The 57,671-nt window shown below is 39.2% G+C and carries 46 protein-coding genes, 1 pseudogene and 1 other annotated feature (2 of these 48 cut by a window edge); of the genes and pseudogenes, 20 read left to right on the forward strand and 27 right to left on the reverse strand.

Annotated elements, in window-relative coordinates; all coding sequences use genetic code 11:
• The 3 genes from lapB to PSF09_RS07475 all read right to left on the reverse strand — a co-directional run.
• Window positions 1-1,083 carry the 5' portion of a lipopolysaccharide assembly protein LapB gene (gene lapB / locus PSF09_RS07465; protein ID WP_272664844.1) on the reverse strand. It extends 90 nt beyond the left edge of the window, so the window shows 1,083 of its 1,173 coding nt (coding positions 1-1,083); the start codon lies at window positions 1,081-1,083; its stop codon lies beyond the left edge, outside the window.
• A 6-nt stretch (window positions 1,084-1,089) separates the two neighbouring features.
• On the reverse strand, window positions 1,090-1,407 hold the full coding sequence (locus PSF09_RS07470) for a LapA family protein (RefSeq protein ID WP_004911022.1): 318 nt from the start codon (window positions 1,405-1,407) through the stop codon (window positions 1,090-1,092).
• A gap of 145 nt (window positions 1,408-1,552) precedes the next feature.
• Window positions 1,553-2,275, reverse strand: coding sequence for a phosphatase PAP2 family protein (locus tag PSF09_RS07475; RefSeq protein ID WP_272683693.1), 723 nt, complete (start codon window positions 2,273-2,275; stop codon window positions 1,553-1,555).
• Window positions 2,276-2,488: 213 nt separating this feature from the next.
• Between PSF09_RS07475 and ribA the strand changes: the two genes are divergently transcribed.
• Together ribA and hemB are read left to right on the forward strand one after the other, a co-directional pair.
• Window positions 2,489-3,085: a GTP cyclohydrolase II gene (gene ribA, locus PSF09_RS07480; protein ID WP_272664842.1), complete on the forward strand. Its 597-nt coding sequence runs from the start codon at window positions 2,489-2,491 to the stop codon at window positions 3,083-3,085.
• Between the two features lie 190 nt (window positions 3,086-3,275).
• Window positions 3,276-4,253, forward strand: coding sequence for a porphobilinogen synthase (hemB, locus tag PSF09_RS07485; RefSeq protein WP_110731948.1), 978 nt, complete (start codon window positions 3,276-3,278; stop codon window positions 4,251-4,253).
• Window positions 4,254-4,363: 110 nt separating this feature from the next.
• On the opposite strand, the gene PSF09_RS07490 is transcribed toward hemB, so the two are convergent.
• The 3 genes from PSF09_RS07490 to cysB all read right to left on the reverse strand — a co-directional run bounded on the left by PSF09_RS07490 (window position 4,364) and on the right by cysB (window position 9,021).
• A complete protein-coding gene (locus PSF09_RS07490; protein WP_272683694.1) occupies window positions 4,364-4,807 on the reverse strand; it encodes a hypothetical protein in 444 nt (147 codons plus the stop codon).
• 297 nt (window positions 4,808-5,104) lie between these two features.
• Window positions 5,105-7,777 carry an aconitate hydratase AcnA gene (gene acnA / locus PSF09_RS07495; RefSeq protein ID WP_272683695.1) on the reverse strand — a complete coding sequence of 891 codons (2,673 nt, stop codon included), beginning with the start codon at window positions 7,775-7,777 and terminating at the stop codon, window positions 5,105-5,107.
• 269 nt (window positions 7,778-8,046) lie between these two features.
• Window positions 8,047-9,021, reverse strand: a complete 975-nt coding sequence (gene cysB / locus PSF09_RS07500) for an HTH-type transcriptional regulator CysB (protein ID WP_004911040.1) — start codon at window positions 9,019-9,021, stop codon at window positions 8,047-8,049.
• A 310-nt stretch (window positions 9,022-9,331) separates the two neighbouring features.
• Between cysB and PSF09_RS07505 the strand changes: the two genes are divergently transcribed.
• Window positions 9,332-11,365, forward strand: a complete 2,034-nt coding sequence (locus PSF09_RS07505; protein ID WP_272683696.1) for a M13 family metallopeptidase — start codon at window positions 9,332-9,334, stop codon at window positions 11,363-11,365.
• Window positions 11,366-11,741: 376 nt separating this feature from the next.
• Here the strand turns inward: PSF09_RS07505 and sodC are convergent, their stop codons facing one another.
• From sodC to topA, 4 genes are all read right to left on the reverse strand, one after another.
• Window positions 11,742-12,266: a superoxide dismutase [Cu-Zn] SodC gene (sodC, locus tag PSF09_RS07510; RefSeq protein ID WP_272664838.1), complete on the reverse strand. Its 525-nt coding sequence runs from the start codon at window positions 12,264-12,266 to the stop codon at window positions 11,742-11,744.
• 220 nt (window positions 12,267-12,486) lie between these two features.
• Window positions 12,487-12,969, reverse strand: a complete 483-nt coding sequence (locus tag PSF09_RS07515) for a type II toxin-antitoxin system death-on-curing family toxin (protein ID WP_371031558.1) — start codon at window positions 12,967-12,969, stop codon at window positions 12,487-12,489.
• Between the two features lie 5 nt (window positions 12,970-12,974).
• Complete coding sequence (locus tag PSF09_RS07520) at window positions 12,975-13,154, reverse strand: hypothetical protein (RefSeq protein WP_198641116.1); 180 nt, start codon at window positions 13,152-13,154, stop codon at window positions 12,975-12,977.
• A 176-nt stretch (window positions 13,155-13,330) separates the two neighbouring features.
• A complete protein-coding gene (topA, locus tag PSF09_RS07525; RefSeq protein ID WP_004911045.1) occupies window positions 13,331-15,937 on the reverse strand; it encodes a type I DNA topoisomerase in 2,607 nt (868 codons plus the stop codon).
• A 290-nt stretch (window positions 15,938-16,227) separates the two neighbouring features.
• Between topA and PSF09_RS07530 the strand changes: the two genes are divergently transcribed.
• A complete protein-coding gene (locus PSF09_RS07530; protein ID WP_272683697.1) occupies window positions 16,228-16,482 on the forward strand; it encodes a DUF2498 family protein in 255 nt (84 codons plus the stop codon).
• 106 nt (window positions 16,483-16,588) lie between these two features.
• On the opposite strand, the gene sohB is transcribed toward PSF09_RS07530, so the two are convergent.
• Window positions 16,589-17,635: a protease SohB gene (gene sohB, locus PSF09_RS07535; RefSeq protein WP_272683698.1), complete on the reverse strand. Its 1,047-nt coding sequence runs from the start codon at window positions 17,633-17,635 to the stop codon at window positions 16,589-16,591.
• Between the two features lie 177 nt (window positions 17,636-17,812).
• Here sohB and PSF09_RS07540 point away from each other — a divergent pair, with 177 nt between their 5' ends.
• The 3 genes from PSF09_RS07540 (at window position 17,813) to PSF09_RS07550 (ending at window position 21,864) form a co-directional block, all read left to right on the forward strand.
• Window positions 17,813-18,577: a YciK family oxidoreductase gene (locus tag PSF09_RS07540; RefSeq protein ID WP_272683699.1), complete on the forward strand. Its 765-nt coding sequence runs from the start codon at window positions 17,813-17,815 to the stop codon at window positions 18,575-18,577.
• A 5-nt stretch (window positions 18,578-18,582) separates the two neighbouring features.
• The gene (cobO, locus tag PSF09_RS07545) at window positions 18,583-19,173 is read left to right on the forward strand and encodes a cob(I)yrinic acid a,c-diamide adenosyltransferase (protein ID WP_210838672.1); all 591 of its coding nucleotides are present in this window, start codon (window positions 18,583-18,585) and stop codon (window positions 19,171-19,173) included.
• Between the two features lie 543 nt (window positions 19,174-19,716).
• The gene (locus PSF09_RS07550) at window positions 19,717-21,864 is read left to right on the forward strand and encodes a two-partner secretion domain-containing protein (protein ID WP_272664835.1); all 2,148 of its coding nucleotides are present in this window, start codon (window positions 19,717-19,719) and stop codon (window positions 21,862-21,864) included.
• Window positions 21,865-21,932: 68 nt separating this feature from the next.
• Here PSF09_RS07550 and aphA read toward each other — a convergent pair whose 3' ends face one another.
• The 4 genes from aphA to rnm all read right to left on the reverse strand — a co-directional run bounded on the left by aphA (window position 21,933) and on the right by rnm (window position 25,802).
• Complete coding sequence (gene aphA, locus PSF09_RS07555; protein ID WP_004911059.1) at window positions 21,933-22,646, reverse strand: acid phosphatase AphA; 714 nt, start codon at window positions 22,644-22,646, stop codon at window positions 21,933-21,935.
• Between the two features lie 368 nt (window positions 22,647-23,014).
• Entirely contained in the window at window positions 23,015-23,932 is a 918-nt protein-coding gene (rluB, locus tag PSF09_RS07560; protein WP_210839740.1) for a 23S rRNA pseudouridine(2605) synthase RluB, read from the reverse strand.
• Between the two features lie 202 nt (window positions 23,933-24,134).
• Window positions 24,135-24,755 carry an L-threonylcarbamoyladenylate synthase gene (locus PSF09_RS07565; protein WP_004911068.1) on the reverse strand — a complete coding sequence of 207 codons (621 nt, stop codon included), beginning with the start codon at window positions 24,753-24,755 and terminating at the stop codon, window positions 24,135-24,137.
• A 150-nt stretch (window positions 24,756-24,905) separates the two neighbouring features.
• Window positions 24,906-25,802, reverse strand: coding sequence for an RNase RNM (rnm, locus tag PSF09_RS07570; RefSeq protein ID WP_272683700.1), 897 nt, complete (start codon window positions 25,800-25,802; stop codon window positions 24,906-24,908).
• A gap of 139 nt (window positions 25,803-25,941) precedes the next feature.
• Window positions 25,942-26,043: a sequence feature (Trp leader region), on the forward strand.
• 26 nt (window positions 26,044-26,069) lie between these two features.
• On the opposite strand from rnm, the gene PSF09_RS07575 reads away from it, so the two are divergent.
• The 7 genes and pseudogenes from PSF09_RS07575 (at window position 26,070) to PSF09_RS07610 (ending at window position 37,567) form a co-directional block, all read left to right on the forward strand.
• A complete protein-coding gene (locus PSF09_RS07575; protein WP_210839744.1) occupies window positions 26,070-27,644 on the forward strand; it encodes an anthranilate synthase component 1 in 1,575 nt (524 codons plus the stop codon).
• Window positions 27,644-29,278 (forward strand): annotated as a pseudogene (gene trpD, locus PSF09_RS20435) (bifunctional anthranilate synthase glutamate amidotransferase component TrpG/anthranilate phosphoribosyltransferase TrpD). The gene PSF09_RS07575 and the pseudogene trpD overlap by 1 nt, the downstream one beginning before the upstream one ends.
• 1 nt (window position 29,279) lies before the next feature.
• Window positions 29,280-30,656 (forward strand): bifunctional indole-3-glycerol-phosphate synthase TrpC/phosphoribosylanthranilate isomerase TrpF, encoded by a 1,377-nt coding sequence (gene trpCF / locus PSF09_RS07590; RefSeq protein ID WP_272683701.1) that lies wholly within the window; start codon window positions 29,280-29,282, stop codon window positions 30,654-30,656.
• Between the two features lie 63 nt (window positions 30,657-30,719).
• The gene (gene trpB / locus PSF09_RS07595) at window positions 30,720-31,910 is read left to right on the forward strand and encodes a tryptophan synthase subunit beta (RefSeq protein WP_272664829.1); all 1,191 of its coding nucleotides are present in this window, start codon (window positions 30,720-30,722) and stop codon (window positions 31,908-31,910) included.
• A complete protein-coding gene (trpA, locus tag PSF09_RS07600) occupies window positions 31,910-32,716 on the forward strand; it encodes a tryptophan synthase subunit alpha (protein WP_272683702.1) in 807 nt (268 codons plus the stop codon). The genes trpB and trpA overlap by 1 nt, the downstream gene beginning before the upstream one ends.
• A 489-nt stretch (window positions 32,717-33,205) precedes the next feature.
• Window positions 33,206-35,359, forward strand: coding sequence for a two-partner secretion domain-containing protein (locus PSF09_RS07605; protein WP_272683703.1), 2,154 nt, complete (start codon window positions 33,206-33,208; stop codon window positions 35,357-35,359).
• 531 nt (window positions 35,360-35,890) lie between these two features.
• Window positions 35,891-37,567 (forward strand): ShlB/FhaC/HecB family hemolysin secretion/activation protein, encoded by a 1,677-nt coding sequence (locus PSF09_RS07610; RefSeq protein WP_272664826.1) that lies wholly within the window; start codon window positions 35,891-35,893, stop codon window positions 37,565-37,567.
• Window positions 37,568-37,911: 344 nt separating this feature from the next.
• Here the strand turns inward: PSF09_RS07610 and ompW are convergent, their stop codons facing one another.
• The gene (gene ompW, locus PSF09_RS07615; protein ID WP_272664825.1) at window positions 37,912-38,547 is read right to left on the reverse strand and encodes an outer membrane protein OmpW; all 636 of its coding nucleotides are present in this window, start codon (window positions 38,545-38,547) and stop codon (window positions 37,912-37,914) included.
• A gap of 404 nt (window positions 38,548-38,951) precedes the next feature.
• Here ompW and PSF09_RS07620 point away from each other — a divergent pair, with 404 nt between their 5' ends.
• Window positions 38,952-39,704 (forward strand): YciC family protein, encoded by a 753-nt coding sequence (locus tag PSF09_RS07620; RefSeq protein ID WP_272683704.1) that lies wholly within the window; start codon window positions 38,952-38,954, stop codon window positions 39,702-39,704.
• Between the two features lie 105 nt (window positions 39,705-39,809).
• On the opposite strand, the gene PSF09_RS07625 is transcribed toward PSF09_RS07620, so the two are convergent.
• The gene (locus PSF09_RS07625; protein WP_272683705.1) at window positions 39,810-41,612 is read right to left on the reverse strand and encodes a SulP family inorganic anion transporter; all 1,803 of its coding nucleotides are present in this window, start codon (window positions 41,610-41,612) and stop codon (window positions 39,810-39,812) included.
• 225 nt (window positions 41,613-41,837) lie between these two features.
• Between PSF09_RS07625 and PSF09_RS07630 the strand changes: the two genes are divergently transcribed.
• Window positions 41,838-42,395, forward strand: coding sequence for a septation protein A (locus PSF09_RS07630; protein WP_210838709.1), 558 nt, complete (start codon window positions 41,838-41,840; stop codon window positions 42,393-42,395).
• 59 nt (window positions 42,396-42,454) lie between these two features.
• On the opposite strand, the gene PSF09_RS07635 is transcribed toward PSF09_RS07630, so the two are convergent.
• Entirely contained in the window at window positions 42,455-42,652 is a 198-nt protein-coding gene (locus PSF09_RS07635; RefSeq protein ID WP_004911118.1) for a YqaE/Pmp3 family membrane protein, read from the reverse strand.
• Between the two features lie 289 nt (window positions 42,653-42,941).
• Here PSF09_RS07635 and yciA point away from each other — a divergent pair, with 289 nt between their 5' ends.
• Window positions 42,942-43,370, forward strand: a complete 429-nt coding sequence (gene yciA, locus PSF09_RS07640; protein WP_004911119.1) for an acyl-CoA thioester hydrolase YciA — start codon at window positions 42,942-42,944, stop codon at window positions 43,368-43,370.
• 86 nt (window positions 43,371-43,456) lie between these two features.
• On the opposite strand, the gene PSF09_RS07645 is transcribed toward yciA, so the two are convergent.
• Both PSF09_RS07645 and PSF09_RS07650 read right to left on the reverse strand, forming a co-directional pair.
• On the reverse strand, window positions 43,457-44,176 hold the full coding sequence (locus PSF09_RS07645; protein WP_198634851.1) for a TonB family protein: 720 nt from the start codon (window positions 44,174-44,176) through the stop codon (window positions 43,457-43,459).
• Window positions 44,177-44,302: 126 nt separating this feature from the next.
• Window positions 44,303-44,476, reverse strand: coding sequence for a YciY family protein (locus PSF09_RS07650; protein WP_004254127.1), 174 nt, complete (start codon window positions 44,474-44,476; stop codon window positions 44,303-44,305).
• Window positions 44,477-44,765: 289 nt separating this feature from the next.
• Here PSF09_RS07650 and cls point away from each other — a divergent pair, with 289 nt between their 5' ends.
• Window positions 44,766-46,226 carry a cardiolipin synthase gene (cls, locus tag PSF09_RS07655; RefSeq protein ID WP_117162234.1) on the forward strand — a complete coding sequence of 487 codons (1,461 nt, stop codon included), beginning with the start codon at window positions 44,766-44,768 and terminating at the stop codon, window positions 46,224-46,226.
• A 22-nt stretch (window positions 46,227-46,248) separates the two neighbouring features.
• Complete coding sequence (locus PSF09_RS07660; RefSeq protein ID WP_272664821.1) at window positions 46,249-46,581, forward strand: HI1450 family dsDNA-mimic protein; 333 nt, start codon at window positions 46,249-46,251, stop codon at window positions 46,579-46,581.
• A 79-nt stretch (window positions 46,582-46,660) separates the two neighbouring features.
• Here PSF09_RS07660 and oppF read toward each other — a convergent pair whose 3' ends face one another.
• The 7 genes from oppF to PSF09_RS07695 form a co-directional block, all read right to left on the reverse strand.
• The gene (oppF, locus tag PSF09_RS07665) at window positions 46,661-47,662 is read right to left on the reverse strand and encodes a murein tripeptide/oligopeptide ABC transporter ATP binding protein OppF (protein ID WP_004254119.1); all 1,002 of its coding nucleotides are present in this window, start codon (window positions 47,660-47,662) and stop codon (window positions 46,661-46,663) included.
• Window positions 47,659-48,648, reverse strand: a complete 990-nt coding sequence (locus tag PSF09_RS07670) for an ABC transporter ATP-binding protein (protein ID WP_272664820.1) — start codon at window positions 48,646-48,648, stop codon at window positions 47,659-47,661. The genes oppF and PSF09_RS07670 overlap by 4 nt, the downstream gene beginning before the upstream one ends.
• 10 nt (window positions 48,649-48,658) lie before the next feature.
• Window positions 48,659-49,567, reverse strand: a complete 909-nt coding sequence (gene oppC / locus PSF09_RS07675) for an oligopeptide ABC transporter permease OppC (protein ID WP_004911132.1) — start codon at window positions 49,565-49,567, stop codon at window positions 48,659-48,661.
• 14 nt (window positions 49,568-49,581) lie between these two features.
• Window positions 49,582-50,502 (reverse strand): oligopeptide ABC transporter permease OppB, encoded by a 921-nt coding sequence (gene oppB / locus PSF09_RS07680; protein WP_004254116.1) that lies wholly within the window; start codon window positions 50,500-50,502, stop codon window positions 49,582-49,584.
• 71 nt (window positions 50,503-50,573) lie between these two features.
• Window positions 50,574-52,214, reverse strand: coding sequence for an oligopeptide ABC transporter substrate-binding protein OppA (gene oppA, locus PSF09_RS07685; RefSeq protein WP_272664819.1), 1,641 nt, complete (start codon window positions 52,212-52,214; stop codon window positions 50,574-50,576).
• 93 nt (window positions 52,215-52,307) lie between these two features.
• A complete protein-coding gene (locus tag PSF09_RS07690; RefSeq protein ID WP_420704860.1) occupies window positions 52,308-53,921 on the reverse strand; it encodes an ABC transporter substrate-binding protein in 1,614 nt (537 codons plus the stop codon).
• Between the two features lie 528 nt (window positions 53,922-54,449).
• The gene (locus tag PSF09_RS07695; protein ID WP_004254112.1) at window positions 54,450-55,094 is read right to left on the reverse strand and encodes a YchE family NAAT transporter; all 645 of its coding nucleotides are present in this window, start codon (window positions 55,092-55,094) and stop codon (window positions 54,450-54,452) included.
• A gap of 482 nt (window positions 55,095-55,576) precedes the next feature.
• Here PSF09_RS07695 and adhE point away from each other — a divergent pair, with 482 nt between their 5' ends.
• Window positions 55,577-57,671 carry the 5' portion of a bifunctional acetaldehyde-CoA/alcohol dehydrogenase gene (gene adhE, locus PSF09_RS07700; RefSeq protein WP_198641108.1) on the forward strand. The gene runs 611 nt beyond the window's last position, so 2,095 of the gene's 2,706 nt are visible here — the first part of the coding sequence; the start codon lies at window positions 55,577-55,579; its stop codon lies off the right edge, out of view.

The following is a 57,671-nucleotide window of genomic DNA, read 5'->3' on the forward strand; positions in this document are numbered from 1 at the left end:
ACATTTATGACAGCGGTAATCGGGTTTTGTACGAATTTGTTCCCCTACCATTTTACGCAGCAAAATCAAACTTTCTTTTGCCCTTCCATCTTCCGCTTCTTCAAGATGGTAATCCATTAAACGATAAAATAAACGCATGGTAGGATGACGTTGAATTTGGTCGTTAATGTAATTCGCAGCCGCTTCATGATTTTGTTTTTCAACAATAATATCGGCTAAATAAAGTTCTGCGATAGCCCCTGAATTACCTGCAACACACTGACGAAGGTAATCTTCCCACTCATCTGCTTGGCCAGTATGTTGATAGCAATCAAACAGTAAAGGTAATGTTTCAGCGACGAGTTCTCTATCTTGTTGATAGACTTGTTTTAAGACATGAATCGCTTTGTCGTAATTACCTTGTTCGATAAACAACCGACCTTTCATAATTGAAACTCGAGCGCAGTGGTTGTCGGCTTGCTCTGCTTTATTTAATAATGTCAGTGCATCTTCAAGATCATCGCTAGCGAGTTGTTGGGTCGCTAATTCACAATAAAAATGCGCAATTTGCTCACGTAACTCGGGATGCCCTAATTTAACCAGTTTCCCTGCTATTTCAATGGCTTTTGTCCAGTCACTGGTGAGTTGATAAATATTTAAGAGGGATTGTAAGGCACTTTGTTTGAAATCGACTTCATCCGTCAATTGTTGAAACATGTTTTCTGCGCGGTCATAAACCCCCGCAGCCATGTAATCTCGGCCAAGTTGTTGGGTCGCTAATAAGCGTTGTTCAAATGATAATGCGGCACTTTCCACCAGCGATTGGTGAATGCGAATAGCACGTTCAACTTCCCCGCGAGAGCGAAATAAATTTCCCAGCGTGAGATGAGCCTCAAAAGCGGAGCTGTCTTCATTTTTCAGCATGTCGAGGAATAGGTCGACAGCTTTATCTTGTTGATTAGATAATAGGAAGTTAACGCCTGTTACATAATCACGTGACAAGCGATTCGCATGTTGTTGCTTATCTTGTTGAGCACTTCTGCGCCCCATGTACCAACCGTAAGCAGCAGCAACCGGTAGCAGCAGAAACAGCAACTCGAACATACAGGATTATTCCTTGTTCTGAGTCGTCACTAATGAGGTTGAGTCGGAAATATTACTTTCTCCAGCACCTAATTGTGATTCTAAACGTCTAATTTTACGACGTGCATTTTTCAGGCTAACAATGACTCGTAAATAAAACACGGCACAGACTAGCCAACCTAGCACAAAACCGACACCAAAAAGTGATGCAAGAAGGGTCGATAATGAAAAATCCCCTTTTGCAATCAGGTAGTTAAATGTAATAACCTGATCATTGCTTGAACCTAGCGTAATCGAAACAATAAAAAAAGCGACCGCTAGTAATAAAATCAGAAAATATTTCACATTTATTCCCGTTATCAGTTCTATTCATCCAATAATATCTACCTGTTAAGGTAGCATTTCCAGCGCATTCAGACAAAGCAATTTATTTTATACAATGAGAGATTTAAGTTAGATCTCCCTTAATAATGGTTCACTTGATGAAAGATTAATCGGCTTTACTAAATAGTCCCCATACCCGTAAAATATAATAACCAAATAGGGTAAAACAAGCACTGATGATCACTGAGGTTATTATATCTATAGGCCAATGCATTCCCAACAACATCCGACTAAACGCAATACCTTCTGCCCAAATAGCAAGCCCTATTGATAAAGCATATAAACGCTGTTGCCAAAAAAGCACAATTAAAAACAATGCCCAGCCTGCCGCAAATAACATATGACCCGAAGGAAAAGAATACCCCGTTTCTGCTTGCCAATGTTTACTCTGCCATTTAGCTATATTTTCATCTTGTTTAACCGTATTTTTAATTAATTTCGCACGTTCACTACGTTTTAACTCATAAAACTCTGATGACGGAATTTGATATTGAGTTGCCAGCCATTCCACATAAGGACGTGGTTCTTTAAATGTGCTTTTTAATGCGCTCTTCAAACCTTGTTGCAGTAATACCACGCTGACCAGAACAAACAAAATTTTCAGTCGCTGTTTCTTTTCTGAACGGAAAACGAATATAACGGCTCCAAGAAATAACAAAGACGTTAAAATACTATAAGGCGCTCCCGCAGTGTCTGTCAGCCAAAGAAGCCATTTCATTGAGTTAAACTGGGTTTCTGGTGACCAATGCCACCCTGTAACTATCATCACTATGGGTGGTATGATTAATAACAATGCAAAAGCACAAACGACCAAAACAGTTTTTTTCATTCAATGTGTTCCAAATAAAGTTCTATTAAATATACAAATATTCCATTCACCTATTATTAACTCTGTTATAGTAATACAGCGTTGGTCGTGTGCAAAGAATACCAACCTCTATATGCTAAACGTCATATAGCGTCGATGTATTATAGTTAAGCTACTTTATATCGATAAAAGTTATTAATTAAGCAAGAGTTACTTTAACTAATGAAAGAAAATATGCAGCTAAAACGCGTTGCCGAAGCAAAACTCCCAACACCTTTCGGTGAGTTTTTAATGGTGGGTTTTGAAGAAATCGCAACCGGTCGTGATCATGTAGCGTTAATTTTTGGCGATATCTCAGGAAATGAACCGGTACTCAGCCGGATCCACTCCGAATGTTTAACAGGAGATGCGTTATTTAGTCTACGTTGCGATTGTGGTTTTCAATTAGAAGCCGCGCTCTCTCAGATTAGTAAAGAAGGCCGAGGGGTATTACTTTATCATCGCCAAGAAGGCCGAAACATAGGCTTGCTGAATAAAATCCGTGCTTATGCATTGCAAGATCAAGGCCTTGATACGGTTGAAGCCAACATCAAACTCGGATTCAAAGCCGATGAACGTGATTTTACCTTATGCTCTGATATGTATAAATTATTGGGGATTAATGAAGTCCGCTTATTGACAAATAACCCGAAAAAAATAGACATCATGCGTGAAGCTGGAATTAACGTGGTAGAGCGTGTTCCACTGATTGTCGGCCGTAACCCAAGTAACGAACATTACCTTGACGTTAAAGCAGAAAAAATGGGACACATGCTATTTAAGCATCAGTGATCTCACCAAAGGAAGAGCGTTCTGCTCTTCCCTTTCTTTTTCCCAGTCTGATTATCATCATTCAAAGTGTGCCATTTATCCGCGGCTATATTCACTTTCTTTCTATAAGGTTTATACTGTTAGCCATCTGATTACCCTGACGAATAAACTGAGTTTTTGAGGTTTATTCCGCATACTACCAGGAGATACTGTGAACAACCTGCATTCCATTCAACGCATGAGAAGATTGCGTAAGACCGAAAAACTCCGCACTTTATTCCAAGAAACCCATCTTTCCGTTAATGACCTTTGCTTGCCAATTTTTGTTGAAGAAGAACTCGACGACTATATGCCAATCAATAGCATGCCGGGTGTTATGCGTATTCCTGAAAAACGCCTTGCCTATGAAATTGAGCGTATCGCAAATGCAGGAATAAAATCAGTGATGACCTTTGGGGTTTCCCATCATCTTGATGATAATGGTAGTGATGCATGGCAAGAAAATGGTTTAGTGGCACGCATGTCACGTATCTGCAAAGAAACCGTTCCTGAAATGATAGTGATGTCTGACACCTGTTTCTGTGAATACACCTCGCATGGTCACTGTGGCGTTATGCACGGTCATGTCGTTGACAACGATGCAACTATCCATAACCTAGGTTTACAAGCAGTTGCCGCGGCACGTGCAGGCGCTGATTTCATTGCCCCTTCTGCCGCAATGGATGGCCAGGTTGCTGCAATCCGTCATGCTCTTGATGAAGCAGGCTTTACAGACACTGCAATTATGTCTTACTCCACAAAATTTGCATCCGCACTGTATGGCCCATTCCGAGATGCAGCGGGTTCATGCCTTAAAGGCGATAGAAAAACCTATCAGATGAACCCAATGAACCGTCGTGAAGCACTCCATGAATCACTAATTGATGAACGCGAAGGTGCTGACGCGCTAATGATAAAACCTGCCGGAGCGTATTTGGATATTATTCGTGATTTACGCGAACACACTCAATTACCTATCGGTGCTTATCAAGTCAGTGGAGAATACGCGCAAATTAAATTTGCAGCTCAAGCGGGTGCAATTGATGAAACGCGTGTAGCTCTTGAAACACTAGGGTCAATTAAACGCGCAGGCGCTGACCTTATTTTCACTTATTTTGCTTTACAGTTAGCCGAAGCCAACGCGTTATAATCTCATTCAGTTAAAAAAAACCGCATCACTGTACATAAATACAGTATTGCGGTTTTTTGCCATTTTTGTTGAATAACGGTACTCAAATCGCCTAATTTATAGCCAATTCGCTATTTTGCTCTTTGCAATTCAAGTTGTTGGGTTAATGTTTGCACATAATGCTGTGCTTGCTCTGCCGTTGCTAAACCTGCAATTAATAAATCTTGTTTACCCTCAGATGTTGTTGCAACCACTCCCCAATAATCAACTTCAACTGTAATACTCTCAGGGTTTTGATCGGGCATTGGCAAAATATCAAAGTAGTCTTGTAATGGTGCAATGGAAATGGCGGTGTAATCTGCATTTAAGCCGAGTGGAAATTCTTTGTCTGCATATAAACGCAAATCATGAACTTCCGTTTCAGGTGTTCTCATCACAATAGAATATAAGTTAGGTATGTGCTCCAAAATGTCACGAACCTCTTCGTTCGCACCATCAAAATGGGATGTGGTTAATAAGATATCTGCTGCCCACAATGCCCCTTTATAGAAATCGGTTTCATTGATATCTGCCATACTCATTTCCTTTATAGTGTTTTCGATAAGCTCAGTCACATGGTGACCTGTGCTAAAGCCATTACATTCAATTAATTTGCACAAAGAAACTTATTTATGGCGAACTTCACCCTATTTTCATTTAGCCTAGTAGCGACTATTTTCTCCTTTAATCTACCGTCTATTTAACACCATAACGTAGATTGCCATCAAAAATATTGAGAAAAAACAAAATTGATTAATAAGATTAAATATTAAAAAATAAAAACGCCCGTAGGATAACAATCTTACAGGCGTTTCAATATCACGATTGGATGATTAATGCAGCATCTGTCTTATGACATAATGCAAAATACCACCATGACGGTAATAATCCATCTCCGTTGCAGTATCAATACGGCAGCGGGTTATAATTTCCTTTATATCACCATTGCCATACGTGATTTTCACTGTAATATCCTGCCCAGGAGTAATTGACTGTAGCCCCGTGACATCAATGCGTTCATCACCTTTTAAACCGAGTGTTTTACGGGATACCCCATCTTTAAACTCTAAAGGTATAACCCCCATACCAATCAAATTGGAGCGGTGAATACGCTCATATGACTCAGTAATGACGACTCTCACACCTAATAAGTTTGTGCCTTTCGCGGCCCAATCTCGGCTAGAACCTGAACCATATTCTTTACCCGCGATGATGGCCAATGGGCGATTTTCTTGTTGATACAGCATCGCTGCATCATAAATCGCCATTTGTTTGCCTGTCGGTATATGTAAGGTATAACCGCCTTCCACTCCTGGCACCATTTCATTACGAATTCGAATATTTGCAAATGTCCCTCGCATCATCACTTCATGGTTACCACGACGTGAACCATAAGAGTTGAAATCTGCGACAGCAACACCGTGTTCTTGCAGATATCGCCCTGCAGGACTCTCTTTTTTGATATTTCCCGCTGGAGAAATATGGTCAGTGGTAACAGAGTCACCGAGGATCGCTAAAATATTTGCGCCATGAATATCTTTAACAGGTGCTGGTTGAGATTGCATTCCTTCAAAGAAAGGTGGATGGCGGATATAGGTCGAGTCTTCTTGCCAGTGATAAGTTGAAGAACTTTCAACTTTTAATGCTCTCCAAGCATCATCACCTTCAAAGACCGCGTTATATTCCTTACGGAACATGTCTGTTTTAACTTGCTGTACCGCTTGCGCAATTTCAGCACTTGATGGCCAAATATCTTTCAAATAAACATCATTGCCTGATTTATCAACCCCGATAGGATCGGTTTTCAAGTTGATATTCATATTACCCGCCAGTGCATAGGCAACAACAAGCGGCGGAGAGGCTAACCAGTTAGTTTTCACCAGTGGGTGAATTCGCCCTTCAAAGTTACGGTTACCTGACAGCACGGCACCAACGGTAAGATCCGTTTGCTTAATCGCTTCTTCTATTGGTTCTGGTAATGGCCCTGAGTTACCAATACAGGTTGTGCATCCATACCCGACAAGGTTAAATCCAAGCTTATCTAAATACGGTGTTAAACCCGCAACGGCAAGATAATCTGTCACCACTTTAGAACCCGGTGCTAATGATGATTTAACCCACGGTTGGCGAACTAACCCTTTTTCAACAGCTTTTTTCGCTAATAGCCCTGCCGCCATTAATACACTTGGGTTCGAGGTGTTTGTACAAGAGGTAATTGCCGCAATAACGACCGCGCCATCGGTTAACTCAAAGGTTTTATTTTGATATTTAACAGAAGGATAGCTCGATTGGATCTTTTTATTGACTTCTAACTCGACTGCGCCACGAAATGCTTTTGGTACTTGGCTAAGTTCAACTCTGTCTTGTGGACGTTTAGGCCCCGCTAAACTGGATTCGACTGTCGACATGTCTAACTCAAGTGTACTGGTAAAAATCGGTTCATCGCCCGCATAACGCCATAAACCCTGCTCTTTGCTATAAGCTTCCACCAGCGCAATTTCATCATCACTGCGCCCAGTTAAACGCATATAAGATAGCGTCACTTCATCAACAGGGAAAAAACCACAAGTTGCGCCATATTCTGGTGACATATTCGCAATCGTTGCTCGGTCTGCTAATGGTAAATCCGCTAGGCCATCACCATAAAATTCAACAAATTTACCCACAACACCATGTTGACGTAGCATTTGTGTTACCGTCAATACAAGGTCGGTTGCCGTTATCCCTTCGGATAATTTCCCTGTTAATTTAAAACCAACAACATCAGGGATCAGCATTGATACCGGTTGGCCTAACATCGCAGCTTCCGCTTCAATACCACCAACCCCCCAACCTAATACGCCTAACCCATTGATCATCGTCGTATGAGAGTCCGTACCCACTAAAGTATCGGGATAAGCATATAATTTACCGTCAATTTCTTCATACCATACTGCCTTGCCAAGGTATTCTAAATTAACTTGGTGACAGATACCGGTACCCGGCGGTACCACTTGAAAACGATTAAATGCTTTTTGGCCCCAACGTAAAAATAAATAACGTTCATGGTTACGCGCCATTTCAATTTCAACGTTATCGCCAAATGCTGATTCGGTTGCAAACTCATCCACCATCACTGAGTGGTCAATCACTAAATCAACAGGTGACAACGGGTTTACTTGCTCAACATTGCCGCCAAGGGATTTAACTGCTTCACGCATCGCGGCAAGGTCAACAACAGCAGGAACACCCGTGAAATCTTGCATGAGAACACGCGCTGGGCGATAAGCAATTTCTCTATCTGCATGCGCATTTTTTTGCCAGTCAATTATTGCTTGTAAATCTTGTTCGACAACTGAGGTGCCATCAATATGACGTAATAAATTTTCGAGTAAAACTTTTAATGACTTAGGTAATTTAGTCCCCTCACCGAGCTTTTTTTCAGCTAGCGCTAAACTGAAGTAATTATACTGCTTGTTTCCAACATTGAGTGTCGAGGCACTCGTTGTTTTTAGACTCAACGACATAACTCCTCCTTGGTTTTTATGGCTATGGCAATATGTGTATTTACCGCCATTATTTTTTGTTAACCAATTGTAATCATAGTTGCTCTAGAAATTTGATTTATAGATTTTGTGCCAAATATTGAATGTTTCTTTATTAATAATAGGAAATTTAAGATAAGAAGGGAAATAAGTCAGAAAATAGCTTGGTACACCGGCGAAGTATTGATAATAAAAACCCTAGAAATACAGTCACTAGGGTTTTTATTGGGTAGTACAGAAATATAAAGAAATTAAATGATAGGCAATTTCATATCTTTAAAAAATTCTTCAATTTCTTCATTATTACGAATAGCTACCGCTTTATCGACTACATCACGAGTTAGATGCGGTGCGAAGCGCCACATAAAATCGTACATATAGCTACGTAAGAAACTGGTGCGCTTAAAACCAATCTTAGTTGTGCTATAGCTGAACTTATCACGCATATCAATTACAACTAAATCGCTATCACTCACTGGGTCAACTGCCATACTCGCGATGATACCGATCCCTAACCCTAATCTGACGTAGGTTTTGATCACGTCTGCATCGGTTGCGGTAAAAATAATTTTGGGCTCAAGGCCAATCTTCTGAAATGCCACATCTAATTCTGAACGACCAGTAAACCCATGGGTATAAGTTACAATTTGATATTCCGCGATATCTTCAATAGTGACATTTTTTTTCGTCGCGAGCGGATGGTCTTTCTGCACAACGACACAGCGGTTCCAATGGTAGCATGGCAACATAATCAAATCGTTATACAGGTGTAGTGCTTCTGTTGCTATCGCAAAGTCACTATTACCTTTGCAAACTTCTTCAGCTATTTGTGTTGGTGACCCTTGCTGCATGTGCAATGAAACATGAGGGTAACGTTCAATAAAGCCTTTTATGGTCGGAGGTAAAGCATAACGAGCTTGTGTGTGTGTCGTCGCAATACTTAAGCTCCCTCGATCCGGATAAGTGTGCTCCCCAGCAACCGAACGGATCGCTTCAATTTTTGATAGCACTTCTCGGGAGATCCGCACAACTTCTTCCCCTGCAGGGGTAACATGCGTTAAGTGTTTACCACTACGTGCAAAAATTTGGATCCCAAGCTCATCTTCAAGCATCCGCACTTGTTTACTGATACCGGGCTGTGAAGTAAAAAGCCCCTCTGCGGTTGAGGAGACATTCAAGTCATGGTTAACCACTTCAACAATATAACGTAATTGCTGCAATTTCATATTTCAGTCTACCTCATACATGAATAATGTGCTTTTGGTATAGCTAAAAAATATTAAATATAACCAAAAGTTATAATGAACTTATTTGATATAACCAATATAGCATCATTCACAGAAGAATAAACAGTATGATGATAAAATTTCATCTAAATACCACTACACTGATGAAAGGCCGTAAGATAGTGCAAAGACGGATTAACTTTATTTCATTATGTGGTTCAATAAGTAAAATGAATTTTGCAGGATCCTCACTGTAAAATTTAACGTATCAGATTGGATATCAAAATTCTCAACGAAGAGAGGTGGTTACATGCGTTTAAATGTTTTGGCTTTAATTATTGGTATGTCGACGATTTCTTTTGCCCCTGCGCTCTTGGCGAAAGAAGTGGCTTATGGACAACAAAAAATTGTTTTGTCTGACACGATTGAACCCGGAAATGATTTTTACCGTTATGTTAATGAAGATTGGATAAATAAAGCGAAAATCCCCACCGGTATGCCACGCATTAACTCTTTTGTGGAATTATACTTAAACACAGAAAAACACATTCAATCGATTATTGACCAACTACAACAGAGCCCTGAAAACAAGCTCACGCATAACCAACGAAATATTCGAAATTTATATCTCAGCTACCTGAATGAAGAAGCTATCGAGCAAGCTGGTATTAGCCCAATAAAATCCGATTTAGATGCCATTGCAAAAGCTAAAAATCATCATGATATTAGCCAGTTAATGACACAGCCTGACTATAAATCGCTGATTTCTTATTGGGTAGATTTAGATGCCAAAGAACCTGATACCTATGTGCTTTATATCGGTCAAGGTGGTTTAGGGCTACCGAACCGTACTTATTACCTCGATGACACCCCTCAAATGGAAGATATTCGAAAAAGTTATATCGCTTATATCGCTACCATGCTAGAACTGGCGGGTGAAAAAGATGTACAACCAAAAGCACAGAAAATTTTTGATTTGGAAAAAGCGATTGCAACGGTGCATTGGAGCCCAGAAGCACGCCGTGACACTATCAAAAATTACCATGCAATGTCCCTAGCTGAAATGAAAAATTATACTCAATGTTTTGATTGGACTAGTTTTATTACCAGTCGTAAACTAACAGATAAACAACTTGAGAAAATCATCGTTGAAACAGATAGCGCAGTGGAACAAACCGCAAAAATTTTTGCTGATACCCCTGTTTCGACACTAAAAGATTACCTAACCTTCCAATATATTAGTGAACACGCACGTTATTTAAACCAAACTATCGCAGATGCTCAATTTGATTTTTATTCGAAAAAACTCAATGGAATTGAAAAGCAACGCACTCGCCAAGAACGTGCATTGCAGACAGTTAATTCACTCCAAGGTGAGCCATTAGGGCAAATTTATGTCGAACAATACTTCGACCCTCAAGCTAAAGAAAAAATTAAAGACTTGGTCAGTTATGTGAGAGGTACATTTAATTCACGCCTAAAAGTCAATGACTGGATGGATGAGCCGACTCGCCAAGAAGCCCTTAAAAAATTAGAACAATTCACTGTTAAAGTGGGGTATCCAGATCAATGGAATGACTTTAGTACGATTAACCTCAAACCTGACTCATTGTTAGATAATTATAAGCAAGTTTTAGCCTGGTCATATGATGATATGATTGGCAAAATTGGCCAACCTGTCCGTCAATGGGAATGGGGCATGACGCCACAAACAGTCAATGCTTATTTCAATCCTGTTCAAAACGAAATTGTGTTCCCAGCAGCAATTTTACAAGCACCTTTCTTTGATCCTAATGTTGACCCAGCCTATAACTATGGTGCAATTGGTGCTGTAATTGGCCACGAAATGGGACATGGCTTTGATGACCAAGGTAGTTTATACGATGGTACGGGGCAATTACGTAACTGGTGGAGTGAGAGTGCGAAAACTCACTTTAAAGAGAAAACAGCCAAGCTTGTCGAGCAGTATAACGCATTTGCTGTTGATGGTTTAAATGTGAATGGTGAGCTTACATTAGGTGAAAACATTGGTGATCTCGGTGGGTTAAATATCGCCTTGAGTGCTTATAAACAATTTGCCAAAGAAAATTATCCAAATGGTGAGCCCCCAATTATTGACGGAACAACTGGGTTACAACGTTTCTTCATTGCTTGGGCTCGTACTTGGCAAGAACTGTCAAATAAAGAATCTGAGCGGAATAAGATTATGACAGACCCTCATAGCCCTAACCAATTCCGTGCTAATGGCGTGGTACGCAATATTGATGACTGGTACCAAACATTTGGTGTTGATAAAAATAACACACTGTATTTGGCGCCGGAGCAACGTATTCGTATTTGGTAGTTTATAATGAAAAAAGAAGGCTCGAGATTTAACTTGAGCCTTCTTTTTATGACTAGCAAAATTAAATTGTTTTCAAATCAATCCAATACGCTAAATAGTTCACGTTATAGCTAGGCAGCAAGCGGCGCTAAGCCCTAGGAGCATACATCAGTATGTAACTAAAATCAGTAAGCTCAAATAACAATTCTGTTGTTTAAATCACTTTCTAATTAATGCAATACTGTCGTTTAAATTACTTTATAATCAGTACAATACGCTAAATAGTTCAAGTTGTGGCTAGGCAGCAAGCGGCGCTAAGCCCTAGGAGCATACATCAGTATGTGACTAGGGTTAGCAAGCGCAGCTAACAACGCCACAGCTTGAAATATGACGCGTATTATTTGATGACGCCGCAGGCCATTCTAGCCCCACCACCGCCTAACGCTTCTGGATTATCAGAATAGTTATCACCACCCACATGCACCATCAATGCACGGTCTTGAACATCTTTTAGTGATTTTAATCGTGGTGCTAGTACCGCATAATCAGCGTTACCTTGGCTATCAGCAACTAGGCCGGGTAAATCACCTAAATGCCCTGTGTTATCATAAGGGCCTTTGTGGACACCTGTTTTAGCGGGGTCTAAATGGCCACCTGCTTTTAATGCAGGTACCGATTTGCCATCTTTCTCTGCGGGTTCGCAGCTTGGGTTCTCATGAACATGAAACCCATGAATGCCTGCTTGTAGGCCCGTTAATTTAGGCGTAAATAGTAATCCATATTCTGTTTCTGAGATAACAACCTCACCTATTGCTTTACCATCACCTGTTGGGGTTGCTTCTTTTAGTACAACAGTAGATTGAGCAGCGTATGCTGTCCCCGCTGTCAATAATGCAGCCAGTAAACACATTTTTAACTTCATTTTGCCTCCGGTGGATAACTTTTATCTATCATTCCATCGACTTACCTAAAGACCTTAACAAGGTAAGAACTATTACTATCTATTGATAACGACAAAGACTCTATCTTAAGTTAACACAAATTAGTTATCACTTTGGTGCTACATTTGAGTTTAGTTAAAAATTGGCGGCTATATCACAGTGAGCGATAAGAAATAAAGGAAATGACAATATAACAGCGGGTTATTCACCGATAGGCATTGATATGAAATTGACAAGTCCGTTGGGTTGACACAGTTGCCTTGAATCAAACTCTCTCGACCAATAACATAGCCAATTTTCAAGATCTTCAAGTGAATAATCTTTTATCGCTAAACCCGAAGCCATGTTTACAATATCATCTTCTGGTGCGGTTAATTCATACCCATTTAATAATAAAAAAATATAACCTGCCATCATTGCTGTCCGTTTATTCGCATTTGCAAAAGAATGGTTTTGGATAAGACTTTCAATTAACACAGAAGATAAAACAAACATATCATCAGTCTGTTGATAGTACCTAACTTGGCTGGGTCTAGACTGGGAGGAATTGAGATTATTAAAATTGAGGATTTCTATAGGCTCATTAGGAGTTTGTCGTTCTATCAATACCCTATTAATATTTACCAAATCATCAACAGATAAATAATTAATACCTTCAACAAACTCCCCTTGGATGCGTATCACTCTCACTATACCTTAGCAAGTTTTTCCATTGCTTTTTCATAGCGAATGAAACCAAAATCAAAAGCATTTTTGACTTGGACTTCATGTGAACATTGCTCGCTAATTGCTGGTTTAGGCGCAGCAATTTTACTTTTGTCACGAGCAGGTATCAATAAGCGATTAGGCTTTTGTAATGCGTGACCCATTTTTATAACCTCTATTAAATCAATTCACTATAAAAACAAAGATAATACTATCAGAACATAATGTAAGGTAACTCATACTAAGTCAACTTATTTCATTACAGCGTATTTTACTAGTTAATAAAAAAGCCAATCAAATTAAATGATTGGCTTTTTTGCTTGAAAATAAAAGAGAACTATTATTTCTCTTTCACTTCCCATTTACCATCAACGTAGAACGCACTCCAACCCGTCGCTTTACCATTTTTTTCTGAAGAAACATATTGCTGCTTTGTTTTACGACTAAAACGGACGACAGTTGGATTACCTTCGCCATCTTCAGCTGGTGCTTCAGCCAAATAAGCCAGTTTTTCAGGTAAACGGTCTTTAAAGCGCTGTAATTCAGCAACTAATGGTGCACGCGTTTCTCGTGATTTTGGGAATGTATTTGCCGCAAGGAAAACCCCAGCAGCTCCATCACGTAACACAAAATACGCATCAGATTTTTCACATGGAAGTTCCGGTAATGGAACCGGGTCTTCTTTCGGTGGTGCGACTTCACCACTTCGTAAGATTTTACGCGTATTTTTACACTCTTCGTTAGTACAACCCATGTACTTACCAAAACGCCCCATTTTCAGGTGCATTTCTGATCCACACTTGTCACATTCAATGACTGGGCCGTCATAACCCTTAATACGAAATTCGCCTTCTTCGATTTCATAACCTTCGCATGCAGGGTTATTACCACATACATGTAATTTACGGCCATTATCAATCAAATAGCTGTCCATCGCGGTGCCACATTTTGGACAACGACGTTTTGCTCTTAACGCATTAGTTTCCGCATCATCCCCTTCAAGCACATTCAAGACTTCGTCTTCAGGGATAAGGTTTATTGTTTTCTTACAACGTTCTTTTGGTGGTAGTGCGTAACCAGAACAACCTAAAAATACCCCGGTTGATGCGGTACGGATCCCCATATGGCGTTCACAATCAGGGCAAATGATTGAGGTGATCACCATTGGGTTAGTGCGCATTCCCCCTTCCTCTGGTTCTTTTTCAGCAACATCTAGTTGCTTACTAAAGTCAGAGAAGAATTCATCTAATACGGCTTTCCACTCAGCATCATGGTTTGCAACATGGTCCAGTTGGTCTTCCATACGCGCAGTAAAATCGTAGTTCATCAGGTCGTTAAAGTTTTCCTCTAAACGATCCGTGACAATTTCACCCATTTTCTCTGCATAGAAACGACGATTTTCAACTTTGACATAACCTCTGTCTTGGATCGTCGAAATAATCGCTGCATACGTCGAAGGGCGACCAATACCACGTTTTTCGAGTTCTTTAACTAAAGATGCTTCACTAAAACGAGCTGGTGGCTTCGTAAAGTGCTGGCTAGGTAATAGCTCAATTAAAGATAACTCAGCACCAACTTGTATTGGTGGCAATGTTTTATCTTCATCATTTTTACGCAGTGCAGGCATGACTTTCGTCCAACCATCAAAACGTAACGTACGCCCTTTGGCTTTTAGTTCAAAATCCCCTGCTTTGACTGTCAAGGTTGTTGAATCATATTTAGCTGGCGTCATTTGACAGGCCACAAACTGATTCCAAATTAATTGATACAACCTTTTCGCATCGTTCTCCATGTCTTTTAGTGATTCAGGTAAAACATCGACACTAGAAGGACGAATGGCTTCGTGCGCCTCTTGCGAATTATCTTTACTGCTATAAACATTCGCATCTTTTGGCAGGTATTTAGCGCCAAAATTATCATTAATGTAGCCACGAACCATATCCAATGCATCTTGGCTCAAGTTTGTTGAGTCAGTACGCATATAGGTGATATACCCTGCTTCATAAAGACGCTGAGCCATCATCATGGTTTTTTTCACGCCAAAACCTAAGCGGGTACTGGCAGCTTGTTGCAACGTTGACGTGATATACGGTGCGCTCGGCTTACTTGATGTCGGCCTATCTTCACGATCAACAACTGCAAAACGGGCTTTTTCAAGCAGCTTAACTGCTGCCTCTGTTTGCGCTTTATTGACTGGCTTAAATGCCTTACCACCCTGTGAAGTGACTTCCATACGCAAGTTAGCGATATCTTTATCGGCTAAATCGGCATGCAGTTCCCAATATTCTTCAGGGACGAAAGCTTTAATTTCTCGCTCACGTTCAACAATGAGTTTCACTGCAACTGACTGAACACGACCAGCCGATAAGCCACGAGCGACTTTTTTCCACAGCAGCGGAGAAACCATATAACCCACAACTCGGTCCATAAAACGACGCGCTTGTTGTGCGTTAACTCTATCTATGTTTAATTCCCCAGGGCTATCAAATGCCTGAGTGATCGCATTTTTGGTGATCTCATTAAATACAACACGACTAAAACGAGAATCGTCTCCACCAATCACTTCGCGTAAATGCCACGCAATAGCTTCCCCTTCACGGTCCAAGTCCGTTGCGAGGTAGATGTGTTCGGCATCCTCCGCCAGTGATTTAAGTTCAGAAACCACTTTTTCTTTACCCGGTAGAATTTGATAATTCGCTTTCCAACCATGGTAAGGGTCGATCCCCATGCGCTTAACTAACGCATCACGCGGATCTTTTTTTACTTTCTTTGTTTTGTCGGTAGATGAGCCTGTACTCTTTTGTGAGCCGGTTTGTGAACCAGAGCCGCTTTTCGGCAGATCACGAATGTGGCCAACGCTGCTTTTTACAACGTAGCCACTGCCAAGATACTTATTAATCGTTTTGGCCTTTGCCGGGGACTCCACTATAACAAGAGCTTTACCCATATTTACCTTTACCTAAATATCAACAATGGCGCATTTCTACATTAAAATGCGCAAAATGAGAATCTCTTTTTTATATTGCGACACAATCACAATATATCAATATATTTTTAAACAATTATTTGTGTTGAAACAAAACTTATAAACTCAATCACGTTATTCTAAAAAGCACAAAGTGTCTTCTAGTTGACTGATTTTAACCACATAAAGATGTTTAGTCACAATTGAAAACCACACACTCTACCTGATAAAATGCTAGAAGCAACCAATTATTTTTTCAAGGAAGCCAAGCTATGCAAGATAATTTACCGTTCATCACAAAAAAAGAGTTACTTGAAAAAGCTAATGATATCATAAAGAAACATGATGATTATATTCATGGTATGTTTGTTGACACCGTTGAGCAGCATCGGGGTACATTGGTATTTAAAGGGGAGTTCTTCTTAGATGAGAACAATATCCCTACTTTAAAAAGTACAGCTGCTTTTAATATGTACAAACACCTCGCTCATGTACTGTCAGAACAATACCAATTAAGTGTTAAGTGATAATAACTAATTAACACGTATGCTTTTTGTATAAAATTTACCGGCTTTAACGCCGGTAAATTAATAGTAGATTTAAAAACGCTTATTCGCTAGGCGAAATTCAAAATTACAAAAGTGGCTTTTGTCCGCGTTGCCACCAGCGCAATAATAAGTTATCCACGCTCTTTGCCGCGCTTCCCATAAACTTATCCATCATTTTTTTACTTAACACATAACGAATACTAACTATTTCCTTAGTATCAATCGCATTAATAATAAAATCGTCACTTACACCAATATTATCCACTAGCCCTTTATCAAGTGCCTGTGAGCCATACCAATACTCCCCTGTCGCAACTGCGTCAATATCTAAAGATGGGCGATTTTGATGAACAAATTGTTTAAACAATTCATGGGTTAAATTTAAATCTTCAACAAATTTCTTACGACCTTGTTCTGTGTTTTCACCTAACATGGTCAATGTACGCTTGTATTCACCTGCGGTATGAAGTTCAACATCAACATCATGCTTTTTTAATAACCGATGAATATTTGGAATTTGAGCAACCACACCAATCGAACCAATAATGGCAAATGGTGCAGCAATAATTTTATCTGCAATGCATGCCATCATGTATCCGCCACTCGCTGCAACTTTATCAACCGCAATGGTAAGTGGGATATTTTTTTCTTTGATTCTTAATAATTGTGAAGCTGCTAAACCGTAACCATGAACCATTCCTCCAGGGCTTTCAAGTCTTAGCAAAACTTCATCTTGTTGGTCGGCAACAGCAAGAATTGCACTGATCTCTTCACGTAAAGAGGCAACTTCACGGGCATCCATGCTACCTTTAAAGTCTAAGACATATAAACAAGGTTTTTTAACCCCTGTTTGGCCTAATTTCGCCCCTGTTTTCTCACTTTTTGATTTCGCTTTTTGCTGCTTTTTAAATGCTTTCAACCACGCTTTATGTTCTGGTTCATTCATTTTAATTTGTTGCATTTGGCGTTGGCGCTCACGATAACTTTCACCTAAATCTGTGATTTTTAAAGCACCTTTAGCCCCTTGCCGGCGCATACCTACGCCAAACACAAAGACAGCTAGCAAAACCACCGCCACCAAAATAGTAACGACTTTTGCTAAAAATAGCCCATACAATGAGAAATACTCCACAATCTGATCCTTTTGATGTTTATCTTCAATACAAAAATAATCTCACGATTACGTGCAAACAACCAGAAAAAAACAGAGTTAGCACACAAACTTCGTTAATAACTATGTTAGATTAGCCAATTATCACAATCAGTGCGATGATAACCGTACATGCTAATCACAATAGTAGGAAAGAATATGCTCCAATATCAACCTAGACAAGACCTATTGAAAGGTAAAACGATTCTTGTAACCGGTGCCGGTGATGGCATTGGCCGTGAAGCCGCTCTCACTTACGCGCGCTATGGTGCATCCCTTATCCTTGTTGGTAGAACACAGCATAAATTACAATCAATTAGTGATGAAATTGCCGCTTTAGGTGGAAATAATTCACCTTGCTTTATATTAGACTTATTAACTGCAACTATTGATGACTGTCATACGCTTGCCACACAAATCGCCTCCATAACTCCTTATTTAGATGGCGTATTACACAATGCAGGAATACTTGGTGTCGTTGCCCCTATCTCTGAGCAACCCAGCGACCTATGGCATGATGTCATGCAAGTCAATGTCAATGCCACGTTTATGCTAACTCAAGCTTTACTTCCTCTATTACTCAAAGCACCTAATGCCTCGTTAATTTTTACCAGTTCAAGCGTAGGTAAACAAGGTCGCGCCGGTTGGGGTGCCTATTCTGTCTCCAAATTTGCGACTGAAGGTTTAATGCAAGTGCTAGCCGAAGAATATAAGCAGAGCAATCTTCGGGTAAATTGTATTAACCCAGGCGGCACTCGAACCTCAATGCGAGCAAGTGCATTTCCTGATGAAAATCCACTTAAATTAAAAACCCCTGCTGATATCATGCCTATATATATCTATTTGATGGGTGATGATAGCCTGCGTAAAACGGGGAGTAGTTATGATGCACAACCTGGACGTAAACCTGGTGCTGCGGAGTAAAAACGATGTCTCAAAGTCGACACGAAGAACGTCAACAGCGTCTAAAAGAAAAGGTAGATGCGCGTATTGAAGCTGCACAAATTGAACGAGGGATCGTTATTGTCTTTACTGGAAATGGGAAAGGCAAAACCACAGCTGCATTTGGAACTGTATGCCGTACAGTAGGTCATGGTAAGAAAGCTGCTGTTGTTCAATTTATTAAAGGGGGTTGGGATAATGGCGAACGCGAACTACTTGAACCACAAGGCGTTCCCTTCTATGTTATGTCAACAGGCTTCACGTGGGAAACTCAAAATAAAGAGACCGATACCCTTGCTTGTATGGAAACTTGGCAGTACGCCAAACAATTATTAAGTGACCCACAGTACGATTTAGTCATTTTAGATGAGCTCACTTATATGGTGAGTTATCATTACCTCGAATTAGCAGAGGTGGTTCAAGCATTACAAAGCCGTCCTGCCAATCAGTCTGTCGTGATCACGGGTAGAGGTTGCCACCGAGATTTGATCGAATTAGCTGATACGGTAACAGAAATGCGCCCAGTGAAACATGCATTTGATGTTGGAATTAAAGCTCAAAAAGGGATTGATTGGTAATTAACCACTAAGAAAGTGCAATAATACGATTTTTTCAATTATTGCACTTTTAATCTATTTTTATCTAACTACTCCATCAGTCAATCTATAAAAAAGTCATTTATTCTTATTCGTTTATCACACCAATTTAGTGTGAGTTTAAAAATAAAAAATATTTCAGATAATATAAATTACTTTTAATAACTTCAGCACATCAAATATCACAATTAATTTATAACAATTAAAATAAAACATAAAAATAATTAATGCTATTCGTTGTTATTCATCTTTTCCATTAAACTGGATACGTATAGCTACGTCAGTAAAATCCTCCTTGTTAGACAAAAACATAAAAATTTAACCATTTGATAAATAATAAATTATTTTAAAACAACTGATATTAATCCGCTTTTAATCAGTTTTGGTTATTTATCAACTAATAACAATGTATTTATCCATGTTAACATTATTAATTTTATTTAATTTGCTATTTAAGCATAATTAAATAGCAATAATGGATTGTTAGTTATTTTAGATTCTTCTATTTTATTTAAAGGGATATATATGAAAAATGTTTTAAATACTCATTTAAATTTTACCACATTAAAATTTAATCCACTCTTTTTATGTGTTTCAATAATCGTTGGTACAACCACCGTTGCCCAAGCTGCAATTACGCCAACCAACGGTGCAGGCGTATTGAATCAAAGTAATGGCCCTACTGTCGTTTATATTAATAAACCAAGCCAAGCCGGTGTTTCCCATAATACCTATAGTCAATTCGATGTTGACCAAAAAGGTGTGATATTAAATAACAGCGCAGGTAATACTAATACGGTTATTGGTGGTAAAATTGGTGGAAATACCAACGTTGCTGGTGGGCGAGCAAAAATTATTTTAAATGAAATAAACTCAAATACGGCAACAACCTTAAATGGCATGGTTGAAGTCGCAGGCGGTAAAGCACAAGTCATTGTTGCTAACGCTTCGGGTATTACATGTAACAACTGTGGTTTTATCAATACCAGCCGCACAACGTTAACGACGGGTAAAGTAGAGTTAGCCAATGATGGTTCTATTGCTAACTATAATGTGCAGCAAGGTAAAATTGCCGTCAATGGAAGATTAGATTCAAATTCGCCAACAGATTTAATTGCCCGTTCTATTGCCATCAATGGCGTTGTTGAAGCTCAGCGTCTCAATGTGGTAGCTGGAAACAATCATGTCAATTCGGCAGGGAATGTGACGGGCACTGCTACTGCAATCGGCACAAAACCTATTGTCGGGATTGATGTTTCTTCAATTGGCGGTATGTATGCCAATAAAATTTCATTAATTGCCACTGAAACAGGTGTTGGCGTAAGTAATTTAGGGGATATTGGCACACATAATGGCGCTATTTCCATTGATACAGCAGGAACAGTGAACAATACCAATGGCAATATGAATGCAGCTGGTGACATTAAGATTAATGCTGCGGGTATTACGAATAATGGTCGTATTGCAGGTAATAAACAGGTCAATATCGCAGTTGCAGGTACTGGGGCGATTAATAATGATAATGGGATTATCACCTCTTATAACAATGATATTAACTTAACCACGTTAGGAACACTGAGTAACAACCGAGGTTCAATTGTTGCCCAACAGAATGTCAGTACACTCTCTGATTCCTTTATAAATGATAATGGTATAGTTCAATCTACTAAAGGTGACATAGATGTTCATTCTATGAATACAATTTATAACCGAGACAATCTCGCTAACCCAAATGACCCAGGAAAAGGGTTCAATGCCGGACGTGATTTAACTATCAATGCCGTTCGTGTTGTGAATGAAAATTCCAATATCACTGCGGGACGAGATAGCAAGATCAGCGCGCAATCTAGTATTGAAAATACATCCAATAGCAAAATCATTGCACAACGCCATACAGATATCAGTACGATGTACTTGACGCAATCTAATTCTGAAATAAATGCCGCTAATGGCCGTATGGATTTGGATGCATCAGTATCACTCACCAATGCGGGATCATCCACCATTCATAGTGGCCGCGTGATGAATATCAACACAAACCAACTCATTAACTCCGGTGCGATTATTTCAAATAACGGTAAATCCGTCATTAATACGAATTCAATGAACAACCGTTCTGGTTATATCAAAGGGAAAAACCTTACAATCAAAGCCCATAATATTGATAACCAATCAGGCTTAATTAATGCAGAAAATAGTCTTGAGATTGAAACCAGTCATTTGAACAACAATTACAGTAGTGATTTTAAACTCGTTAATACCAAATTTGGGCTAACGGACCAAAATGGCGGCCTACAAACCAATAATGGTACGATTAAAGTTAAAGGAGATACTCTGAGTAACTTGTATGGTTCAATTACTGCTAATGTAGATAATAATGTCGCTGCACGTAACGATATTGATATTAAGCTCAAAGCGACACTCAATAATAATTATGGACAAATTACCACTGTTAATAACCAAAGACTTGATGTCGGCACATTAGAAAACTACGCAGGAAAAGTGACTGCTGGGAAAAACCTAACTATTGATTCCAAAAATCGAGTTAATAATCAATATGGGGCTTTACGTTCGACTAATACCACTAAGATCACCAGCCCTATCGTCACTAATGGAACAACAGGAAGCATCTCAGGTAATCGTGTGATTATTGATGCTGTTGTAACTAACTAAACTAGTTTACGTTCAAAAAAGGCGGTCATTTTTAAATGACTGCCTTTTTATTATGGCTCATTACAGAATTAATATTCTGAATTAATCACCACCTCTTCACCAAAACGCCCTGCCTTTGGTAATGGTTGATAAGATGAATTAGCTGCACGTAAAATACGGACACCACGAATACCTAACTCATGGGCTGCCGCGATATCTGCATCAGCATCACCATAATAGATGGTTAATTTGTGATCACGCATCCAGCTCACTTTATTATTTTGCCCTGGTTCATCGCCTGCAAAAATAACAGGTTGCATTTTATCTGCAGGTATTGCTAAGCCTTCTTGAACGTATTTAGTCACTGTTTCTGTTTTCGTTTTCGTACGGCCTGTAATGAAATAGACAGTATCACCGCGATCTAAGTGCATTTTGACTAAATCAATACCCACTTGTTTTGGCATACTGAATTTGTCCCACTCATTATTCATTTTTTCCCAAAATTGTTGATTTTTTAGGTAGCTAAAATCGTTAGGTGAGAACTCTAGTTTGCCACGGTAAAAACCTGGACTCGAAAATAACACCGTATCATCGATATCAAACCCAACAGCCATTGGCGCTTTGCCTTCTAGGCTTTGTTTAATTTGTTCGATGGAAACCCAATGAATAGGCTGTTGTTGAGCAAGTTCAACAACGGTAACCCCAGGGCTTACGGTTTCTGGCATTGGAATTTTTGCTTGAGACGTTGCTGTAAAACTTAATGCCAATGCAATCGCACTCAAAGTCAGTGTTATTTTTTTCATGTTTTGTCCTTATTCAGGTTTATCCACTTAAACCATTCTTTATTTATCTGGATAAACTGGGTAAGTAATAGGTTTATCTGTAAATTTGTCTTTATTATCAGTAGCAACCCAATATTTTGTGAGATACATCCCACAAGAAGGGTCATACTAAGACTTTTAATTACATTAAAATGAGATGGATATCTCATAAATATCATCTCTTACTGATAGCTTTCATAATAATGTGAACTAGAACATTAATTTTCTTATTATTAACAAGGTTATATTCAATAAAATCATTACGTTGATATATGAGAATCACTTCCATACATCAAAAAAAGCTGAGGGTGGAGCCTCAGCTTTTTTACTATTCGAGAATTGCAATTAATCTAGATGCGAGTACGACGTTTCGCCGTTGGTCTTGAAGATTGACGTTTTGATGCAGGACGTGATGCAACTTGCGTATGGCGTTTTACCGCACGGCGAATTTGGTTTGCTTTAATACGACGTTGGTCACGCTCAACGGCAACTTTGCTTTCAGTTTCTACTGGTAATTCGACCAGCTCACGGAGATAATTGGTTTGTTCTAAACCCAATTCCGTCCATCCTCCACGTGGTAAACCTTTTGGTAAATCAATATCACCATAACGCACACGGATTAAACGGCTTACTTGAACACCAACCGATTCCCAAAGGCGACGGACCTCGCGGTTACGCCCTTCAGTTAAAGTGACGTTAAACCATTGATTCATCCCTTCTCCGCCACGGTAAGAAACCGTTTTAAAAGAAGCTGGACCATCTTCCAACTGTACGCCTTGTGTTAATTGACGAATTTTTGCTTCATTGATTTCACCAAACACACGTACAGCATATTCACGCTCAACTTCACGGCTTGGGTGCATTAAACGATTAGCTAGCTCACCATCAGTCGTAAATAACAATAAACCGCTGGTGTTAACATCTAAGCGGCCAACAGCAATCCATCGCGCTCCCGTTAAACGTGGTAAACGGTTAAAAACAGTTGGGCGCCCTTCTGGATCATGGCGTGTACATAATTCACCTTCTGGCTTGTAATAAGCCATTACACGGCAAATTTCCTTTTCAGGTTCTTTGGTAGCTAATAAACGACCATCTAAACGAATTTTTGTTGCAGGTGTGACTTCAACACGGTCTCCGAGTGTCGCAATTTTGCCATCAACACTAATACGACCCGCTTGCAGGAATGTTTCGATTTCTCGACGAGAACCATGCCCTGAACGAGCAAGGATTTTCTGTAATTTTTCAGTTTTTTGCGGTTTTACGCTCATGTAACCCTCTGCTGTCGCCTTCACAGGCGTCAAATATCTTTTTGGCGCGTCATCTTGTTGCCGTACCAAAAAGTAATGAATTTGAAAACCCGCGCATTATACACAGGTTTGTCCTGAACCCCTATAACTTATCTGAATATCGCACTTTCAATACGATTTTATTTAATTTTGCGCTAAATCTTAGGCTTTTAGGTATTTGCATTTATTCAAAAGGCGTTGGGTCCCCTGTTCCGACACGTGCCACAACAGGTGTATCATCAGTAAAGTCAATCACAGTTGTTGGTTTTTGCCCGATATAACCACCGTGTATGACTAAATCGACTTGTTTATCAAGTAAGTCGCGAATTTCTTCAGGATCTGATTGAGTGAAATCATCACCAGGCATAATCAAACTCGTTGACATCAAAGGTTCACCAACAGCTTCGAGTAAATCTCGAGCAATCGGGTTTGATGGCACACGTAAGCCAATGGTTTTACGTTTTTCATTCATTAAACGCCGTGGAACTTCTTTCGTTGCCCGTAAAATAAAGGTGTAATTACCTGGCGTATTGTTTTTTATTAAACGGAAAACGGTGTTATCAACATGCGCGTAATTCGATAGCTCAGAGAGATCTCGACACATTAAAGTGAAATTATGGTTAGCATCAAGCTGACGGATACGACAAATACGTTGCAAAGCATCTTTTTCTTCTAAACGACATCCAATGGCGTACCCTGAATCCGTAGGGTAAACAATGACACCGCCTTTATTTAGAATTTCAACACTCTGGCTAATAAGTCTTGCTTGAGGATTATCCGGATGGACATAAAAAAACTGGCTCATACATACCTCTAATTTTTGGGTATCGACAGCATCACCCGGCAAAAATACCTATAAATGCTACTATCTCTTAATTCCATGAGATGACCTACTCAGAAATAAATCATCACTTATAATAATTATTTTACACCGCATTATTAATACATCAATTAATTAGCTGCTTTTTACCGCATTCCAAAGCGTCCAGACTGCATGATCATCATTAGGTAACCATAAATTTCGGCCAAGCTCTATCCAAGAACATGGCCGATGAAAATCTGAACCCACCGATGTATGTAAATTTGCATTATTGGCTAATTCTGCTAAATACTGCTTTTCATGTGGCGGCTGCTGGCAATGAGAAACTTCCATGGCATCACCTTCACACTGTTTAAAATACGCAACCAACCGTTTTAACCATTTATTGGATAATTGATATTTCGCAGGATGAGCTAATACCGCAATACCACCGGCCGCATGGATTGCGTCGATAGAATCCTTAATTGAGCACCACTTCGCAGGAACGTATCCTATTTTTCCTTTTGATAAATAACGCTTAAATACGTTATTAATGGTTTTTTCTTTACCTATTTTCACAATATACTGTGCAAAATGAGCCCGCGTTACCTGCCCACCACCAGAAATATGTTGCGCATTTTCCCATGCGTCATCAATCCCCGATTTTTGTAATCGCCTGCCCATCTCAATACCACGCTCGAAGCGACGTTCAGATTGTGCTTTCAACAATTGAGCCATAGCGGGGTGTGAAGGCGAAAAATTTAACCCCACAATATGTATTTCAATGTTTTCCCACAGTGTCGAAATTTCAACACCATTGACTAACTCAATTGGCCTTTCATTTTCAGTAAGATAGCGACGAGCCTCAAATACACCTTCACAGGTATCGTGATCGGTGATCGCTAAAATATTAACCCCTTTTTCAATCGCACGTTCGATTAACTCTGCTGGAGTAAGATCACCATCCGAAGCATTTGTATGGCTATGTAAGTCGTAGCGAGTCACTAATGGCGGCGAGGCAGTCGACAAATTGATATCTTCTCTAATTTCCATGTACAACTATATTTCCTAATAAAGTAACAAAGTTCTTGACATAAACAACGCGATCCAGTTAACTAGTACGCAAGATGGCTAAGGCTAAAAATCATCAGTTTATCCAGTGAGGCATACAATGAATTTATTTAACTTATCAAATCGTTGGTGGCGTGACTTCCCAAATTGGGCGGAAGCCGCACACGCATAGTTATTGTATGTCTCAGTGCCAAACCCGCCCTTCATCGGCGGGTTTTTTTATGTCAAAAATTAGCGTAAGGCAACATAATGAACGAACAAAACACCACATTAGCACATTTTAAGTATCTGGATAGCCCAATTAATTATCAGCCTGATCCTACATTATTATTTAATCATCTGTGCCATCAAGTTCCATCAACAATGTTGTTGGAATCTGCTGAAATTAATAATAAGGCCAACTTACAAAGCTTGCTGGTTGTCAACAGCGCGCTACGTATTCGTGCTTTTGGTCAACAAGTTGAAATAGAAGCGTTGACGCCAAATGGCCAAGCATTATTACCAAAGCTGTTAGCACAGTTAACCCATTTAATCACACATCATAGCATGCAAGAAAATAGCTTAACGGTAACGTTCAGCTCGCCGGCAAAAGATTTAGACGAAGACAGTCGTCTGAAGGCCGCATCTTGTTTAGACGTTTTACGTGCTCTGCCGGCTCTCGCGCAAGCCTATTCAACAAAACCTGAAAACCTGTTTGTGGGTGGTTTGTTTGCTTATGATTTAGTCGCCAGTTTTGAAGATTTACCCAATGTGAATACCGTTAATCACTGCCCTGACTATTGTTTTTTTGTGGCTGAACATTATTTAGTGATCGACCACCAAAATCAGGCTGCTCGGCTCAAAAGTTGCCTATTTACGCAAAATGCGCAAGATGCTGAAACGGTGACACAACGTCACGCACAAATTATCGCTTCGTGCCGCCCATTCTTACCCGCACTTCCTTTAGCAACAGCACCTGATTTTGCGGTTTCGATAAACAAAAATGACCAGCAATATGGGGAAATTGTCACCTCATTAAAAGAAGCCATATACCGTGGTGATATTTTTCAGGTTGTGCCTTCTCGTAAATTTACGATGCCGTGCTCACATCCTTTAATTGCATATCAAAAGCTCAAAGCACAAAACCCAAGCCCTTATATGTTCTACATGCAAGATGAAGCATTCACTCTCTTTGGTGCGTCGCCTGAAAGCGCACTCAAATATGCAACAGCAAATCGTAAAGTGGAAATTTATCCAATCGCGGGGACCCGCCCTCGTGGCCGTAACGCACAGGGTGAATTAGATCTCGACTTAGACAGCCGAATTGAACTTTCCATGCGCTCAGATGAAAAAGAACTCGCTGAACACATCATGCTAGTTGACTTAGCGCGCAACGATTTAGCCCGTATTTGTGAAGCGGGTAGCCGTTATGTTGCCAACCTAACTAAGGTTGACCGCTACTCTTTCGTGATGCACTTAGTTTCTCATGTTGTGGGAACATTGCGCCAAGATTTAGATGTTTTTCATGCATACCAAGCTTGCATGAATATGGGGACTTTAACGGGTGCACCAAAGGTAAAAGCCATGCAACTGATTGCCCAATATGAGCAAGAGCGCCGAGGTTCATACGGGGGAGCTGTAGGGTATTTCCAAGGAAATGGTGATTTTGATACCTGCATCGTTATCCGTTCTGCATACGTAGAAAATGGCATTGCCACTGTACAAGCGGGAGGTGGTGTCGTTCTAGATTCCGTACCTCAAGCTGAAGCCGATGAAACCCGTAATAAGGCACGTGCAGTGATCCGTGCAATTGCCCAAGCACATCAAGTTAAGGAGTTATTCTAATGGCGAACATTTTACTACTCGATAACGTTGACTCCTTTACTTATAACCTAGTAGACCAACTGCGTGCAGGTGGCCATAACGTGGTTATTTATCGCAATACAGTCAATGTAGAACATATTTTATCTGTATTAAATCAAATGATTTCACCGATATTAGTCTTATCACCCGGCCCCGGTAAACCAAGCGAAGCAGGTTCAATGCCAGAAGTATTAATGCGAGTAAAAGGCAAAATCCCTGTTATTGGTATTTGCTTAGGTCACCAAGCCATCGTTGAAGCTTATGGCGGAACGGTTTCAGCAGCAGGTGAAATTTTGCATGGTAAATCTTCGATTGCCACACATGATGGTTTAGCTATGTTTAATCATCTTGAAAACCCAATATCAGTGGCGCGTTACCACTCTCTTGTTGGTAGCCAAATTCCGGAAAGCTTAACCATTTGTGCCCAATCAAATGGCATGGTCATGGCTGTACGTAATGATAGCGATAGAGTTTGTGGATTCCAATTTCATCCCGAATCCATTTTAACAACGCAAGGTAAACAGTTGCTAGAAAACACTGTGGCATGGGCTCTTTCTACTCCCAATGCAACCGAACCTACTCATTCGCACTAACGGAATACTAAAGAGCCAATTATGCAAAATATTTATGATAAGTTATTTAAAGCGCAACCACTGACTCAACAAGAAAGCCAGTACTTGTTTAATGCCATTATTCAAGGCGAATTAACAGAACCTCAATTAGCTGCTGTGTTAATCAGTATGAAAATGCGAGGTGAACAACCACAAGAAATTGCTGGAGCCGCGTTGGCTTGTTTGGAGAATGCACAGCCATTTCCCCGCCCTGACTACCCATTCAGCGACATCGTTGGCACCGGGGGAGATGGTGCAAATAGTATCAATATTTCCACAGCAAGCGCATTCGTTGCTGCTGAATGTGGGATTAAAGTGGCTAAACACGGTAATCGCAGTGTTTCGAGCCGTTCAGGTTCTTCGGATTTACTTGCCGCCTTTGGTATCGCCTTAGACCTCAGTGCGCAAAGTGCTCGTGACGCATTAGATGAGCTTGGTGTTTGTTTTTTATTTGCACCGCAGTACCACAGTGGGTTTCGCCATGCCGCCCCTGTACGTACACAACTAAAAACTCGAACGTTATTTAATGTATTGGGGCCATTAATTAATCCGGCTCGCCCACCGATTGCCCTTATCGGTGTTTACCAAGAATCATTGGTAAAACCGGTATCTGAAACACTGCAGATGCTTGGTTTTACCCGTGCAGCTGTGGTACACAGTGGGGGGATGGATGAAGTTTCATTACATGCGGTCACTCAAGTTGCTGAATTAAAAGATGGCAAAGTACAACATTATCAATTAACTGCTGATGATTTTGGACTGGCGCCATATCAATTACGCGACTTAGAAGGCGGTACACCTGATGAAAACCGCGTATTGCTTAGCCATTTACTTCAAGGCCATGGCCAAGCGGCTCACGAAGCGGCTGTAGCGGCCAATGTTGCCATGCTGATGCGTATTAATGGCCATGAAGATTTAAAACAAAACAGCGAACACGCACTTGCAATTATTCGTAGCGGTAAAGCATTTGACCGCGTTACAGCACTCGCGGCAAGGAACCAATAAAATGAAAGCGACAGTCTTACAAAAAATTGTTGATGATAAAGTTGACTATTTAATTGAACGCAAAGCCCAGCAACCGTTAGAAAGCTTTATTGCTGAGGTTCAGCCTAGCCAGCGTAGTTTCTATAACGCACTAAGCGCCAAACGCCCTGTTTTTATTTTGGAGTGCAAAAAAGCGTCTCCTTCAAAGGGCTTGATCCGTGCTGACTTCGACCCTGCAATGATAGCCAAGACATATGCACCATATGCGAGTGCTATTTCCGTTCTCACTGATGAAAAATATTTTCAAGGTAATATGGATTACTTAACGATAGTCAGTAACACCGTAAAGCAACCTGTATTATGCAAAGATTTTATCATTGACCCATACCAAATCTACCTTGCACGTTACTACCAAGCGGATGCCATTTTATTGATGTTATCTGTCTTAAATGATGATGAATATATCGCGTTGGCTGAAGTTGCTCATCAACTGAGTATGGGGATATTAACGGAAGTCAGCAATGAAGAAGAATTAGAGCGAGCAATTCGGTTAAAAGCCAAAGTGGTTGGCATCAATAACCGAGATTTACGCGACCTTTCTATTGATTTAAATCGGACTCGTGAGCTCGCGCCTCGCTTAGCAGAAGAAACGATAGTGATCAGCGAGTCAGGCATTCATCAACATCAACATATTCAGTCACTGAGACAGTTTGCAAATGGTTTTTTAATTGGTAGTGCACTAATGGAGCAAGCTGACTTAGATAAAGCCATTCGCAGCCTGTTAGTTGGGGAACATAAAGTCTGTGGTTTAACCCGCGAACAAGATGCAAAAGCTGCATTTAAAGCAGGAGCACACTACGGTGGATTAATTTTTGCTGAAACCTCCCCGAGAAAAGTGACGTTGTCACAGGCGCAAACTATCATCCATGCTGCGCCGTTAAAATATGTCGGTGTTTTTCGCAATCAGTCCGCCGATTTTGTTGCCCATATTGCCAAACAGCTTGCGTTATCTGCGGTGCAACTACATGGTGAAGAAGATCCTTCTTATATCAATATGTTAAAAACATTTTTACCAAACTACTGTGAAGTTTGGAAAGCGCTTGATATGTCAAGAACAACTTTAAATGACTATGACACACAAGACATTGATGTGTTACTACTGGATAACGGACAAGGTGGCACAGGTAAAACCTTCAATTGGTCAGAAATCCCTTCATCTGCCTCACAAAAAATAATGATTGCGGGGGGACTTACGCCTGATAACTGCCTAGACGCTGCAAAGTTACTGTGCAACGGATTAGACTTTAATTCAGGGGTTGAAATTGAACCTGGTATAAAAAGTGAACAAAAAATAAATTTGGTGTTGTCAGCGTTGTTAGCCGAATCAACGGCTCACTAATACACAACGAAAAGATAAAACTCCAACACCAATTAATGTAACTGTTAAAATGGACAATAAATCATGAGTAAATTAGATCCGTATTTTGGCGAGTTTGGTGGGCAATATGTCCCAGAAATTCTGATCCCTGCATTAAATCAATTAGAAGACGCGTTTATCGACGCACAGAATGATGCTGAGTTTATTCGTGAATTTCACGACTTACTAAAAAATTATGCAGGTCGCCCTACTGCACTAACATTATGTAAAAACTTAACTGCCGGTACAAAAACAAAACTCTATTTAAAACGCGAAGATTTACTGCACGGCGGCGCACATAAAACCAACCAAGTATTAGGCCAAGCGCTACTGGCTAAGCGAATGGGAAAAAACGAAATTATTGCAGAAACAGGTGCTGGGCAACATGGAGTTGCTACCGCACTGGCTTGCGCATTATTGAATATGAAATGCCGTATCTATATGGGCGCTAAAGATGTTGAACGACAGTCTCCCAATGTATTTCGTATGAAATTAATGGGTGCTGAAGTTATTCCTGTTCATAGCGGTTCGGCAACCTTGAAAGACGCGTGTAATGAAGCATTAAGGGACTGGTCTGGCAGTTATGATAAAGCCCACTATTTATTAGGAACTGCGGCGGGTCCACATCCTTATCCAACAATTGTACGTGAATTCCAACGTATGATTGGTGATGAAGCCAAACAACAAGTTCTTGAAAAAGAAGGTCGTTTACCCGATGCTGTCGTTGCCTGTATTGGTGGTGGTTCAAATGCAATCGGTTTATTTGCCTCTTTTATTCCAGAAGAAAATGTGAAACTAATTGGTGTTGAACCTGCTGGGTTAGGTATTGAATCAGGCCAACATGGTGCGCCATTAAAGCATGGTCGTGTTGGAATTTATTTCGGTATGAAATCACCGATGATGCAAACCAGTGAAGGCCAAATTGAAGAGTCATATTCCATCTCTGCAGGATTAGATTTTCCTTCTGTCGGGCCTCAACATGCTCACTTAAATAGTATTGGTCGCGCAGAATATGTTTCAATTACCGATGACGAAGCCTTGAATGCTTTTAAATTGTTATCACGTAAAGAAGGGATTATTCCAGCATTAGAATCTTCTCATGCCCTCGCTTATGCATTAAAAATGGCAGAGCAAGAACCCAATAAAGAACAATTATTAATCGTCAATTTGTCTGGCCGTGGTGATAAAGATATTTTTACAGTGCATGATATTTTAGCCAGCAGAGGAGAAATTTAATGGAACGTTATACCCAACTTTTTAAACGTTTAACTCACGATAACCAAGGGGCATTTGTTCCATTTGTCACATTAGGTGACCCTGATGCTGAATTATCATTGAACATTGTTGATGCCTTAATTGCTGGTGGCGCTGATGCATTAGAAATTGGTATTCCATTTTCTGACCCATTGGCCGATGGCCCGACTATCCAAAATGCGAATTTACGCGCATTTAAAAGTGAAATCACCCCGACAATTTGTTTCGAGTTACTAAGTCGTATTAGAGAAAAACACCCTACTATTCCGATTGGCTTATTAGTGTATGCAAATTTAGTCTTTACCAATGGTATTGAAAATTTTTATATTCGCTGCGAAAAAGCAGGTGTTGATTCCGTATTAGTTGCAGATGTCCCGATGTCCGAATCACAACCATTTCGTGAAGCTGCATTGGCACACAACATTGCTCCTATTTTTATTTGCCCACCCAATGCCAATGATGAATTACTGCAACAAATTGGGAAATATAGCCAAGGTTATACTTATTTGTTATCACGTGCAGGCGTAACAGGCACAGAAAAACGCGCTGAAACGCCATTAGCTCATTTATTGAGTCAATTAAATCAGTATAACGCGGCTCCTGCCCTACAAGGTTTTGGGATATCTGAACCTGAGCAAGTCAAAGAAGCGATTAAAAATGGTGCAGCAGGTGCAATTTCTGGTTCAGCCGTGGTTAAAATCATCGAAAACAACTTAAATCGCCCTAATGTTATGCTTACATCATTAACTGAGTTTGTTGCAAAAATGAAAGCAGCAACACAGAAATAGGCTAAACAATAAATAGTAATCAAGTCATACTTAAGTTTATTGGCTTGATTACTTAAATCATATAATTAAATTTTGTCTGGGCGATTTTTAATCCTTTTAACGTTATTTTTAGAAATATTATTTAAATATATTCAGTATTTTTCAGTTTAAAATTCCTCAAATAGTTCAAAATAACTAATCATAATATTTATTAATATAAACCACCAATATTAAAATTAACAGATACGTGTTATTACACTAGTATTTCCTCTTATCATGTCTGTAGCGGAGTAAGTGTTACCATTTGATTATATTATCATTTTACGCGCTAAATATATAAAACACTATTTATAGTATAATATGGGAGTATTACTCTCCCTATATTTCTTTGACTCAACTTAAATACAATTAAATTTTAATGAAAATTAATATAACGCATAATCCTTATGCTTTAATGGAATTTTAATTAGCTATTTTTAATTTTATCTATAGTCTATTTTAGGGATATTTATGAAACTTTCTACCAATCATTCTATCACTCATCCTATGATGAGAGTTAAGCCACTCTTTTTAAGTGTGTCTGTTATTTTAGGATCGATATCTATTGCTCACGGTGCAGTTGTTAATACCAATGGTGCTGGCGTAATAAATCAAAGTAATGGTCCTACTATCGTTCATATTAAAGGCGCAAGTGACAAAGGTGTTTCACACAACATTTATAGCCAATTTGATGTTGACCAAAAAGGGGGTATTTTAAATAACAGTACAACCAACACGAATACCACTTTAGGGGGACAAATTAATGGCAACTTAAATTTAAATAATGGTAATGGCCCTGCAAAAGTTATTTTAAATGAAGTTAATTCAAATAAAGCAAGTACTTTAGGCGGTATGATTGAAGTCGCTGGTGATAAAGCGCAAGTTATTGTTGCTAACGCATCAGGCATCACATGTAATAACTGTGGTTTTATTAATACCGATCGGGTGACTTTAACAACAGGTAAGCCAATTGTTGCTGGTGGTGAAGTTCTTGGCTATAACGTTGAAAAAGGTCAGATTATTATTAATAGCCGCTTACAGTCAGATTCCCCTACTGATATTATCGCTCGCTCTGCAGTGATCCGTGGAGACATTCACGCCAAAGAAATTAATGTTGTAGCAGGCAATAACTTTGTTGATGCAAAAGGTAATTACATTACTAAGGTACAAGGCGTTGGGTCTGCCACGCGAATTGGTGTTGATGTCGCGGCTATGGGGGGGATGTATGCCGATAAAATTACGCTAGTTTCCACGGAAAGTGGAACTGGTGTTTCTAATAACGGAAACTTAATTGCGGGAACTGGTGGAATTAACATTGACTCAACTGGCTTAGTGTATAACCAAGTTGGAAAAATGAATGCAAATGGTAATATCAATATAAAATCCAATGGGTTATATAATACAGCGACTATTGTAGCGAATGGTGATGTTGATATTAATGCACAAAACTCAGTTCTGAGTAATGTGAATGGACAGATTAAGTCTAATGGTGGCAATCTCAAACTGGCTTCAGCTACGAGTGTTGATAACCGAAGTGGTATTATTCATGCTCAGCAAGACATGAACATCGCGACTGCAAATATTGTTAACACTAACGGTTCAATTAAAACTAATCGTGGAAATATTGCAATTCGTGCGACAGGTAAGATTGATAATAACTATACCCTACGTAATAACGTCATTAATGTAGACGAACGAGGAATTCGAGCAGGCGGTGATTTATCAATTGATACGACAACACTTGCAAATAATAACTCTACGTTATCAGGCCGTGATATCACAATAAATGCCCGTAATACTGTCGCGAATGATAATAGCTCGCAGATTCTAGCTAAAAGAAAAATCGATATCGATTCTGTTACGTTACAAAACAATAACTCACTGATTAAATCCACTAATGGACAGACCAATATCACCCTATCAAGTAACCTAATAAATAACGGTTATGCTGCAATCGATAGTGGAAAGGCATTGAATATCAAAGCTAACATCATTTACAACCAAGGTTCACTCGTTTCTGGTGCGGGCAAATCAAAATTTGATATTTATTCTCTTAATAATCAGTATGGATTTATCAAAGCAAATAATTTAGACATTAAAACCACCCATTTAGGTAATGGGAGAGGCTTAATCACTGCAGATTCAAATGTGGTTATTAATGCAACAAGTGCTGATAATAGCTACGCCAGCGGGTTTAATAGTTACGCGAGTAAATTTGGTGTTGCTGGCCAAACAGGTGGGATCTATGCAAAAGATGGTTCAGTGACCATCAAAGCCGACAGCTTGAATAACTACTCGGGTGTTATTGCTGCTAACCAAGCACAAAAAGCGCCAACCAAAGGTAACATTGATATAAAATTAAGAAATGACCTAGATAACCGTTATGGTAAAATCCAAGGTGCAAATAATGTCACATTAGATGTAAATAAGTTAAATAATACTTACTCTGGTACTGTTGACGCTGGTAAAGATTTAACTATCGATGCCTTTACTCGTGTAGATAATAATAATGGTCGTTTAAGTTCAATGGGAACGACTAAAATTACCAGTCCTGTAATTTATAATAGCCCTTATGGACAAATTCTAGGTTCAATGATTATTTTAAATACACCTAATTATTACTAATTAGGTAAAACAAGGAGGCTATTTGCCTCCTTATTATTTACTCCAAGCCAGAGTATTAACAATATAATAAATAAAATTATTTTAGCACCATAAATGTCCCTTAAGCCCCTCTAATTATTACTCATATTAACAGTAAATAGAATCGTTCCAAGCCTAAGTAAAAAAACCTATTTAATCTAATATAGAGTATTCATTACCCATTGATTTTATTGGGGATAAATAAAACACCCATAGAATAAATCGTATTATTTGCATTTCCAGTAACAATCTCCAAAAGTATTTATACTAACTCAATCAATTTAATTAATTTTTATTTTCAATGCATTTAAAGCATAATTAAAAATACGAAAAGAAAAAACAACTTAATAATATTTTTATTATAGGGATATAAATGAAAACCTTTTCAAAATAAAGCCCTGATGGCAAGTTAATAAGATAGTTCTGATAAAATATTGTTCATTAGCAATTTTCTTTATTATATTTCCTAACATAAAAATAACTTTAATATTTTTAAAAATTAATGTGGTGCACATGAATTTTCGATTTATTTTTTTATTGTCAACGCTATTACCTTTAGCTGTATCAGCTAATACCGCACAAATTATTGACCAACAAATCAATAATCAAGCTAGCCAAGATCGCTCTCGCCAACAACAGACTCAACTTGAAGCTAAAGATGCCTTAGGTAAAACCAGAGAACCCTCAAATAATATTTTAATTTTTGATGATGAGAAAGATTGTTTTGAAATGAAACAAGTAGTCTTACTTTCAGAACCTAAACTCCCCTCAATGAGACCTTTAGAAGCTTATGCAAGCCAAGTTGTCGGAGTTTGTATCGGTATCAATGGAGTTGAAACCTTAGCAAAAGGCTTACAAGATAAAATAATTAAATCAGGCTACGTCACAACACGCGTTAATATTCCAGAACAAAACATCAGTGAAGGGACTTTAACGCTCCAAATTATTCCAGGTAAAGTTGCGAATGTTAAACTTGCCGAAGGTAGTGATACTTATATTACTTTAGGGGCAATTATGCCTGCTAAAGAAGGAGACATTCTGAATATCCGTGACATTGAACAAGGTTTAGAAAACCTTGAACGGATCCCTGGTGCAAAGGTCAATATTGAACTTGCACCAGGTAAAGAGTTTTCCACCTCTGATATTTCAATACAAAGAGAAAAATCATCTCACTTTAATGCAGGTGGATATTACAATAACTCAGGAAGTCGCCAAACAGGTAAAGACCAAGTTGGAGTGACTTTGTATGCTAATAACCTAACGAGTTTAAACGATACTATATATGTATCTGCAGGAAAAAATGCAAAAAACCAAGCACGAAATAGCACCAGTAATGCTTCTATTTATTATGCTGTTCCCTATAATTATTGGCTTTTCTCATTGTACGCAAGTAAAAGTGACTATAAACAAACTATTAATGACTCTGTACTCAGCTATAAGTATTATGGTGACAGTAAATATTATAACGCTACGGCCAGTAATGTCTTTTTGCGCGGTCAAACGTTTAAAGATACAGCGTCAATCCAATTGATTAAAAGAAAATCAAAATATAAGTTGGAGGATGTCACCCTACTTTCCCAACAACGAGACCTTACCAGCCTTAAACTGGGTGTTAGCCACCGCCAGAATATCAACAATTCTACCATTGATGCATCATTATACCATCAGCGCAACGTACCCTGGTTTGGTGCCGAAGAAAGCTGGGATATGAAATATGGTGATGTCAGCACCATGAGCCGTGTTTATACTGCCGATATTTCGGGTATCTTCCCCTTCTCATTTGACAATTTTATTATGAGTTATAACCCACAACTGTTTGTGCAATATTCACGAGACCGTTTAACTATTCAAGATCAATTTTCGTTAGGTAGCCGTTGGACTGTTCGTGGTTTCGATGAAGAGTTTTCACTGATCGGTGATAAGGGTTTTTACCTGCGTAATGAGTTTAACTTTTATATTCCTGGCTTTTCCTTTTATCCCTATTACGCTATTGACTATGGTCGAATACTTGGGGGGGTTTATCCGCTAGGTCTCTATTCTGATGACCAACTATTAGGAACGGCTATTGGTATGAGAGGTAATGTTAATATATTCAGCTATGACTTATTTTTAGGCGCACCACTTTATAAACCTGATGAATATGAAACTAGTAGCGTCAATGCGGGGTTAAATGTGCAATGGTTTTGGTAAGTTAATATCTTAAAATTTAATCATACCTTAAAGCTGAATATCACTCCTATATTCGGCTTTTTATTTTTATGTAGATAATGCCGATATTTTGTTATTCAATCTTATTTATCTTAATAAAATAAGATAACCAATAAGTGTATTTACTTTATTATCACGCTATACACCAATTAATATATTATACCATCATCAATCTTTATGGTTATTATTTTACTGCCAGGTTGTTAAATATATGTTTGTAGTTCATGGAAATTGAAAAATCCGAGAATACGAATATTCTCGGATTTCCTACTTCACTCTAATCCATCAGAATTCAGGTATTACCTGTATTGCATCCTATCAAATTCTTAGAAACGGTAACCCGCACCGAACATAAATACAAATGGGTCTAAACGAGTATCAACTTTATACTGTTCGCCACCTGCTTTAAATTTCACATCCGTTTCAATATTCATCCACCAAACAGAGGCGTTTAACATCCAGTTATCAGTCAGCATGTAATCCATACCAGCTTGAGCTGCAAAGCCCCAAGAGCTTGATAAGTCTAGATCTGATAAACCGTTAGTTTTCCCTGTTGAGTTAAATTTCTCATCAAAGAAGAAGGTGTAGTTAACACCTGCGCCTAAATAAGGGCGTAATTTATCTTCTTTACTACCAAAATAATATTGCGCCATTAAAGTTGGTGGTAAATGTTTAACAGTTGCAATTGTACCTAAAGGCCCTACGCCAACTTTGTGTTCAAACGGAGTTGCTGCTAATAATTCCACACCGATATTATCAGTGATCATATACCCAAACGTTAAACCTAATTGAGTATTGTTATTAACATCAAATGAACCTAAACCTAATACATTTTCAGAACCTGCATTTGGGCGTACTGTTGCAGTACCTGTACGGAAAATAAAGTCGCCAGCTTCATGAGCAATAGAAACTGCTGGAGCTAAAGTTGCAGCAGCTAATACAAGCGCAGTGAGTTTTTTCATTATCAATCCCATTCCTGTGTTTTTATTTTAGGAAAATATACCGCATTATTTAAATTGATGTTCAAATCAAGATCACATCTTTTACTAATTTAGAGGTAAACCAATAAATATGGATTTATTATTTCATTTATTATTTTTTTAATTTTGATTTAAATCAATTTTTGGAAGATAACTAACAAAATAAAAATTTGATTTCGAAATATATATATTTATTTCGAAATTTAAACATATATTAAAAATGCAACTTATATAATTTCATTTATTTGGTTAATTAAATTCAATCATTATGTCCATTATATTTGTCTTAACCTCCCGAATTTTATTATCTTTCTCTACCTCTAGGCGTGATACTCGGTTACAATTGGCATAAATTTTTGATCCCGTTTGTAGATAGGAGCAGTGTCATGTCCATTTCGGCCAACTCACTCATTAGTGATAGTATCAATTTCTTTAAAAATCAATTGAGTGGCCTCTTCACCATCGTGCTTTTAGCCACCGTAGTGAGCCTCGTTATCTATGCGGTGATGATCCCAAGTGAACAGATGATAGGCGTTCTGGCACAAGCACAAAGTCAGATGATTGAATCTGGTAATTCGGGGTTACAAGACTGGATTTTAGGTCTATCTGAAGAAGAAAAAAGTAGTATTTTGCGTGTTTCTTTCGGGTTGATCCTCTCCGTCACTTTTGGAAGTTTGTTCCTTATTTGTGGCACATTGTCCTATATCTCTGGTATGTCACGCGGTGAAGATATGACAGGGCTACAGGCAATAACTTCATCACTGAACAAAGCACCTTCTATGTTTCTTCTATTGGTCGTCTGTTCTCTGCTTATCCAGTTAGGCATCACAATTATGGTTCTACCTGGTATTGTGTTAGCTATTGGTTTTTCCTTAGCACCAGCGATTTTAATAACAGAACGTACCAACCCTTTCAGTGCGATGGGAAAAAGCTGGAAAATGGCTTATGCAAATTGGCGTGTTGCCTTACCGATGATTTTAATTTGGATGGCAGCTCAAATGCTTATTAGTGTTCTATTGGGTAACCTTAATATGAATCACATTGTTATTAATGGCATCTCGTTTTTACTCAATAATGTTGTAGCAGCATTCGCTTTAATTTACTTTTATCGTTTATATATGCTAATCACTAAAAATTGATTTATTGATTTTCAGCTGATAACCCAAAGCGGGAAAAACAGCGCTTTATCTCGCTTTGGCAACAACTTCAAGTATCGAAAGATACCTTTTTATTTACATTATTTTTTAAGCATTATCTGAGCGAATATCCATCGGTGTAATTCGACTTTCACAATCATGTTCCAATATACCGAAATCCTTTTGGCACTCTTGTGCTTTTCTTTCTTCAACGCATTTCATTTGAATTTGTTGCTTACTTTGAATTAAACGGATTGCAAAATAGATATCCGGTACCACTAATAAGTCATCATCTGAACGATTGATTTTATTTTGTTCTAGCCAACGATTAAGCGACGTTCTGCGCCCTGCTAATACTAAAGTTACCCCTTTCGCCTTCAAAGATGTCACAATATCATTCAAGGTGGAAAATACGCTCACATCATTGTGTGTGAAGCTGACCGCAGCATCCACAATCACCCAAGCAGGCCTCTTTCGTTGATTATCTAAATGTTTATTTAAACGTTCTTTAAAGTAATTAACATTGAAATAGGTAAGTGGAGAATTGAAACGATAAATCAATACGCCATCAACTTCTTGAATATCATTTTCTGATGTCATCGAGTGCAACATACCATGCTCATCAACACCGAGTAGTTGATCTGTAGGTCTAAATATAATTCGGATAAACTGCAACAAACCTAATAGAACAGCTAAACCTACACCACTAATCAAGCCAACCACCAGCACTGCACATAGCGTGAAAATACATAAGAAAAAAGCTTCTCTATTGCGTTTTCGCATTGATAAAATACTGCGAAAACTGAGTAATGAATACGTTGAAATAATCAAAACTATCCCTAAAGCAGGCATTGGGATATATTCCAATAAATTCATAGAAAAAAGTAAAACTGCTAAGATGGTTATTGCGGCAACAAGGGAAACTAATTGCGTTTTCCCCCCCATCATATCATTCACCGCAGTACGGCTACTCGCAGCACTAACAGCAAAACCCTGACCAAAAGCAGAAGCAATATTTGCCATTCCTAGCGCTTTTAGTTCTTGGTCTGCATCAACGGTATAACCGTTCTTGCTCGCAAAACTACGAGCTGTCATCATAAAGCTAACAAAACTGATCACAGCCAAGTTTAATGATGGAATGACAAGGTCTCGAAGTAAGCCAGGCGGAAAATCTGGCATTGGGATATATGGAAGTCCTTCACCTAAATCCCCAACCGTGCTAATACCATATTGCTCGAGATTAAATAGGATACTTGCCGCTGTTGCCAACACCATTGCAATTAATAACGATGGCCATTTACTACGCACTCGCTTAATCAATAGAGTAATGACCAATGTTGCAATGGCAACTAATAATGTCGGAATATGAGTTTCCACTACCGCTAATGGTAATGCTATTAAGCGTTCAATAAACCCTGAAGGTAACGTACTGATACCAAATACTTTACTGATTTGGCTGACGATAATAGTGAGAGCAACCCCATTTAATAAGCCCTGTAATATCGGTCTGGATAAAAAATCGGCAAAAGTCCCTAAGCGAAATTTCGCTGCAATCAAACACCAAACCCCAGTCATAAAACTCATGACAATAATCAGCTGCCAACGAACAGTTTCATCCCCCATGGCAAGAGGTGCGACTGCGGCTGCAATTACAGCACATGTAGCGGCATCAGGACCGATAATCAATTGTTTCGATGTGCCAAATAATGCATAAAAAAACATCGGTAAAATACACGAGTACAGCCCGACAATCGCATTTACCCCCATTAACTCGGCATAGGCAATAGCAACGGGCAAGGCAACTGCAGCAACAGACAGCCCAGCTTTAACATCAGGTCCTAAATCTGAACGTTGATAGTTAAATAACGTTTTTAAACCTGGCATCCAGACAAATAGCTTTGCCTTTATCATCGGGGAAAAGCACCTATAAATTAGCAAGTTAAATTATTTTATATACTATATATATCCGAACTAATAAAGTTTATCTAGAAGTAAGTCAAATAATCGTAAAATAGTGCAAATATGATTGGTAACAAAGCATGTTTATTGGTAAAAAGGTGCAAACTTTTAACAATTAAAGCCAAAATCGGTTAAACTACTCCATTATCTTTACGTTGAGGCGCTGTATTCACTGTTATGAAACAACTTATTGATTTTATTCCTTTGATAATCTTTTTTATTGTCTATAAAAGATACGATATTTTCTATGCGAGTGGCGCATTAATGGTGGCCACTCCTTTAGCGTTATTAGCAACTTATCTTATTTATAAGAAAGTTGAAAAAGTTGCAAAAATTACCTGTGCAATCGTAATGGGTTTTGCGGCTTTAACTCTTATTTTCCATAGTGATGCATTTATTAAATGGAAAGTCACTATTATCTATGCTGCATTTGCTGGTGCATTACTCTTTAGCCAATGGTTTACTGAAAAACCACTCATTCAGCGCATGTTAGGCAGTAACCAAGAAATAAAACTTGCAGATAGTTATTGGAATAAACTTAATAGTGCATGGGCTATTTTCTTTATTTTCTGTGCACTTCTGAATATTTATGTTGCTTTCTGGATGGCTCAAGATATCTGGGTTAACTTCAAAGTCTTTGGTCTGACAGCAGGAACATTAATATTTACTGTACTGAGTGTGGTCTATATCTTTAAAAATATGGTTAAAGAGCCTGTAGAAAAACACGAAGAATAATTTATAAATAAAGTTAAAAACCTGCTAATTGCATCTTGCTTAGCAGGTTTTTTTATATGTTAATAGCGCTTGTCACCAAATGCTTTTTCAATTTTTTTATCTGTATTGTACTGTGATAATGCATATACCGACCAAATAGCGGCGGGTAACCAACCAATCAGAGTGATCTGCAAAATTAAGCAAATGATCCCAGCAAAGGGGCGCCCTATCGTAAAAAACTGCAACCAAGGTAATAATATTGCCAATAACAATCTCATTTCATACCTCTAAATTAATCAATAAAATTCATATTACTGAGTATAGCTAATTCAATCAGTTGGCTAAATATAAAAAACACTTCTTGCTTTTTCTTTGCAAAAGTTGATCTTTTTATCATATTTAGCAGTCGTTTATTAATAATAGGTATCATATTTGTCTTATTTTTGCAGCAATTCACTCAAATAGTCATTATCAATCAATAACTACGAGGTTCAGGTTTACTATTACCTATGTAATTTGTTATAAATGCAAAATCAAAAGTAATAACCCTTTTAATAAGAGTCTGATATGCAATTGCCGAACGGTGAGTTGGTTTTACGTACATTAGCCATGCCCGCGGATACGAATGCGAATGGTGATATTTTTGGTGGCTGGTTGATGTCACAAATGGATATAGGTGGGGCTATTTTAGCGAAAGAAATTGCGCTAGGACGAGTAGTTACTGTGGCGGTAAATGGGATTAAATTTCAAAAGCCGGTTGCCGTAGGTGATGTTGTTTGTTGCTACGCACGCTGCCTAAAAACGGGGAAAAGCTCAATTACAATTAATATTGAAGTTTGGGTAAAAAAAGTAGCAACCGAGCCCGTTGGTCACCGCTATCGTGCAACCGATGCCGTATTTACCTATGTTGCCGTTAATGACGATAGCACCTCTCGTTCATTACCCAAAGAAAAGCAACATTTTCAATTAGCCAGTTCTGAGCAACACGCAGACTAAACTTTAATACCTATCTTAAAATATAAATAAAACAAAAAGCACCTCATTAATTAAAGGTGCTTTTTTATTTTGCAAGAAAAGAACACTTATACTTGGCTAACGGTTCCATCCAATTTGAAATAAATTTCGGTCACATAGCCTTTTGCAGGTTGCTTTTCAAAAGTCCAACGGTTCATAGCACGTTTAACATCCCGCTCGAATAACCCTTTAGGTGAAGCTTCAACAAATTCAATATTCGTCACTCGCCCACCATCATCAATATCATAACGGACTTTCACATAACCTTCTTTACCTAAACGACGTGCACGTTCAGGATAGGAAGGTGCCTGTTTATGCAGAGCCCTAGGGCCACCTTTTTTAGTTGATTGACTATTACTTGCCCCAGTATTGTTAGCTGTTTTTATTGGGTTGTTATTCGTTTTCGGTGCAGTAACATCTGATTTTAGGTTATTCATAGCCAATTGCTTTTCAACCGGCTTCACATCTTCTTTAACCTTTTTCTTTTCTTCTTGTTTTGGCTTAGGTTTTTTCTTTACCTCAGGCTTTTTCTTAGGTAATGCAATAACGGGTTCAACCACAGGTTCGGGCTCTGGCTCAATAACGGGTTCAGGCTCTGGCTCTACCGGTGTTTCAACCTGCTCAACAGGTTCAGAAGCAGGTTCAGGGGCAGCAAAAGCAACCATAGCAATCGTCAATGGCTCAGGGTCTCTGGCCAAATTAGGTTGATTAAAAATCCATGCCATTGCAAGGCCCGCATGAATAGATAATGAAATGACGATAATTAAAGTCCAACGCATCCAACGCATATGCAATTTCTACCCTACACCTGTCTACCAAAAAGAATATGACTGATAGTTTAAATGCAAATAGCAATCATATTCAATAAGGTTTGTCATACAAAGTGAAAAATGTGAGTGTACGCTGTAATAACCTTACTCAATCCATTGGGTAAAAAGTAGGGAATGTCGACGATGGTAAATATCAATTTTACGCATTGCATAGATGCGCATGTTTCGCCTTGAATGCCCTTCTAGCCAGCGTCTGCGGCGACGTAGGGATTGTCTCAACATACGCCAACGCCCTACTTCATGCCTACTACGTCTCATTTAATTGTGTCCTTTTATCGTCTAAAAATTATTAGAAAAAAATATTATATTCCTTTGAAAAAAAGAACCAAGAGGAACTTTTTATGTGCGCTTAGAGCACAATATTTGATTTCACATTGATAATATCACCTTACACAACCATTTTTTCCTTATGAATTACTCTATTTCACGAAGCTTTTACTGCAGAATTTTGCTAAATTCTATTAAGTTGATATTTTGCTAACAGTTTTTTTAGCTAAACTATCTTTTTTTGAACCTTTTTTCTTATCAGTGAGGCATGTGACCCGTTATGGCAACCGTCTATACACTTATGAGTTGGCTTTTGTTCTTCCTATATTGGCTAATTATTGCAGCAATTACAGTCCGCATCTTAGTCAAAAGAAGGCCGGTCACCTCAGCCATGACATGGCTCCTGATCATTTATATTCTGCCATTAGTCGGTATTATTGCGTATGTCGCCTTCGGCGAACTTCACCTCGGTAAACGTCGAGTCGATAAAGCTCATGATATGTGGCCTTCTGTCGCAACATGGTTAGAAAATCTACGAAATTCAAAGCATATCTTTGCCACTGATAACAGCCCCGTCGCTGAGCCATTATTTCAATTAGTTGAAAAACGCCAAGGTATTGCTGGGGTTAAAGGTAATAGAATTCAACTTTTAACCACTTGTGAAGATTCATTAAAAGCAATAGTCAATGATATCAATAATGCTCAGCACTCGATTGAAATGGTCTTCTATATTTGGCAACCGGGTGGTTTAGTTGACGGTGTTACCGAAGCATTACTCAACGCTGCAAAACGGGGCGTTAAATGCCGTATTATGGTGGACTCTGCGGGAAGCTGGCACTTTTTCCGTAGTGATTACCCCGAAAAAATGCGCGCTGCAGGCATTGAGTTTATAGAATCACTAAAAGTTAATTTGATGCGTTTCTTCTTGCGTCGGATGGATTTACGTCAACATCGTAAAATAGTCGTTATCGATAACTATATTTCATATACAGGTAGTATGAATATGGTTGACCCTCGTTATTTTAAACAAGATTCAGGGGTTGGTGAATGGGTTGACATTCTAGTGCGTATGGAAGGCCCAGTGAGTACCACATTAGGTATTGTATATGCTTTTGACTGGGAGATGGAAACTGGCCAACGCGTACTTCCACCACCGCCTGATAGTAATATTATGCCTTTTGAGCAAGCGAATGGCCATACAACACAAATTATCGCCTCCGGCCCAGGCTTCCCAGATGAGCTGATTCAACAATCGCTAATGACCGCCATGTTCTCTGCGCGCAAACAACTGATCATGACGACTCCTTATTTTGTACCTAGCGATGACCTTTTACATGCAATTTGCACGGCAGCAATGCGGGGTGTTGATGTCAGTATTATTATGCCAAGGCAGAATGACTCATTCCTTGTCCGCTGGGCAAGCCGTTCATTTTACAGTGAATTATTAGCAGCTGGCGTTAAGATTTACCAATTCGAAGATGGCTTATTGCACACCAAGAGCGTATTAGTTGATGGCGAGCTCAGCCTAGTTGGCTCAGTCAATCTTGATATGCGCAGTTTATGGCTCAATTTTGAAATCACCGTGGTCATTGATGATAAAAGTTTTGGTAGCGATCTCACGTTAGTTCAGTATGATTATATTGCGCGTTCAACTCGTTTAGAAATCGAAGAGTGGGAACAACGCCCTTTCTGGAACCGTGTCGTTGAACGCATTTGCTACTTCTTTAGTCCATTGTTATAAATTAAGTTTATTAGGAAAGGTCATGACTGAAATACAAAATACACCGTTAATCGATGAAGATGATATAATTGAAATCGCTTATGACCTTTTTCTTGAAGGGGCAATGGATAATTTAGAGCCGGCTGACCAATTAATTTTTGCGTTGCAGTTTGAAGAGTTAGGTGCTGCAGAAATTGTCCCTTTTAGTCATAACTGGCAAAATATTATTAATGATGACATTGAATTAGCACAATTAAGTGAAGTGGTTATCGGGTTAGCTCAAAGCCCTGATGCCGAGCTAGACGATGTCTTTGCCCGCGTATTAATTAGCCGCCACCCTTCTAAACCGTTTCACCATATCCTGTGGAAAAAATAGGAATATCACTATTCAGATTATTCGATAAAAAAACAGAGCACTTGGCTCTGTTTTTAACTTACTTGGCATCTATAACGGACTAAAGAGGGTCAATTTTCAAACAAGACACCGCATGTTTGAAACTCCCTTCTAATAATGGCCTGGTTTTTGCGCATTCTTCATCTGCTAATGGGCAACGGGTTCTAAATACACAACCTGAAGGCGGATTAATTGGAGATGGCAATTCACCTTCTAAAAGCTCTATCACCTTATTTTTTTCTTTATCGGGATCAGGAACTGGCACCGCAGACATCAAAGCACGTGTATAAGGATGCAATGGGTTATTATATACCTCATCATAGGTACCAAGCTCCACGGCATGGCCCAAATACATCACTAACACACGGTCAGAAATATGCTTAACGACTGCCAAATCGTGTGCGATAAATATGAGGGATAATTTCATTTCACGTTGTAATTCTTGCAATAAATTAACAACTTGTGCTTGAATTGACACATCTAATGCCGAAACGGGCTCATCGCAAATCACAAGCTTAGGTTCCAAAATCAATGCTCTTGCGATACCAATACGCTGGCATTGCCCTCCAGAAAACTCATGGGGATAACGGTTAATTAAGTTTGGTAATAAACCAACCCGCATCATCATTTTTTTCACTTTTTCGGTGATTTGTGATGGTGGCATTTTAGGATGATATGTTTTTAATGGTTCGGCGATAATATCGCCAATGGTCATTCGCGGATTAAGAGAAGCCAATGGATCTTGAAAAATCATTTGGATATCACTGCGAACGCTGCGCCACTCTTTATCGGTTTTACCTAATAAGTTCTGCCCAAGCCAACTTACAGTGCCATCCGTCGCTTTCACTAACCCAATGAGTGCTCTAGCAAAAGTGGATTTTCCGCACCCCGATTCCCCAACCACACCTAATGTTTCACCTTCATATAAACGCAGAGTGACGCCGTCGACAGCTTTGAGGCTTTTGTTTGGCTGCCAAAACCACTGTTTTTTATCTCTAATCTCAAAATGGACTTTAAGATCATTCACTTCTAACAATACAGGCCTATTTTCATGGGTACTCATACCAACTCCTCCAGCGGCTTAAAGCAGGCTCGTAACCGCGTTTGACCAAAAGTGGTTAATGCAGGTTCTTGTTCAACACATTGCTGAACGGCGTATTGGCAACGAGGTGAAAATGGGCAACCTTTAGGTAAACGTAGTAAATTAGGCGGGTTACCGGGAATGGTCGCTAAACTCTCGTCATCTCCATCAAGGCGAGGAACAGCAGCTAACAAGCCAAGTGAATATGGATGAGATGGCTGATAAAAAATATCCTTAGCGGTACCATACTCCATCGTGCGCCCCGCATACATTACGAGAACTTTATCACATACCCCAGCGACGACCCCAAGGTCGTGAGTAATCAAAATAATCGCAGTATCAAATTCCTGTTTTAACTCATTGAGCAAAGTCATAATTTGCGCTTGTACTGTCACATCAAGTGCCGTCGTAGGTTCATCAGCAATCAACAACTTGGGTTGACACAATAATGCCATTGCAATCATGACTCGTTGTCTCATTCCTCCTGAAAATTCATGTGGATACATACTCATCCGCTTACGTGCTTCAGGCATTTTAACTGCATCTAACATACGAACCGATTCTTCGAAAGCCTCCCTTTTACTCATGCCTTTATGTAACATGAGAACTTCCGACAGTTGCGTACCAATTTTCAAATAAGGATTCAATGATGTCATTGGGTCTTGGAAGATCATTGAAATCTCTTCCGCTCGCATCCGGTTTAATTCTTTTTCTCTTAAATTCAAGATCTCACGGCCGTTAAATATGGCAGAGCCATTAATCTTGCCATTTTTGGCAAGCAAGCCCATCAGAGCGAAAGCTGTTTGTGATTTTCCTGAACCGGATTCACCAACAATTCCTAGCGTTTCCCCCGCACTTAATTCAAAGTTCAATTTATTTACGGCGGTAACGTCACCATCTTGGGTCGCGAATGTCACACTGAGATCTTTCACGGATAACAGAGGGCTTTTCATTGAGTTATTTGACATATTGTTCCCTCTAGCGATCTTTCGGGTCGAGCGCGTCACGCAGCCCGTCACCGATGAAGTTAAAACAAAATAGCGTAATGACTAAGAAACCTGCTGGGATCAGTAATAACCACGGAGTGACTTCCATTGAGTTCGCCCCATCACTTAATAAAGCCCCCCAACTACTTAATGGCTCTTGTGTACCTAAACCTAAAAAGCTCAAAAATGACTCAAATAAAATCATACTTGGAACTAATAATGAGGCATACACCACGACGACACCTAAAACGTTAGGAACAATATGACGTAAAATAATCTGCCGTGTACTAACACCACAAACCAGCGCTGCCTCAATGAATTCTTTGCGCTTTAATCCAAGTGTTTGCCCGCGAACAATACGCGCCATATCCAACCACGATACCATCCCAATCGCCACAAAGATCAGTAAGATATTGGTACCAAACAATGTGACTAGGAGGATCACAAAAAACATAAATGGGAAGGAGTTTAAAATTTCTAATATCCTCATCATGATGGAATCCACTTTTCCCCCCACATACCCAGCTAATGAACCGTATAACGTTCCTACCACCACGGCAACTAGCGCAGCTGCGACTCCCACCATCAAGGAAATACGCCCACCAATCGCGACACGCACTAATAGATCTCGGCCTGAAGCATCTGTGCCAAAATAATGTCCAGTTGCCATATCAGGTGGCATTGACATCATTTCCCAGTCGGTGTCATCGTATAAAAAAGGCGATAACATGGGAGCAAAAATAACAAACAGAGTAATTAAAAATAAGACACATAAGCTAAAAATTGCCGCACGGTTGTGCATAAAACGGCGCCTTGCGTCTTGCCATAAACTGCGCCCTTCAATATCGAGCTGCTCTGAAAAATTCGCCAGAGCTTCACTATTTTTTTGATTCGATAGCATCGTGTTTCTCCGGCTTAGTAACGAATTTTAGGGTCAATAACTGCATACAAAACATCGACAATTGCATTAAATGTAATTGTCAGTACCCCAACTAAAATCGTTAAGCTCAATACCAGTGAATAATCACGATTAAGTGCACCATTAACAAAGAGTTGGCCGATCCCTGGTAACCCAAAAATAGTTTCAATTACCATTGACCCGGTAATAATCCCCACAAAGGCAGGCCCCATGTATGAGAGCACGGGAAGCAACGCTGGTTTGAGTGCATGGCGTAAAATGATAGTTCTTAGCGGTAACCCTTTTGCACGAGCAGTACGAATAAAATTAGAATGCATAATTTCGATCATCGAACCGCGTGTAATACGGGAAATACTGGCGATATAAGCTAATGAAAGCGCAACCATGGGGAGCACCATGTGTTTTAGATTTCCGCCATCCCAGCCACCGCCAGGAAACCATTTCAAATGAATGGCAAAAATCAGCACCAATAACGGTGCGACAACAAAGCTTGGGATAACAACCCCCGTCATGGCAAACCCCATGACTGTAAAGTCCCATTTGGTATTTTGGTTTAGTGCGGCTATCACCCCTGCGGATACCCCAAATAAAACAGCAACAATAAATGCCGTTGCCCCTAATTTTGCTGAGACCGGAAATGCTTTAGCAACTAAATCATTAACACTGTAATCCTTGTATTTAAATGATGGACCAAAGTCACCTTTAGAAAGCTGAATTAAATAATTAAAATACTGCTTATACATTGGGTCATTTAAATGATATTTAGCTTCAATATTTGCCATCACTTCCGGTGGCAATTTCCGCTCGCCAGTGAACGGACTCCCTGGGGCTAATCGCATCATAAAAAATGAAATGGTAATCAGAACCAAAAGAGTCGGGATGGCTTCTAACAACCGACGAAAAATAAATTTCAACATCGCTCTTTCCTACTTCTATTGCCTAAATAGGCGAATATCTGGCCCCAATGAATGGAGCCAGTGCAACTGTATTAGTGTTTAATAATGTATAAATCTTTAGTATGCAGGTTATCTAATGGGTCTTTGCCACTATAACCGCCGACATAAGGTTTCACTAAACGCGTATTAACATAGTAGTAAAGAGGAACAATACCGGAGTCTTTATCAAGTAATTTTTCAGCTTGTTGATAGAGTTCTGCACGTTCATCATCTGTTTTGACTTGTAATGTTTTTTTCATCACCGCATCAAAATCTGTATTTTTATAATGAACCGTATTATTACTGCTGTAGGAAAGTAACATATTCAGGAAGGAGGACGGCTCGTTGTAGTCAGCACACCAGCCTGCACGTGCGACATCATAGTTACCTTGATGTCGGCTGTCTAAGAAGGTTTTCCATTCTTGGTTTTCTAGTTTCACTTCCGCGCCAATATTTTTCTTCCACATAGAAGAAGCTGCGATGGCAATACGCTTATGTAAGTCTGAAGTATTATACAATAGGTTGAATTTTAATGGATTGGCCTTGTTATATCCCGCTTCTTCTAGCAACTGTTTCGCTTTTTCATTACGCTGCTCTTGGGTCATATTCGCATACCAATCCGGTTTTTCTGTTTTCATACCGCTGGTAAATGGTGGTGTGAAACCATACGCAGGAATATCCCCTTGCGCTTTGACCTTATAGGTAATCGTATCTCTATCCATAGATAGCTTTAACGCTTCACGAACACGAGGATCATTAAATGGCGGTTTTTCATTGTTAATTTCATAATAGTAAATACAGAGATACGGGTTTACACGTAACTCATTCGGCATATTTTGTTGTAAGCTTTTAAACTGCTCGATAGGTAAGTTACTGTATGTCATATCAATTTCACCACTTCGATAGCGGTTAACATCCGTGACTTCTGAAGAAATAGGTAAAAACGTAACTTGATCAATAACTGTATTCGCATTATCCCAATAGCTTGGGCTACGTTCTAATACAATGCGCTCGTTTACCGTCCAATCTTTTAATTTATATGCTCCATTCCCGACAAAATTCTGTGGTTGCGTCCATTTAGCACCATATTGTTCAATGACTTTTTTATTGACTGGCGACATAGATGAGTGCGCTAATAATTTAGGAATATAAGGAACAGCTTCACTCAGTGTAATAACTAGGGTTTTGTCATCAAGGGCTTTAATACCAAGTTCTTCCGGTTTTTTCTTACCTGCGATAACATCATCAATATTCTGGATGTGAGCATATTGCAAATAACTTGCATAAGGTGATGCGGTATCAGGGTCAGCCAATCGTCGCCAACTATACACAAAATCTTCTGCCGTGACAGGGTCACCATTAGACCACTTAGCGCCATCACGAATTTTAAATGTCCACTCTGTAAAATCTTTGTTTTCCCAGCTGGTTGCCGAACCAGGTAAAATTTCACCATCAGGCCCCACTATCGTGATCCCTTCGAAAAGATCTCTTGCTAAAGCGGATTCAGGCACCCCTTCAATTTTATGTGGGTCCAAAGATTGAGGTTCTGAACCATTATTTCGAACCATTACCTGTTTTTCTGCCAGTTCAACTCCAGCAGGAACCGTTGCAGCAAAACTTGTTGCTATAGAGCCCATTGCTAACCCAGTCATTACGCTAAGTGCAATAATCGATTTATTGATTGATTTACTCATCTTATCGGTTACTCCCATATATATTATTATGATTGTGTGTTGATACATGTTCATCTACGATGATGAACACTTTTTATAATTATTTAGATATTATTAATTAGGTTCATTTATATATAACCGTTTAATATCCGTATAATCAAGAGGGTCATTACCTTTAAATCCACTAACACTCGGTTTTATCATTCGAGCACTGACACGATAATAAACAGGAACAATCGCCGAATCCTTGTCTAGCAAAGCTTCAGCTTGTTGGTATATCGCATGACGAGATGAAGGATCTGGTGCAATTAACGCTTTCTCAAGTAAGGCATCAAAGTCCGGATTATTATAAAAAGAGGTATTATTACTGTTTTGAGACAGCATCATGTTCAAAAAGGCGGTTGGTTCATTGTAATCTGCACACCATGTCGCCCTAGCAACATCGTAGTTTCCTTCATGGCGACTTTGTAATGATGTTTTCCATTCTTGGTTTTGCAACATAACTTGTGCGCCAATATTTTTCTGCCACATGGATGCCGCAACGATAGCTTGCTGCTTATTTTGATCTGAAGTGTTGTACAATAAAGCAAATTTCAATGGGTTTTCTTTGTTATAGCCTGCCTGTGAAAGCAAATCTTTTGCTCGTTGGTAACGTTGCTCCGCCGATAAATTTGCCCAATTAGGTAATGTAAAATTGCCATTATTAATAAAGGTTGGCGTAAAGCCATAAGCGACTTTTTGTCCTTGAGCAATAATTTTGTTGGTGATTGTTTCTCTATCTAACCCTAGTTTTATTGCTTCACGCACTCTCGGGTCATTAAACGGCGCTTTTTGATTATTAATTTCGTAATAGAACGTACATAAATAAGGCCGAACATATAACTCATTGGGCCTTTCTTGCTGCATTTTTTTATATAAAACAGGTGGGATTGCTGAATTAGAAATGTCAATTTCACCGCTACGATAACGATTAATATCACTCACTTCGGAACTAATCGCTAAAAAGGTTGCTTGCTCAATACGGCTATTTTGGTTATTCCAGTAAAATGGATTTCGTTTGACAACAATACGTTCATTTACCACCCAGCTATCCAATACGTATGCCCCGTTTCCAATAAAATTTTGAGGCTGGGTCCATTTATCGCCATGTCGTTGAATCGCAGATTTATTCACGGGTTTCATAGATGTATGGGAAAGCATATCTACAAAATAAGGCACAGGGTGGCTAAGCGTCACTTGCAAATGTTGCGGGTCAAGCGCCTTTACTCCCAGCGCTGTTGCTGGCATTTTCCCTGCTAAAATTGCATCTGCATTTAAAATATATGCATTTTGTAAGTAACTGGAGTAAGGCGAGCCGGTATTTGGGTCAGACAAGCGTTGCCAGCTATACACAAAATCTTCAGCGGTTACTGGCGAACCATCACTCCACATTGCATCATCTCGTAAAGTAAAAACCCACGTGGTGAAATTTTCATTACTCCAACTTTTAGCAACGCCAGGAACCGACTTACCGTCTATATCGGTATACACTAGACCTTCTAATAAGTTTAATATCACATTGCCTTCTGGCACCCCTTCCACTTTGTGGGGGTCAAGTGAAGTCACTTCTGAGCCATTGTTAATTGTAATAACCTGTTTTACTTTTTCCGTGGCACTTGCCTGTAACGTAACAAATAATAACGAGAGTACACCAAAACCAAGTGTTGATTTGAACATCCTATCCCTCATGATTCATTCATGGTGCTATAACCTCACTAGCCACCTTCTTCACGCTGATATTTAAGCCCTAGTACCGCTATTTCCTTATGGGCAATCCACTTAATGAACTCAAATAATTAAAACAATTAATTAACATTAGTCAGTTAAAAATTTTAAGTAAGTTTTAAAAAAAACAGGAGTCATTGTTATAATTCACTTACATTACAATTAGTTAGTGAAATATTGGTTATATGCAATAAGATAGCTCCCAAGCACATTTCCAAACATATCATTAACAAACACCAATTAGAATAGTGAATAAATTTACGTAGCTCACAATTCCTTACTTTTTATCCCTGTTTTAGCAATAAATGCCACATATAATTACAGGTATCATTTTTTTAGACGTGATTATTGATAGCTAAAATTTTAGCCAGTCAATTAAAAAAAGAGAAATATGCTATCTGAATGGCAAAACTGATATGTGTGATACGAGGTAAATTAACAATAGGTATGGCTGCAAATAGGGTCGATTTGCAGCCATAAAAAGAAATGAAATTACAATAAGCCTGGGAATATGGCCTTAACACCCGTCACAATAAACTCGATTCCCAGCGACATCAATAATAACCCCATGATACGGGTTACTACGTTGATCCCTGTTTGACCTAAGTAACGAACCAATAAAGACGCTGAACGAAATAGTAACCAACAACAAAAGGCAAAAGCGATACTCGTCAATGCTAGGCCTAAAAAGTTTTGCCAACCATGCCAACGAGATGACCATACAATACAAGAACTTATTGCACCAGGCCCCGCCATTAAAGGTAAAGCTAAAGGTACAACACCGATGCTATCCCTAACCGCAGTTTCTGTTTTTTCTTGCTTGTTTTGTTTGTCTTCACCAATTTTACCGCTAATCATTGACATCGCGATTGTGACGATCAAAATTCCCCCAGCAATACGGAAGGAATCAATTGAAATGCCAAATAATTGCAGTATTGAGTCGCCAATTAATAATGAAGTACATAAAATGATCGCAACTGAGGTATTTGCAATGGTGTTAGTCTTATTTCGCCCAGCATTACTTTGATAGTTTGTCATACTAATAAACACAGGTAATATGCCAACTGGGTTTACAAGTGCAAACAAACCAATAAAAAATTTAATATAACCCGATAAATCAAGTAATGCGCTACTCACCCATTCATTTCCTTAAGCAGTTCTCTTTAGAGATTCATTGATACCTTTCATAATTTTACCACCGATGTTATTAATTTCCTTGAGTAAAACAATATTTTCTTTAACTTGCTAAATTTATTTAATATTTAGTTAGATAGACATAGATTATCCGCACGAATTGTTTTGATAATATTAAATTAAGTAATAGATGAACAACATTTATTCAACTTGTGCATAAATACACGTGCTGAAAGGAGTCAGCTTGACGTTTTCGTGATTTAGATCACTTTATTTAATTACCGTTTTGTTAATCTACTCTTAACTGATAGACAGAGCTAATTAGGATATTAACTCAATATTGAATAAGGTTTTTAAGCCAATAAGCGATGATGAGCAGCGTTATTATAGATTACATCTATACTTTCATCTTTAAGCATTTCTTCGCTCTATGGATGCATTGCTCATTGGCTTAAAAAGTTTAACATTTATCAGGAGTAATCTATATGTCCGTAACTAACGTTACCGAACTCAATGAACTCGTTGCTCGTGTCAAAAAAGCTCAACGTGAATTCGCTACTTTCTCCCAAGAAAAAGTTGATGAAATCTTTAGAGCTGCTGCCCTCGCTGCTGCTGACGCACGTATCCCCCTAGCAAAACTTGCTGTCGAAGAATCTGGAATGGGTATTGTTGAAGATAAAGTGATCAAAAACCACTTTGCTTCAGAGTATATTTACAATGCTTATAAAGACGAAAAAACCTGCGGTACGCTATCTGAAGACCCAACATTTGGGACAATTACGATAGCTGAGCCGATTGGCATTATCTGTGGTATTGTGCCAACAACTAACCCAACTTCAACCGCAATTTTTAAATCACTCATTAGCTTAAAAACACGTAACGCGATTATCTTTTCTCCGCACCCTCGCGCCAAAATTGCCACTAACCGTGCTGCACAAATCGTGCTTGATGCTGCTATTGCAGCGGGTGCACCAAAAGACATTATTGGTTGGATTGACTCCCCTTCTGTTGAGCTATCCAATGCCTTAATGCACCATCCTGATATAAACCTGATTTTAGCAACAGGTGGACCAGGCATGGTGAAAGCCGCTTATAGCTCAGGCAAACCCGCAATCGGAGTTGGTGCTGGTAACACCCCTGTGGTGATCGATGAAACGGCAGATATTAAGCGCGCTGTCGCATCTATTTTGATGTCAAAAACATTCGACAACGGGGTTATTTGTGCATCTGAACAATCCGTTGTGGTCGTGGATGAAATCTACAGCCAAGTTCGTGAGCGTTTTTCCAGCCATGGTGGCTACCTGCTACAAGGAAAAGAGCTCAAAGCAGTTCAAGATATCATCTTAAAAAATGGCAACCTGAACGCTGCTATTGTTGGTCAACCTGCCTATAAAATTGCCGAAATGGCCGGTATTAGCGTGCCAAAAACAACTAAAATCTTAATTGGTGAAGTAAAAGCCATTGATGAATCAGAACCGTTCGCTCATGAAAAACTGTCTCCATTATTAGCCATGTATCGTGGTAAGAATTTTGAAGATGCAGTTGCAAAAGCGGAACAATTAGTTGAAATGGGAGGAATTGGCCATACCTCTTGCCTATATACTGACCAAGATAACCAACATGAACGAGTTAACTATTTTGGCCAAAAAATGAAAACTGCGCGCATTTTAATCAATACGCCAGCGTCACAAGGCGGTATTGGTGACCTGTACAACTTTAAATTAGCGCCTTCTCTTACACTAGGTTGCGGTTCTTGGGGGGGGAACTCCATCTCTGAAAACGTCGGTCCAAAACACCTTATCAATACCAAAACTGTGGCGAAGAGAGCTGAAAATATGTTGTGGCATAAACTTCCGAACTCAATCTACTTCCGCCGTGGTTGTCTACCTATCGCCCTTGAAGAGATTGCAACTGACGGTGCAAAACGCGCCTTTATCGTAACCGATGGCTATCTATTCAATAATGGTTATGTTGATGAAGTCGTTAGCGTTCTCAAAAAACATCACATTGAAACTGATGTTTTCTTTGAAGTTGAGGCAGACCCGACATTAACGGTTGTCCGTAAAGGTGCTGCACAAATGCAAGCATTCCAACCTGATGTCATTATTGCATTAGGTGGTGGTTCACCAATGGATGCGGCTAAAATCATGTGGGTTATGTATGAGCACCCCGAAACTCATTTTGAGGAACTAGCATTACGTTTCATGGATATACGTAAACGTATCCACCGTTTCCCTAAAATGGGCGTTAAGGCTAAATTAGTTGCTATCACAACGACTTCCGGTACAGGTTCAGAAGTGACTCCATTTGCCGTAGTGACTGATGATAAAACAGGCCAAAAATATCCATTAGCGGATTATGCATTAACACCAAATATGGCAATTGTTGACGCGAACTTAGTCATGAATATGCCTAAATCGTTAACTGCTTTTGGTGGTTTAGATGCTGTCACTCATGCATTGGAAGCTTATGTTTCTGTTTTAGCTAATGAATTTACTGACGGACAAGCACTTAAAGCCCTGAGTTTGTTAAAAGATTATTTACCAGCCAGTTACCACGAAGGCGCTAAAAACCCTGTTG

This window comes from Providencia sp. PROV141 (genome assembly GCF_028481645.1).
GTDB classification, from domain to species: domain Bacteria; phylum Pseudomonadota; class Gammaproteobacteria; order Enterobacterales; family Enterobacteriaceae; genus Providencia; species Providencia rettgeri.

Bases quoted from the DNA above. Each gene is read 5' to 3' on its own strand.
- oppF (WP_004254119.1), bottom strand. From the start codon at position 47,662: ATGAGTACCCATGAAAATAGGCCTGTATTGTTAGAAGTGAATGATCTT.
- PSF09_RS07530 (WP_272683697.1), top strand. From the start codon at position 16,228: ATGCAAGATAATTTACCGTTCATCACAAAAAAAGAGTTACTTGAAAAA.
- trpA (WP_272683702.1), top strand. From the start codon at position 31,910: ATGGAACGTTATACCCAACTTTTTAAACGTTTAACTCACGATAACCAA.
- aphA (WP_004911059.1), bottom strand. From the start codon at position 22,646: ATGAAAAAAATAACACTGACTTTGAGTGCGATTGCATTGGCATTAAGT.
- PSF09_RS07550 (WP_272664835.1), top strand. From the start codon at position 19,717: ATGAAAAATGTTTTAAATACTCATTTAAATTTTACCACATTAAAATTT.
- PSF09_RS07670 (WP_272664820.1), bottom strand. From the start codon at position 48,648: ATGTCAAATAACTCAATGAAAAGCCCTCTGTTATCCGTGAAAGATCTC.
- topA (WP_004911045.1), bottom strand. From the start codon at position 15,937: ATGGGTAAAGCTCTTGTTATAGTGGAGTCCCCGGCAAAGGCCAAAACG.
- cls (WP_117162234.1), top strand. From the start codon at position 44,766: ATGGCAACCGTCTATACACTTATGAGTTGGCTTTTGTTCTTCCTATAT.
- PSF09_RS07620 (WP_272683704.1), top strand. From the start codon at position 38,952: ATGTCCATTTCGGCCAACTCACTCATTAGTGATAGTATCAATTTCTTT.
- PSF09_RS07520 (WP_198641116.1), bottom strand. From the start codon at position 13,154: ATGGGTCACGCATTACAAAAGCCTAATCGCTTATTGATACCTGCTCGT.
- oppA (WP_272664819.1), bottom strand. From the start codon at position 52,214: ATGAGTAAATCAATCAATAAATCGATTATTGCACTTAGCGTAATGACT.
- trpCF (WP_272683701.1), top strand. From the start codon at position 29,280: ATGAAAGCGACAGTCTTACAAAAAATTGTTGATGATAAAGTTGACTAT.
- PSF09_RS07540 (WP_272683699.1), top strand. From the start codon at position 17,813: ATGCTCCAATATCAACCTAGACAAGACCTATTGAAAGGTAAAACGATT.
- PSF09_RS07625 (WP_272683705.1), bottom strand. From the start codon at position 41,612: ATGATAAAGGCAAAGCTATTTGTCTGGATGCCAGGTTTAAAAACGTTA.
- sodC (WP_272664838.1), bottom strand. From the start codon at position 12,266: ATGAAGTTAAAAATGTGTTTACTGGCTGCATTATTGACAGCGGGGACA.
- acnA (WP_272683695.1), bottom strand. From the start codon at position 7,777: ATGTCGTTGAGTCTAAAAACAACGAGTGCCTCGACACTCAATGTTGGA.
- PSF09_RS07605 (WP_272683703.1), top strand. From the start codon at position 33,206: ATGAAACTTTCTACCAATCATTCTATCACTCATCCTATGATGAGAGTT.
- PSF09_RS07565 (WP_004911068.1), bottom strand. From the start codon at position 24,755: ATGAGCCAGTTTTTTTATGTCCATCCGGATAATCCTCAAGCAAGACTT.
- PSF09_RS07490 (WP_272683694.1), bottom strand. From the start codon at position 4,807: ATGGCAGATATCAATGAAACCGATTTCTATAAAGGGGCATTGTGGGCA.
- PSF09_RS07635 (WP_004911118.1), bottom strand. From the start codon at position 42,652: ATGAGATTGTTATTGGCAATATTATTACCTTGGTTGCAGTTTTTTACG.
- ompW (WP_272664825.1), bottom strand. From the start codon at position 38,547: ATGAAAAAACTCACTGCGCTTGTATTAGCTGCTGCAACTTTAGCTCCA.
- ribA (WP_272664842.1), top strand. From the start codon at position 2,489: ATGCAGCTAAAACGCGTTGCCGAAGCAAAACTCCCAACACCTTTCGGT.
- PSF09_RS07475 (WP_272683693.1), bottom strand. From the start codon at position 2,275: ATGAAAAAAACTGTTTTGGTCGTTTGTGCTTTTGCATTGTTATTAATC.
- PSF09_RS07660 (WP_272664821.1), top strand. From the start codon at position 46,249: ATGACTGAAATACAAAATACACCGTTAATCGATGAAGATGATATAATT.
- rluB (WP_210839740.1), bottom strand. From the start codon at position 23,932: ATGAGCGTAAAACCGCAAAAAACTGAAAAATTACAGAAAATCCTTGCT.
- cysB (WP_004911040.1), bottom strand. From the start codon at position 9,021: ATGAAATTGCAGCAATTACGTTATATTGTTGAAGTGGTTAACCATGAC.
- trpB (WP_272664829.1), top strand. From the start codon at position 30,720: ATGAGTAAATTAGATCCGTATTTTGGCGAGTTTGGTGGGCAATATGTC.
- PSF09_RS07645 (WP_198634851.1), bottom strand. From the start codon at position 44,176: ATGCGTTGGATGCGTTGGACTTTAATTATCGTCATTTCATTATCTATT.
- cobO (WP_210838672.1), top strand. From the start codon at position 18,583: ATGTCTCAAAGTCGACACGAAGAACGTCAACAGCGTCTAAAAGAAAAG.
- PSF09_RS07630 (WP_210838709.1), top strand. From the start codon at position 41,838: ATGAAACAACTTATTGATTTTATTCCTTTGATAATCTTTTTTATTGTC.
- oppB (WP_004254116.1), bottom strand. From the start codon at position 50,502: ATGTTGAAATTTATTTTTCGTCGGTTGTTAGAAGCCATCCCGACTCTT.
- PSF09_RS07690 (WP_420704860.1), bottom strand. From the start codon at position 53,921: ATGAGGGATAGGATGTTCAAATCAACACTTGGTTTTGGTGTACTCTCG.
- PSF09_RS07610 (WP_272664826.1), top strand. From the start codon at position 35,891: ATGAATTTTCGATTTATTTTTTTATTGTCAACGCTATTACCTTTAGCT.
- PSF09_RS07505 (WP_272683696.1), top strand. From the start codon at position 9,332: ATGCGTTTAAATGTTTTGGCTTTAATTATTGGTATGTCGACGATTTCT.
- PSF09_RS07575 (WP_210839744.1), top strand. From the start codon at position 26,070: ATGAACGAACAAAACACCACATTAGCACATTTTAAGTATCTGGATAGC.
- PSF09_RS07650 (WP_004254127.1), bottom strand. From the start codon at position 44,476: ATGAGACGTAGTAGGCATGAAGTAGGGCGTTGGCGTATGTTGAGACAA.
- oppC (WP_004911132.1), bottom strand. From the start codon at position 49,567: ATGCTATCGAATCAAAAAAATAGTGAAGCTCTGGCGAATTTTTCAGAG.
- rnm (WP_272683700.1), bottom strand. From the start codon at position 25,802: ATGGAAATTAGAGAAGATATCAATTTGTCGACTGCCTCGCCGCCATTA.
- yciA (WP_004911119.1), top strand. From the start codon at position 42,942: ATGCAATTGCCGAACGGTGAGTTGGTTTTACGTACATTAGCCATGCCC.